Origin of the sequence: Amycolatopsis sp. NPDC059235, from assembly GCF_042754125.1 — a bacterium.
Classification (GTDB): Bacteria; Actinomycetota; Actinomycetes; order Mycobacteriales; family Pseudonocardiaceae; genus Amycolatopsis; species Amycolatopsis albidoflava.
The window spans coordinates 119,395-175,866 of sequence record NZ_JBHZAG010000008.1 but is presented as its reverse complement, the minus strand read 5'-3'; the positions used below and the strand labels follow the sequence as shown (position 1 = coordinate 175,866).

51 protein-coding genes and 1 pseudogene (2 of these 52 cut by a window edge) are annotated in these 56,472 nt (G+C 70.8%); 24 read left to right on the top strand and 28 right to left on the bottom strand.

Annotated features, from left to right (window positions below):
* The 4 genes from ACFXI3_RS08510 to ACFXI3_RS08495 form a co-directional block, all read left to right on the top strand.
* A protein-coding gene (locus tag ACFXI3_RS08510; protein WP_378398957.1) for an MFS transporter crosses the window boundary here: on the top strand, window positions 1–1,288 show its 3' portion. Its footprint begins 35 nt before the window's first position; 1,288 of the gene's 1,323 nt are visible here — the last part of the coding sequence; the start codon falls outside the window, past its left edge; it ends in the stop codon at window positions 1,286–1,288.
* Entirely contained in the window at window positions 1,285–2,445 is a 1,161-nt protein-coding gene (locus ACFXI3_RS08505; RefSeq protein ID WP_378398955.1) for a serine hydrolase domain-containing protein, read from the top strand. Before ACFXI3_RS08510 ends, ACFXI3_RS08505 begins: the two co-directional genes overlap by 4 nt.
* 42 nt (window positions 2,446–2,487) lie before the next feature.
* A complete protein-coding gene (locus ACFXI3_RS08500) occupies window positions 2,488–3,057 on the top strand; it encodes a TetR/AcrR family transcriptional regulator (RefSeq protein ID WP_378398966.1) in 570 nt (189 codons plus the stop codon).
* Window positions 3,058–3,171: 114 nt separating this feature from the next.
* The gene (locus ACFXI3_RS08495; RefSeq protein WP_378398954.1) at window positions 3,172–3,729 is read left to right on the top strand and encodes a hypothetical protein; all 558 of its coding nucleotides are present in this window, start codon (window positions 3,172–3,174) and stop codon (window positions 3,727–3,729) included.
* Here ACFXI3_RS08495 and ACFXI3_RS08490 read toward each other — a convergent pair.
* The 4 genes from ACFXI3_RS08490 to ACFXI3_RS08475 all read right to left on the bottom strand — a co-directional run bounded on the left by ACFXI3_RS08490 (window position 3,716) and on the right by ACFXI3_RS08475 (window position 11,092).
* Entirely contained in the window at window positions 3,716–3,985 is a 270-nt protein-coding gene (locus ACFXI3_RS08490) for a metal-sensitive transcriptional regulator (protein WP_344274595.1), read from the bottom strand. The genes ACFXI3_RS08495 and ACFXI3_RS08490 overlap by 14 nt on opposite strands.
* A gap of 210 nt (window positions 3,986–4,195) precedes the next feature.
* A complete protein-coding gene (locus ACFXI3_RS08485) occupies window positions 4,196–4,780 on the bottom strand; it encodes a hypothetical protein (protein ID WP_378398952.1) in 585 nt (194 codons plus the stop codon).
* Entirely contained in the window at window positions 4,777–5,175 is a 399-nt protein-coding gene (locus ACFXI3_RS08480; RefSeq protein ID WP_378398950.1) for a DUF302 domain-containing protein, read from the bottom strand. The genes ACFXI3_RS08485 and ACFXI3_RS08480 overlap by 4 nt, the downstream gene beginning before the upstream one ends.
* 136 nt (window positions 5,176–5,311) lie before the next feature.
* A complete protein-coding gene (locus ACFXI3_RS08475) occupies window positions 5,312–11,092 on the bottom strand; it encodes a WD40 repeat domain-containing protein (RefSeq protein WP_378398948.1) in 5,781 nt (1,926 codons plus the stop codon).
* Between the two features lie 270 nt (window positions 11,093–11,362).
* Between ACFXI3_RS08475 and ACFXI3_RS08470 the strand changes: the two genes are divergently transcribed.
* From ACFXI3_RS08470 to ACFXI3_RS08430, 9 genes are all read left to right on the top strand, one after another.
* Window positions 11,363–12,487 (top strand): acetate/propionate family kinase, encoded by a 1,125-nt coding sequence (locus ACFXI3_RS08470; RefSeq protein ID WP_378398946.1) that lies wholly within the window; start codon window positions 11,363–11,365, stop codon window positions 12,485–12,487.
* Entirely contained in the window at window positions 12,453–12,845 is a 393-nt protein-coding gene (locus ACFXI3_RS08465) for a hypothetical protein (RefSeq protein WP_378398944.1), read from the top strand. The genes ACFXI3_RS08470 and ACFXI3_RS08465 overlap by 35 nt, the downstream gene beginning before the upstream one ends.
* A complete protein-coding gene (locus ACFXI3_RS08460) occupies window positions 12,842–13,468 on the top strand; it encodes a hypothetical protein (RefSeq protein ID WP_378398942.1) in 627 nt (208 codons plus the stop codon). The genes ACFXI3_RS08465 and ACFXI3_RS08460 overlap by 4 nt, the downstream gene beginning before the upstream one ends.
* 236 nt (window positions 13,469–13,704) lie before the next feature.
* The gene (locus tag ACFXI3_RS08455; RefSeq protein WP_378398940.1) at window positions 13,705–14,697 is read left to right on the top strand and encodes an Acg family FMN-binding oxidoreductase; all 993 of its coding nucleotides are present in this window, start codon (window positions 13,705–13,707) and stop codon (window positions 14,695–14,697) included.
* A gap of 73 nt (window positions 14,698–14,770) precedes the next feature.
* A complete protein-coding gene (locus tag ACFXI3_RS08450; RefSeq protein WP_378398938.1) occupies window positions 14,771–15,373 on the top strand; it encodes an HPP family protein in 603 nt (200 codons plus the stop codon).
* On the top strand, window positions 15,370–16,266 hold the full coding sequence (locus ACFXI3_RS08445) for a universal stress protein (protein ID WP_378398936.1): 897 nt from the start codon (window positions 15,370–15,372) through the stop codon (window positions 16,264–16,266). The genes ACFXI3_RS08450 and ACFXI3_RS08445 overlap by 4 nt, the downstream gene beginning before the upstream one ends.
* Complete coding sequence (locus ACFXI3_RS08440; RefSeq protein WP_378398934.1) at window positions 16,263–18,617, top strand: phosphoketolase; 2,355 nt, start codon at window positions 16,263–16,265, stop codon at window positions 18,615–18,617. Before ACFXI3_RS08445 ends, ACFXI3_RS08440 begins: the two co-directional genes overlap by 4 nt.
* A gap of 162 nt (window positions 18,618–18,779) precedes the next feature.
* The gene (locus ACFXI3_RS08435) at window positions 18,780–19,766 is read left to right on the top strand and encodes an Acg family FMN-binding oxidoreductase (protein ID WP_378398932.1); all 987 of its coding nucleotides are present in this window, start codon (window positions 18,780–18,782) and stop codon (window positions 19,764–19,766) included.
* 93 nt (window positions 19,767–19,859) lie between these two features.
* Window positions 19,860–20,459: a hypothetical protein gene (locus ACFXI3_RS08430; RefSeq protein WP_378398930.1), complete on the top strand. Its 600-nt coding sequence runs from the start codon at window positions 19,860–19,862 to the stop codon at window positions 20,457–20,459.
* Between the two features lie 24 nt (window positions 20,460–20,483).
* Here ACFXI3_RS08430 and ACFXI3_RS08425 read toward each other — a convergent pair.
* Window positions 20,484–20,702, bottom strand: a pseudogene (locus ACFXI3_RS08425) (transposase); the annotation flags it as partial.
* 87 nt (window positions 20,703–20,789) lie between these two features.
* Complete coding sequence (locus ACFXI3_RS08420; protein ID WP_378398928.1) at window positions 20,790–21,512, bottom strand: CPBP family intramembrane glutamic endopeptidase; 723 nt, start codon at window positions 21,510–21,512, stop codon at window positions 20,790–20,792.
* Between the two features lie 79 nt (window positions 21,513–21,591).
* Between ACFXI3_RS08420 and ACFXI3_RS08415 the strand changes: the two genes are divergently transcribed.
* The 5 genes from ACFXI3_RS08415 (at window position 21,592) to ACFXI3_RS08395 (ending at window position 27,397) form a co-directional block, all read left to right on the top strand.
* Complete coding sequence (locus ACFXI3_RS08415) at window positions 21,592–22,572, top strand: threonine/serine dehydratase (protein ID WP_378398926.1); 981 nt, start codon at window positions 21,592–21,594, stop codon at window positions 22,570–22,572.
* 205 nt (window positions 22,573–22,777) lie between these two features.
* Window positions 22,778–23,224, top strand: a complete 447-nt coding sequence (locus tag ACFXI3_RS08410) for a CBS domain-containing protein (RefSeq protein WP_344274639.1) — start codon at window positions 22,778–22,780, stop codon at window positions 23,222–23,224.
* A 31-nt stretch (window positions 23,225–23,255) separates the two neighbouring features.
* Window positions 23,256–24,545, top strand: coding sequence for an ArsB/NhaD family transporter (locus tag ACFXI3_RS08405; RefSeq protein ID WP_378398924.1), 1,290 nt, complete (start codon window positions 23,256–23,258; stop codon window positions 24,543–24,545).
* Window positions 24,546–24,817: 272 nt separating this feature from the next.
* On the top strand, window positions 24,818–26,587 hold the full coding sequence (locus ACFXI3_RS08400) for a chloride channel protein (RefSeq protein ID WP_378398922.1): 1,770 nt from the start codon (window positions 24,818–24,820) through the stop codon (window positions 26,585–26,587).
* A 156-nt stretch (window positions 26,588–26,743) separates the two neighbouring features.
* Complete coding sequence (locus ACFXI3_RS08395) at window positions 26,744–27,397, top strand: cutinase family protein (RefSeq protein ID WP_378398920.1); 654 nt, start codon at window positions 26,744–26,746, stop codon at window positions 27,395–27,397.
* A gap of 123 nt (window positions 27,398–27,520) precedes the next feature.
* Here ACFXI3_RS08395 and ACFXI3_RS08390 read toward each other — a convergent pair whose 3' ends face one another.
* From ACFXI3_RS08390 to ACFXI3_RS08380, 3 genes are read right to left on the bottom strand one after another with little or no spacing between them, the layout of a single operon-like run.
* Window positions 27,521–29,263, bottom strand: a complete 1,743-nt coding sequence (locus ACFXI3_RS08390; RefSeq protein ID WP_378398918.1) for an FAD-dependent monooxygenase — start codon at window positions 29,261–29,263, stop codon at window positions 27,521–27,523.
* Window positions 29,264–29,321: 58 nt separating this feature from the next.
* Entirely contained in the window at window positions 29,322–30,245 is a 924-nt protein-coding gene (locus ACFXI3_RS08385; RefSeq protein WP_378398916.1) for a VOC family protein, read from the bottom strand.
* A gap of 15 nt (window positions 30,246–30,260) precedes the next feature.
* Window positions 30,261–31,112 (bottom strand): fumarylacetoacetate hydrolase family protein, encoded by an 852-nt coding sequence (locus ACFXI3_RS08380; RefSeq protein WP_378398914.1) that lies wholly within the window; start codon window positions 31,110–31,112, stop codon window positions 30,261–30,263.
* A 114-nt stretch (window positions 31,113–31,226) separates the two neighbouring features.
* Here ACFXI3_RS08380 and ACFXI3_RS08375 point away from each other — a divergent pair, with 114 nt between their 5' ends.
* Window positions 31,227–31,907 carry a GntR family transcriptional regulator gene (locus ACFXI3_RS08375; RefSeq protein ID WP_344274660.1) on the top strand — a complete coding sequence of 227 codons (681 nt, stop codon included), beginning with the start codon at window positions 31,227–31,229 and terminating at the stop codon, window positions 31,905–31,907.
* 44 nt (window positions 31,908–31,951) lie between these two features.
* On the opposite strand, the gene ACFXI3_RS08370 is transcribed toward ACFXI3_RS08375, so the two are convergent.
* Together ACFXI3_RS08370 and ACFXI3_RS08365 are read right to left on the bottom strand one after the other, a co-directional pair.
* Entirely contained in the window at window positions 31,952–32,959 is a 1,008-nt protein-coding gene (locus ACFXI3_RS08370; protein ID WP_378398911.1) for an FAD-binding oxidoreductase, read from the bottom strand.
* A gap of 1 nt (window position 32,960) precedes the next feature.
* Window positions 32,961–34,190 carry a cytochrome P450 gene (locus tag ACFXI3_RS08365; protein WP_378398909.1) on the bottom strand — a complete coding sequence of 410 codons (1,230 nt, stop codon included), beginning with the start codon at window positions 34,188–34,190 and terminating at the stop codon, window positions 32,961–32,963.
* A 136-nt stretch (window positions 34,191–34,326) separates the two neighbouring features.
* On the opposite strand from ACFXI3_RS08365, the gene ACFXI3_RS08360 reads away from it, so the two are divergent.
* Window positions 34,327–35,256, top strand: coding sequence for an AraC family transcriptional regulator (locus ACFXI3_RS08360; protein ID WP_344274668.1), 930 nt, complete (start codon window positions 34,327–34,329; stop codon window positions 35,254–35,256).
* 301 nt (window positions 35,257–35,557) lie between these two features.
* Here the strand turns inward: ACFXI3_RS08360 and ACFXI3_RS08355 are convergent, their stop codons facing one another.
* The 3 genes from ACFXI3_RS08355 to ACFXI3_RS08345 all read right to left on the bottom strand — a co-directional run bounded on the left by ACFXI3_RS08355 (window position 35,558) and on the right by ACFXI3_RS08345 (window position 37,983).
* The gene (locus ACFXI3_RS08355; protein WP_378398907.1) at window positions 35,558–35,854 is read right to left on the bottom strand and encodes a DUF1905 domain-containing protein; all 297 of its coding nucleotides are present in this window, start codon (window positions 35,852–35,854) and stop codon (window positions 35,558–35,560) included.
* A gap of 84 nt (window positions 35,855–35,938) precedes the next feature.
* On the bottom strand, window positions 35,939–37,306 hold the full coding sequence (locus tag ACFXI3_RS08350) for a sensor histidine kinase (RefSeq protein ID WP_378398905.1): 1,368 nt from the start codon (window positions 37,304–37,306) through the stop codon (window positions 35,939–35,941).
* Complete coding sequence (locus ACFXI3_RS08345; protein WP_378398903.1) at window positions 37,303–37,983, bottom strand: response regulator transcription factor; 681 nt, start codon at window positions 37,981–37,983, stop codon at window positions 37,303–37,305. Before ACFXI3_RS08345 ends, ACFXI3_RS08350 begins: the two co-directional genes overlap by 4 nt.
* Window positions 37,984–38,227: 244 nt before the next feature.
* Here ACFXI3_RS08345 and ACFXI3_RS08340 point away from each other — a divergent pair, with 244 nt between their 5' ends.
* Complete coding sequence (locus ACFXI3_RS08340; protein WP_378398901.1) at window positions 38,228–38,743, top strand: DUF4232 domain-containing protein; 516 nt, start codon at window positions 38,228–38,230, stop codon at window positions 38,741–38,743.
* A 42-nt stretch (window positions 38,744–38,785) separates the two neighbouring features.
* On the opposite strand, the gene ACFXI3_RS08335 is transcribed toward ACFXI3_RS08340, so the two are convergent.
* The 6 genes from ACFXI3_RS08335 to ACFXI3_RS08310 are packed head-to-tail and all read right to left on the bottom strand — an operon-like array spanning window position 38,786 to window position 46,095.
* A complete protein-coding gene (locus tag ACFXI3_RS08335) occupies window positions 38,786–39,469 on the bottom strand; it encodes a class II aldolase/adducin family protein (RefSeq protein ID WP_378398899.1) in 684 nt (227 codons plus the stop codon).
* Complete coding sequence (locus ACFXI3_RS08330; RefSeq protein ID WP_378398897.1) at window positions 39,466–40,227, bottom strand: SDR family NAD(P)-dependent oxidoreductase; 762 nt, start codon at window positions 40,225–40,227, stop codon at window positions 39,466–39,468. The genes ACFXI3_RS08335 and ACFXI3_RS08330 overlap by 4 nt, the downstream gene beginning before the upstream one ends.
* A complete protein-coding gene (locus tag ACFXI3_RS08325; RefSeq protein WP_378398895.1) occupies window positions 40,224–40,508 on the bottom strand; it encodes an acetone carboxylase subunit gamma in 285 nt (94 codons plus the stop codon). Before ACFXI3_RS08325 ends, ACFXI3_RS08330 begins: the two co-directional genes overlap by 4 nt.
* A complete protein-coding gene (locus ACFXI3_RS08320) occupies window positions 40,505–42,478 on the bottom strand; it encodes a hydantoinase B/oxoprolinase family protein (protein WP_378398893.1) in 1,974 nt (657 codons plus the stop codon). The genes ACFXI3_RS08325 and ACFXI3_RS08320 overlap by 4 nt, the downstream gene beginning before the upstream one ends.
* Window positions 42,478–44,589, bottom strand: coding sequence for a hydantoinase/oxoprolinase family protein (locus tag ACFXI3_RS08315; protein WP_378398891.1), 2,112 nt, complete (start codon window positions 44,587–44,589; stop codon window positions 42,478–42,480). Before ACFXI3_RS08315 ends, ACFXI3_RS08320 begins: the two co-directional genes overlap by 1 nt.
* A gap of 24 nt (window positions 44,590–44,613) precedes the next feature.
* Window positions 44,614–46,095, bottom strand: a complete 1,482-nt coding sequence (locus ACFXI3_RS08310; protein ID WP_378398890.1) for an aldehyde dehydrogenase family protein — start codon at window positions 46,093–46,095, stop codon at window positions 44,614–44,616.
* A 183-nt stretch (window positions 46,096–46,278) separates the two neighbouring features.
* On the opposite strand from ACFXI3_RS08310, the gene ACFXI3_RS08305 reads away from it, so the two are divergent.
* A complete protein-coding gene (locus tag ACFXI3_RS08305; protein ID WP_378398889.1) occupies window positions 46,279–47,070 on the top strand; it encodes an IclR family transcriptional regulator in 792 nt (263 codons plus the stop codon).
* A 138-nt stretch (window positions 47,071–47,208) separates the two neighbouring features.
* A complete protein-coding gene (locus ACFXI3_RS08300) occupies window positions 47,209–49,647 on the top strand; it encodes a tetratricopeptide repeat protein (RefSeq protein WP_378398888.1) in 2,439 nt (812 codons plus the stop codon).
* Between the two features lie 52 nt (window positions 49,648–49,699).
* Here ACFXI3_RS08300 and ACFXI3_RS08295 read toward each other — a convergent pair whose 3' ends face one another.
* From ACFXI3_RS08295 to ACFXI3_RS08280, 4 genes are read right to left on the bottom strand one after another with little or no spacing between them, the layout of a single operon-like run.
* Window positions 49,700–50,947 carry an FAD-dependent oxidoreductase gene (locus tag ACFXI3_RS08295; protein ID WP_378398886.1) on the bottom strand — a complete coding sequence of 416 codons (1,248 nt, stop codon included), beginning with the start codon at window positions 50,945–50,947 and terminating at the stop codon, window positions 49,700–49,702.
* A 9-nt stretch (window positions 50,948–50,956) separates the two neighbouring features.
* Entirely contained in the window at window positions 50,957–51,559 is a 603-nt protein-coding gene (locus ACFXI3_RS08290) for a maleylpyruvate isomerase family mycothiol-dependent enzyme (protein ID WP_378398885.1), read from the bottom strand.
* Window positions 51,559–52,389, bottom strand: a complete 831-nt coding sequence (locus ACFXI3_RS08285) for a fumarylacetoacetate hydrolase family protein (protein ID WP_378398884.1) — start codon at window positions 52,387–52,389, stop codon at window positions 51,559–51,561. The genes ACFXI3_RS08290 and ACFXI3_RS08285 overlap by 1 nt, the downstream gene beginning before the upstream one ends.
* Window positions 52,386–53,528, bottom strand: coding sequence for a cupin domain-containing protein (locus ACFXI3_RS08280; protein ID WP_378398883.1), 1,143 nt, complete (start codon window positions 53,526–53,528; stop codon window positions 52,386–52,388). Before ACFXI3_RS08280 ends, ACFXI3_RS08285 begins: the two co-directional genes overlap by 4 nt.
* A 66-nt stretch (window positions 53,529–53,594) precedes the next feature.
* Here ACFXI3_RS08280 and ACFXI3_RS08275 point away from each other — a divergent pair, with 66 nt between their 5' ends.
* A complete protein-coding gene (locus ACFXI3_RS08275; RefSeq protein ID WP_378398882.1) occupies window positions 53,595–54,353 on the top strand; it encodes an IclR family transcriptional regulator in 759 nt (252 codons plus the stop codon).
* Between the two features lie 3 nt (window positions 54,354–54,356).
* Here the strand turns inward: ACFXI3_RS08275 and ACFXI3_RS08270 are convergent, their stop codons facing one another.
* The 4 genes from ACFXI3_RS08270 to ACFXI3_RS08255 all read right to left on the bottom strand — a co-directional run.
* Complete coding sequence (locus ACFXI3_RS08270; RefSeq protein WP_378398880.1) at window positions 54,357–54,725, bottom strand: hypothetical protein; 369 nt, start codon at window positions 54,723–54,725, stop codon at window positions 54,357–54,359.
* A gap of 21 nt (window positions 54,726–54,746) precedes the next feature.
* Window positions 54,747–55,922: an AI-2E family transporter gene (locus ACFXI3_RS08265; protein ID WP_378398879.1), complete on the bottom strand. Its 1,176-nt coding sequence runs from the start codon at window positions 55,920–55,922 to the stop codon at window positions 54,747–54,749.
* Window positions 55,919–56,098 carry a hypothetical protein gene (locus ACFXI3_RS08260; RefSeq protein ID WP_378398878.1) on the bottom strand — a complete coding sequence of 60 codons (180 nt, stop codon included), beginning with the start codon at window positions 56,096–56,098 and terminating at the stop codon, window positions 55,919–55,921. The genes ACFXI3_RS08265 and ACFXI3_RS08260 overlap by 4 nt, the downstream gene beginning before the upstream one ends.
* 91 nt (window positions 56,099–56,189) lie before the next feature.
* Window positions 56,190–56,472, bottom strand: partial view of a TetR/AcrR family transcriptional regulator gene (locus ACFXI3_RS08255; protein ID WP_378398877.1) — the end only. It continues 356 nt past the right edge of the window; the window shows 283 of its 639 coding nt (coding positions 357–639); its start codon lies off the right edge, out of view; it ends in the stop codon at window positions 56,190–56,192.

Below are 56,472 nucleotides of genomic sequence, written 5' to 3'. Positions count from 1 at the left end.
GCTCACGGACGGCGTTGCCAGGAGCAGCTGGCTGCGCCGCTGGTCGGTGGTGGCGATGCTGCTGCTGTTCATGTTGATCAACTACGGCGACAAGGCCGTCCTCGGACTGGCCGCGCGCCCGATCATGCACGAGTTCGGGCTGAGCCCGTCTCAGTACGGCCTGCTGTCCAGCGCGTTCTTCTTCCTGTTCAGCGTGTGCGCGCTGGCCGTCGGCTTCGCGTCGAGCCGGATCTCGACGCGGTGGATCCTGCTCGCGCTCGCGCTGGTCTGGGCGGTGACGCAGGTGTCCGTGGTCGCCGCGAGCGGCGTCGGATTGCTCCTGATCAGCCGGATCGTGCTCGGCGCCGCCGAAGGGCCCGCGCAGCCGATGGCCTTGCACGCCGCCTACAGTTGGTTTCCCAACGCCAGGCGCAACATCCCGAGCGCGCTGATCGTCGGCGGCGGCGCGCTGGGCGGGGCGATCGCGACCCCGCTGCTCACCGTGGTGATCGTGCACTTCGGCTGGCGGGCCGCGTTCCTGGCCATGTTCCTGGTGGGCTGTGTCTGGTGCCTGCTGTGGCTGGTGATCGGCCGCGACGGCCCGGTCGACCTCGCCCCGGCCGGTGCGGCGCCGGTCCCGGCCAGCCGCGTTCCGTACCGGCGGATCCTGCTGTCGGGAACGTGGCTCGGCGGGTTCATGGGCGCGTTCGGCGCGTACTGGACGTCCACGCTGATGGTGGCCTGGCTGCCGTCCTACCTCGAAATGGCGCTCGGCTACAGCGCTGGCGAGGCCGCCGCGATCACGACGATTCCGTGGGTGGCCGGGCTGATCCTGACCTTCGCGCACGGCGCGATCACCCAGTGGCTGCTGCATCTCGGCGTGCCCAGCCGGATCGCCCGCGGCATCCTCGGCGGCTGCGTGCTGATCTTGGCGGGCTTGGCGATGGTGCTGCTGCCGACGGTCACGCAACCCGCGCTGCGGATCGTCCTGATCGCCGTGGCGTTCAGCTTCCACGGCGTCACTTTCGCCAACGGGCAGACAGTCAACAGCGAAATCAGCCCGCCCGCGCAGCGCGGGGCGGTGTTGTCGGTCAGCGTCGCGCTGGTCACCGTCGCCGGGCTGGTCGCGCCGTATCTCACCGGTCGGTTGGTCGAGGCTGCCGACGGACCGGCGGCCGGTTTCGCCACTGCCTTCGCCATTCCCGGTGTCCTGATGATCGCGGGCGGGCTGGCCGCGCTGTTCTTCGTCCGCCCGGAACGCGACGCCCGGCGCATCGCCGCACTCGCCGTAGCCAAGGAGAAACCGTGACCACTCCGTACACACTGGACAATGCTTATTGGAGCCGCGGTTACGTCGACCCGGCCTTCGTCCGCCTGGGCATGACGCGCGCCAGGGAAACCGGTCCGACCCGGCGCGTGTGGCGCGGCCCTGGACCCCGCTGGGACCTGCCCGAGGACTCCCACGACCTCGACGACCTGCTTGTCGGCGCACCGGAGGTCACCCTGGCCGAGTTCCTGGCCAGCGCGGAAACCGACGCGATCCTGGTGGCGCACCGGGGAAAGATCGTGTACGAGCGGTACTTCCACGGCATGCGGCCGCACGACGTCCACCTGTCCGCGTCGGTCGCGAAGTCGTGGACCGGGCTGCTCGCCGCGATGCTCCTGGACGAAGGCGTGCTCGATGCGGATCAGCCGCTGGCCCACTACGCACCGGAACTGGCGGGCACCGCGTTCGGCGACGCGACGATCCAGCACCTGCTGCACATGGGCACGGTGATGGACTACGGCGGACGGCCGTTCTGCAAACCCCTTGAGGCACAACGGTATTTCGCCGCCGTCGGCATCGTGCCCCGGCCCGCTGGCTACACCGGCCCGGCCAGTGTCAAAGAGCACCTCGCCACCGCGAGGGCCGTCGCACCGCCGGGAACCGAATTCCGCTACGACAACGGAAATACCGAGGCCGTCGCGGAAGCCCTTCGCTGCGTCACCGGCGTCAGCCTCGCCGATCTGTGGAGCGAACGGGTCTGGTCCCGGCTCGGCGCGGACGAGGACGGGGCTTACTGCCTGGATCCGACTGGCACGGAGATCGCCTGCGGCCGCTACAGCGCAACCCTTCGCGACCTTGCCCGGACCGGGGAGATGCTCCGTCGCGGCGGGGCGGTCGGCGGTCGGCAGATCGTGCCGGAACGCGTCGTCGCCGACCTGGCCAACGTGCCGCCGGGGCCTGCCCAGTGCGCTTTGCCGACCGGTGCCGCGCGGCCGATCGGCTACCACAATTTCTGGTGGGTCCCCGACGACGGCCACGGCACGTTCGGCGCGCGGGGCATCCACGGCCAGCGCCTGCAAGTCAGCCCGGGGCGGGACCTGGTGATCGCGCACTACGGATCGCACCTGATGTCGCCGTCGGTCCCGGTGCCGCCGCTGGAGGCGGTGTTCGCCCAGATCAGCGACCACCTGGCCGGGTAACGCGGCTCTGCTAGCGTTGCCGTTGTGGTGCAGAAGATCCAGGTGTCCGAAGCGCGGTCGAGGCTGCTCGCGACGGCCACCCGGATCTTCTACGCCGAAGGCCTCCACTCGGTCGGGATCGACCGGATCGTCGCGGAGGCCAAGGTCACCCGGGCCACGCTGTACCGGCATTTCCCGGGCAAAGAAGACCTCGTCGTCGCGTATCTCCAGGGCGTCTCCGAGATGGAGCGCGACGGAATCGGCAAAATCCTCTCCGGCAACCCGCTCGCGGCCGACGCCCTGCGCGCCATCGCCGCGTTCATCGCGGAGAGCATCCAGTCCGCGCACTTCCGCGGCTGCGCCTTCCTGAACGCGGCGGCGGAGTACCCGGACCCCGAACACCCCGTGCACCAAGCTGTCCTCGCGCACCGGGACTGGTTCCTGCGCACGATCACGGACCTCCTCGCACAGATCGGCGACACTCCGCCGGAGCCCGCGGGACGGCATTTCGTGCTGCTGCGCGACGGCGCGATGGCGTCCGGCTGCCTGACTGACGCGGCCGCGGTCGGCGAGACGTTCCTTGAGGGCGTCGACGGCATCCTGCGGTTCCGCCTCGGCTCGACGGCGAAGTAAGACTGGCGACGTAAGACTTCGGAAAGACCCTTCAGCCTTGACGCTGCCAGGGTGTCCCGACAGGCTCTCAGAGAGACAGAACGTTCGTTCTACCTGTGCCCGGGAAGGATCCCCGTGACCATCGTTGACACACCTGCCACCGCAACCGCGGCCCCGTTGCGTCGGCTGTATTTCGTCCGGTTCGCGTTCGCCGTCGTCTGGGCGGCGCTGCTGTTTCTCACCTCGAAGTCGCACGTCGGCCCGATCGGGGTCGTGCTCGTCGTCGGGTATCCGCTGTTCGACGTCGCCGCCGCGATCGTGGACGCGCGCTCGTCCCGTGCGGCCGGGCTGTACGTGAACATCGCGATCAGCCTGCTGGCCGGAATCGGCATCGCGGTCGCCAGCGCGTCCGGAGTCCCGGCGGTGCTGCGGGTTTGGGGTGCGTGGGCCGTCGCGGCCGGGTTGGTCCAGCTGATCGTGGCGGTCGGCAGGCGCGGGATGGGCGGCCAATGGCCGATGATCCTGAGCGGCGGCATCTCCGTGCTGGCCGGGGCGAACTTCATCCTAAGCGCGGGCGCGCCGAACCCGTCGCTGACAGCCGTGGCCGGATACGCGGTCCTGGGCGGGATTTTCTTCCTCGTCTCGGCGATCCGGCTCGGCCGCGGCGTGGACGCCGAGCTCAGGCGAGCGTGAGGAAGAGCTTCTCGAGCTGTTCCTCGGTCATCGCGGCCTCGTTGCCTTCTCCGTCCGTGGAGACGCATTCGCGCAGCCCGCTGGCGATGATCTTGAACCCGGCCCGGTCGAGCGCGCGGGAGACCGCGGCGAGCTGGGTGACCACGTCCTTGCAATCGCGGCCCTCGTCGATCATCGAGATGACGCCGGCGAGCTGGCCTTGCGCGCGGCGGAGCCGGTTGCGCACCTGGGTGACGGTGTCCTGGTCGCCGATCATCGGGTCCTCTTCCTGACTGGTCGGTGAAGTTCGGAGTGGTTCAGGAGCGGCGCTTGCGCCACGGCCACGAGCGCGGCGGCCGCGGTTCGGCGGGATGGCCGGGGCACCACTGCGCCGCGGGGACGGCGGCTTTGACCTGGGCGACATGCTGGCCGCATCCGGCCCAGGTGGTTTTGCCGCACGTGCGGCACGAAACGGGACGGCACATGGTCATCCTTCCGGGATCGTCGGCGCGCCGGCGCGCGGCCGGCGGAGTTCGGCGAACGCCGGGACGGCGGCGGTCGTGCGCAGGGCGTCGAGCAGGGCGCGTCCCTCGGCCGGGGTGGGCAGTTCGGTGAGCACGGGACCGAAGAAGGCCCGGCCGCCGATCTCGGTGATCGGGCTGCCGCCGGTTTCGCCGAGCGCGTCCTGGCTCGCCTGATGCGCGCTGCGCACGGCCGGGTCCGCGGCGGCGGAATTCGCTTGGTCCGCAAGGTCTTCCGGCAGTTCGGCCTCGCGCAAGGCTGTGCGAAGCAGAGCGTGGTCGACCGGCTGCCGCTGCTCGTGAATGCGACGGGCGAGCGCGAGATGGAACCGGGCGCCAGCCGCCGGGTCCTCGATCGCGGCGAGGACCCGGCCGGCGCGCAGCGAGTCCTCGATCCGCTGGCGGTGCGACTCCGGCACGGTCTGGCCTTCGTTGAGGACGGAGAGGCTCATCGGCCGCACCGAGAACTCTGTTTCCGCGTCGGCGAGCCAGCGGCAGGCGAGCCAGCCGTACGGGCAGACCGGGTCCGCGTAGAGCACCACGCCGGTCATGCCAGTTCCCGGTCGAGTGCGTCGAGCGCGGACTCAAGTCGCTCAGCGGCCTCCGCGGCGACCTCGGCGACGCCTGTCGCGACTTCGGCCATCATCGCGGGATTGATCGCCTCGACGATCGTGCCTCCGGCCTCGTTTTCGCGGACGACTACGTTGCAGGGCAACAGCAATCCGATCTCGCGGGTCGCGGTGAGCGCACGGTGGGCGAGCGGGGGATTGCACGCGCCCAGGATGGTGTAGCGCTCCATCCGCTCGTCCAGTTTTTCGCGCATGGTCGCCCGCACGTCGATCTCGGTCAGCACGCCGAAACCGGCGCCGGCGAGTGCGGTTCGCGTCTTGGCCATCACGTCGTCGAAACCCGCGCCGTCGTAGGTGCGGGACAAACTCAGCTGCACGGCTGCTCCTTCCCGTTGCGCTCGAAGATACCCCCGGGGGCATTGCACATGCCCCCGGGGGTATCTCTCCACTGCGGATCGGGGCCTGCTTGAGCAGGCTGAACGGCCTAGGCGTGCCGACGAATCTCGGCTTCGGTTACGCCGGCGCCGGGGGAAATCCCGGATGGTGTGCTTTTTCGTAGGCCTCCAGATCGGCGAGCGTGCGGCCGAGCAGGATCCGGTCGACCAGCATGCCGGCGCCCTTGGCGCCGAAGCGGATCGCGCGCAGCGGAACCGCGCCGCCGATCTGCGTCCACAGGTCGACGTCGACCTGCTTCCAGTCGGACGACGGCAAATCCGGCAGCAGCGGTGTCCCCGCGGTCAGGTACGAGGTCGGCCAGGAGTAGTTGCCCGCGGTCACGACCAGGGACGGGTTCGAGGTGCCCGGGCCGAGCCGCAGCGACATCCCTGTCGTCACGCCGGGCGTGGCGGGGTGCTGCCGCCAGTAGAACCGCAGGTAGCGGTACTCGCCGGGCCCCGGGTTCTGGCTGACAGTGAAGTCCCAGTCGCGCAGGTTGTCCCAGAACTGCCGATACCAGCCGACGGGTGCGGACTCCGCCGCGGCGGGCAGCTCCAAGCACTTCCCGCCCCCGTATCCGGCGCCGTCCCGGAGCGTGAGGCCGTTGTTGAAGGCCGCGGGCAGCGGCTGCCCGTCGAACAGGACCGCCACCGGATTCCCGAGCACGACGTCGCGGTGCGAACAGCCTGCCGTTCGCCCCTCGAAAACCAGCTCGCTCAGCCGCAGGTTGCCGCTGGGCCACACGCCGCCGGTGCTCGCGAGCCGGAACCTCGAGGCGCGGACCCGGTCGAAAGCGTGCCTGTGCACGACCGGCGGCGCGGCCGCGGGGTTCGGCCGGATGTCGGCCAGGAGCATCGGGCCGTCGCGCCACCCGCCGGAGCCGATGTCGAACCACTGCAGGAGGACGTCGCGCATCCAGCTCTCGGGGTGGTCCGGGTCTTCGACCACCGTGACGCCCGTGACCTCCAGCAGGGTGCGGTAGGTGTCGATCTCGATCACCATCCGGTCGATGGTGCGGTCCCCGATCGCGTTGAGGTCGTCGGTGCGCAGCCACGGCCGGCCGGGCGGCGCGTAACGGCCGTCGTACCAGTCGTTGCTCTGCCACAGGATCGAGTCGATCGGCGGGTGCTCCGGGTCGTGGTTCCACGGCGGTTGAACGGAACCGGTGACCGCGTGGCCGTACACGACGTGCGGCGCGAGCAAGGCCCTGGTGTCCGCGAGCAGGTTGGCCGACGGCACTTGCGGCTGGACGTCGGTGCCCCAGCCGCCGCGCCGGGCTGTCGGCGTCCGGTCGGCGCGCCGCAGCCCGGCCCGCGCGTCTTCCTCCGCCGGAGCCAGCAGCGTCCGCCACTTGGGCCGCAGCTGCGCGTCGAAGCGCACGACGGTGCCCATCCAGGTCGCGGCGAGCAGATCGCCGCCGGGCAGCCAGGCCGGGACCGGCAGCGCCCGCAGGTCGGTCTCGGCCAGCACCTCGCCCGCGGCGCTGAGCACGACCAGGCTGCCCAGTTCGCTGCCGACGGCGATCCGTTGCCCGTCCGGCGAAATCCGGGGCCGGCGCAGGAAGTCGTCGCCGGTGTAGGTCCACCGCAGAGTGCCCGCGGCGTCGTACGCGGCGAGTTGCTGCGCGCGGGCCAGCACCAGGAACGAGCCGTCGCCGGACACCGAAACCTCGTTCGCCGACGTGGGGATCGCGCTGACAATCTGGCCGTCCCGGAGCACCAGGACCCGGCCGCCTTCGCCGTTCGTCACGGCCACGACCGTGCGCCGGTCGGTGCTGACGGCGCCGCCGGTGAACGTGCCCAGCACCGGTGCCGGCACCGTCCACAAGAGACTCCCGTCCTTGGCGGCCAGTGCGGTGACGGCGTTGTCGGCCAGCGTGACGAGCGTGTCGTCGTCCACCGCGAGCAGCCGCTTCGGAGCGCGCCTGGTTCGCCACTCCACCTCGGTGACGTGCTGGCTCTGCCACCACTGCTGTGCCCACCGTTCGGAGCCGTCCGTGCGGTTCCACACGGCCAGGCCGAGATCGCCGGAGGTCGCGACCCAGGCGCCGTTCGGGGCCGCGGCGAAGTTGGCCAGCCCGGCGTCGTACTGCCACTCGGCGAACGCCCGGTCGGTCGCCTTCTTCGGCAGGCCGAACAGCGCGAACCGGCGCTGCGGGACGCCGTCGGGGCCGAGCGAGTAGAGGTGGTAGCCCTCGGCGGTGTCCAGGTCGTAGCCCATCACGTCGAATCCGCCGCTGTGCGCCGACGGCGTGAAGGCGAAAAAGTGCCCGAGTTTCCGCCGCCACGACGTCGCCCCGGTCGCCAGATCGAGGCCGTAGACGTTGTGGTCCCAGTTGAAACAGGTGAGCGCGGCGCTCGAACCGTCCGCGGCGACCGCGAGATCGCGTACGTGCGGCCCGAACAGGTCCGGCGCGGGCGGCACCGGGCTGGTGAACCCGGGCGGCGCCACGGCGTACATCCGTCCGGGGACGGTGCGCAGGTCGGCGGTGAACACGCCGTCCGCGTCGCCCACCGCCTCGCCGGTCAGCAGGTCCACGATCCGGTACCCCGGCGGAAGTTCGACGCGCAGTTTCGCCAGCAGCGGCACCCGGTGCGCGGGCACCGTGCTGACCCGCCACATCACGCTCGGCTCCCAATCGAACAGGGTGTTGTTGACCGCCCACAGGTAGCGGACATCGCCGTCGGTCCACTCGCTGAGCAGCACCTCCGGGTTGTCGCACTCGGCGACCGGGCGGACGCCGCTCAGCGCCGCGCGCACCCCTTGGGCGGCCTGCAAGTAGTAGTCGCGATGCCGCAGGTAGGTCGCTTCGGAATTGGTGACGCTGAGCCCGAGGTCGTGTCCCTGCCGGGCGATCCGGTCGAAGGCGAAGCCGAACGGGTAGGCGCTCAGCGGCGCGTCGCGCGGCGAGAGTTTCTCGATCACGGCGGGGTGGCAGGCGTCGTCGAAATACACCTGCACAGTGCTGTCGTAGAGGGCGTGCAACAGCTCGTCCTCCGGCATGACCTGCTGGCGGACCAGCAGCACCGCGTCGTACCGGCGCAGCACCTCGGCGCTGGCTTCTTCGGCGAACACGAACGACGCGGGCCGGTGCGCCATCAGACAGGCGTTGTAGGCCTCGAGCAGCGAGTCGAAATACCTGCTGCCGATGGTTCCGTGGTAGTAGCTGTAGAAGTCGGCATCGCTGGGGGTGCCGCCCGCGTCGAGGCGCAGCATCCGGGTGGACACCACGATCGCCACCCGGTTGGCGTTCCGCGCCGCGGCGGTGAGCGGCCCGAACCGGCTCAGCAGCGCGAAACCCGCGCGCAGCACGGAAACCTTGCCCGCCCCGCCCGAACGCGGATCGGCGGGATCGGGCCCGTCGCCGCCGGAACGGGGCTCTTGCGGCTCGCCCCACTTGTGCAGGTCCAGGAATCCGTCGATGCCCGCGCCGTCCGCCCCGCGCATCGCCAGTTGCAGCAGCAGCGGAAGGATCATCCCGCCGGTGCCGTCGTCGTTGGCGATCCCCTCGGGGTGTCCCCACACCGGCTTGCCCGGGCGGCGGTAGTAGTCGACCTGGAACGCCGTCGTCATCGGCGGCCCGAGTTGCTCCCACTGCAGGTGCAGCTCCACCTCGTCGACGTTCGCGAACAGCCGCGGCGGCGAGGTCTGCGGCGCGCGGGCAGGCGAGGACATGGCCGTGACGCGGGTCTTGTCGACGCCGGCCAGCGTCTGCCGGAACTGCGCGGCGAGATCCGGCTTGACCGCGAAGACGCGGTCCGACACGGTTTCCAGCACCCCGCCGCCCTGCCAGTTCCCGGTTTCCCGGATCGACTTCAGCGCCGCGGCGTAAGCGGCCGCCTCGGACGGCAGCGCCGCCTGAGCGCCCTGCTTGATCACCCACCAGTTCGCCGCCCACGTCCAGCCGCGGAACCCGCGGTAGTCCTTCAGCCAGGTCGAGAGCAGGGTGATCGCTTGGTTCGCCTCGCCCGGGTCGCGGTTGTCCCCGCTGCCGTGTTCTTTCAGCAGCGGGACCCACGCGTCCATGTTGAGCAGGATCGGCTGCTCCTCCAGCCCGTGCGCGCCATAGCCGGCGATGGCGCGGTGCCGGAAGTCCTCGAAGGTCAGCTTGTCCGCGGCGAAGGACGCCGGATCCTGAGCGGTCGACGTGCCGAAGTCCCCCCGGGCGGAGGCGGTCGGCCGGACAGTGTCCGGGGTGGGCGTGAATCCGCCCAGCCGGTCGGCGAAGCGGGTGAAGCCGATCCGGCGCATCCGCTCCACATGCGCGGCGGCGATGTCCGGGCTGTGGCCGAGATTCGGCAAGTAGGGCGCGCCGCGCACCGGATCGTAGGGAAAGCCGTCCTCGTAGTCGCCGTGCCGGATCAGCGCGTACGCGGGCCGCTGTGCCGGGCCGATCTCCAGGTACTGCGGCGCGACGGCGAACCCGGGGACGGTCGCGTCGAGGACGTAACGCCCGGGCTGCCACTGCGTGCTGTCGAAGGTGGCCTGGCCTTGGACTCCCTTGGCGGACGTGCTCATCGCCAGCGGCACGTCCTGCGCGGTCACGAGCACGCCGTCCTTGCGGACCTCCAGGCGGACGCGCGCCGGCGGGGCCGGCGCGGCGCCGGGGACGATCGTGACGCGGACCGGTTCGCCTTGGCCGTAGGAGAACCGGTTGAGCGGGGTGAGGATCGCGAGCGTGCCGGCGTTCGCCGGGCGGATCTCGACCAGCCCGTCGACCGCGTACTCGCTGTAGCGCCCAGCGACATCGGGGGAGACCCGCAGCTGGTAGTAGCCCCGCGCGTCGGCAGGCACTTGGATGCGCAATTCGCCGCCGGTGCCCGGGGTCGTGGGCAGTTCGGCGAATTCCGGCACGCCGACCGGACGCAGCCAGCACCGCAGCCGTGGCGCGGGCCGCGCGGCTCCTCCGGTGACCGCGACCGTGAGGCCGAGTTGCGCGCCCGGTTGCCACGGCCCGGTCGGGAAGGTCAGCGCCACCTTCGAAACGTCCGCGGGGATGAGCGTCGCTTCGCCGCCGCCGCGCGGGCAGGTCTCGAACAGCGTCATCGGATCGAGGCGCTTGAACAGAAAGGTGTCGTCGTTGAGTACCCGCAGCGATTCCATGCCGAATGGGCTGGCGGGCGCGGGAATCTTGGAGACGGCCCCCGTGCGCGGGCGGACGGTGATCTTCGGGGGGTTCCCGGTCTGACCGGCCGCGAAGACGAAAACGGTGCCGTCGCCGGCCATGTCGAACGCGGTGTGCCGCTCCCCGTCGGGAGTGATGGTGCGGTCCTGCCACACCGGGTTCCCGTTCAGGTCGAAGGCCGCCAGGATGCCGCCGGGCCAGGCCACGCACGCCAGGTTGGCCTTTTCGGAGATCCGCAGCGCTACGGCGTCGGCATCGTTCCTTTCGGGGTCCACCAGCGCCGGGGCGAGCCCGGGCAGCGGGATCCGCGCGATCTGTCCCCCGGCGTTGAACCGGATCAGCGCCGGTGCGTGCTGGTCGACGGTGTAGAAGTCGCCGCTGACGTTGCCGGGCTCGACGGTGCACGGGGTCCGGAGGCTCTCGCCGGCTTTGAATAGTTCGAGCCCGGCGAGGAGCGCGAAGTCCGGGTCTTGCACGTCCGCCCGCCGCAGCAGATACGACTGTGCGGTGGCGATGGTGCCCTGCGCGTTGACCGCGACGGCCGTCGTCCCCGCGCCGACCGGCCCGGAGCCGAGCAGTGTCCCGTCCTGCTTCAGCCGCAGTACGTGTCCGGTCCCGGGCATGTGCGAAGCCAGGTAGACGTGTCCGTCGAGCCCGACGGCCAGTTGCGCGTTCGGCAGGTCGAAATGCGGCGAATAGTGCGAAACAATCGTCGTTCGCGTCGTGCTGTCCACGGCGAACTCCCCCTTCGTCCCTAGGAAAAGTGTGCCAGGTCACATTCGGTCGCTCTAGGGCGAAAGGGGGGACCTTCGCGCGAAAGCCGGATCCCCGGTGCTGGGCGGGATCTTCTGCCGGATCTCGACCACCCCGGCCGGGCCGCACTGCCGCCGACCTGGGGACTAAAGACTCCGGCAGCGCGGACGTCCTCCCGCAGTGACCGCGGGTCGCTCCGGAATAGCGTCGGCCGAGGGCCGTCCGCCCGGCCGAGCGCGAGGAGAAACCCAGTGCGAATCCTGACCCTCAACCCCGGTTCGTCCAGCTTGAAAGCGGCGGTCGTGCACGACGGCGCCGCGGTCAGCTGGGCTGCTTGGCAGAGCGGGAGGTCCCGCGCGGTCGCCGACGCCGTCGAGCGCTGGCCGCGGCCGGACGCGGTGGCCGTGCGGTTCGTCCACGGCGGCGCGCGAAAAGCGCCGGCGCTGGTGACCGACCGGGTGGTCGCGAACCTCGACCGGCTCGTTCCGCTGGCTCCGATCCACCAGCCGTTCTCGCTGGAGGTCACCAAACAGGTCCGGGAACTGCTGCCCGGCGTGCCGGTGGTGGCTTGCTTCGACACCGCGTTCCACGCCGACTTGCCCGACGCCGCCGCGCACTATCCGTTGCCGCGCGAGTGGACGCAGCAGAATCGGTTGCGCCGCTACGGTTTCCACGGTCTTTCGGTGCGGTACGCGGTGCGCCGGACCGCGGAACTGCTGGAGCGGCCGGTCGACCAGCTGCGGCTGGTCTGCGCACACGTCGGTGCCGGGGTGTCGGTGACCGCCGTGCGCGGCGGGCGAAGTGTGGACACGTCGATGGGGTTCACTCCGCTCGAAGGACCCGCGATGGCGACCCGGTCCGGATCGGTCGATCCGGGTTTGCTGCTGCACGTGATGAAGACCGTGCCGATGGGACCCGACGAACTGGCCGACGCGCTGTGCCTGCGGTCCGGGCTCGCCGGGATGAGCGGGACCAGCGGCGATCTCGGCGAGGTGCGGGCGGCTGCCGCGGACGGGAACGCCGACGCCGCGCTGGCGGTCGAGGTCTACGTCCACCGGCTCCGCCGGGAAATCGGGGCGGCGGCGGTCAGTCTCGACCGGCTGGACGCGCTCGTGTTCACCGGCGGAGTCGCGGAATACCAGCCGGAAACAGTGGCCGACGTCGCCCGCGGTCTGGAGACGCTGGGAGTGCGGATCGGGACGCTCGAACAGTCCGATGTGGACCGGACGATCAGCGCGCCCGGCTCGGCCGTGCCGGTGCTGGTGGTCCGGGCAAGGGAGGACCTGGAACTCGCCTGCGGCGCGGAGGCCGTGCTCGCGGATCTGGGAAATGAGGTGCACCGTGCACGTACTGCTGACCGAAGCGAAGTTCGGTGATTGCGACGCGTTCCGCCGGCCGTTGCGGGACAACGGGTGCCGGGTCAGCCGGTGCCATTCACGGGAGGGATTCTGCCTCGCGCTCGCGCCGGGGACCTCGTGCCCGCTCGACGACCGCGCCGATCCGCCGGTGCTCGCCGTGGACGTCCGCGGCACCGGGGACGAGATTACGGCGCGCGAGTTCGGGATCGTGTGCGCGCTGCGGGCGCTCGTGCCGGTAGCGCTCGTCCCGCCGGAACCGGGGCTGCCGGTGACCGTGCCCGCCGGGCTGGCGGACCGGGTCACGGTCACCGACGCCGAGAGCCTGCTGGCGACCTGCCAGGCGGCGTCCTCGAGGATGGGCGGAGCGCCCCGATGACCGACGTCGCCTTCTCCTGGGACCGTTCCGCACGGGCGGTTTTGGCGGACGCGCTGGCGAGGCTGGACGTCCGCCGGTTCGTCGTCGAAACGCGGCCCGGCGAACTGGCGATCGCGCGCGTCGGCCGCCTCCGGCACGACCCCGGCGGACGGCACGTGCTCACCGGATGCGGCACCGCGCTGTCGACCGCCTGGATTGTGCTGCGAGGACTGGGAATCCGCCCGGTGCTGTCGTTCCCGCACGATCCCGGCCGCCCGGACGTGCTCGCGGCGGTGACCCCGGGCGCGGACGACCCGGCGACCACGAACGACTGGGACCGGTACCTCGCGCTGCGCGCGGTCGCCGGACCGCCTCGGGGACGGGCGGTGCCGGTCGCGGATCCGGTCGTGCTCGCCGAGCTGGCGGCGGAGAACCCGTGGCCGCGCACTCAGGCCGCCCGGAATCCGGGCGGCCGTGGCCTCTCGGTGGTCGCGGACGGCGCGGGCTGCGTGGACCGTGTTCTGGTTGGCGCGGCTGTGCATTCCGTGCGGGTCGCGGCAGCGGTTCGCGGGCTGACGACTGAGGTGCGGCCCGGCGGGCAGGGGAGCGTGCCGCAAGCGGTGGTGCTGGTGTTCGAGGGCTGATGGGCACGCGTTGCCGGCTGCTGGCGGGAAACGGGTTTCGGCTGCCGAGGCCAGGTCGGCAATTCTCTTCCGGCAGCCGGTTCCGGGAGATCGCGGCCGCGGCGAGTCCACTTCGGATTTCCCGGGCCGCCGGATCCGGTGACGTTGGTCCCCGCGCCCGGTGGCTTGCGGCCGGAGCGCGACGGGGGCCGTCCGGGGTTGGCTGGTTCCGGTACGACACGACAGGAGTGAGCGCCATGGAGAAGACCGCCACCGCGCCACGCTGCCGCTCCGGCGAGTGGACGCTCGCCGAGGCGGAGGTGCTGGGCCGGTCAGTCCTGCGGGCTCCGTCGGCGCGCGACCCTCAGCCGTGGCGAGTCGAGCTGACCGACGGCGCGGTGCTGCTGTGCGAACGCGTCGACGTGGCGCTGCCGCAGCACGATCCCCATCGGCGCGACCTGGCGATGTCCTGCGGGACCGCGTTGGCGAATCTCGAACTGGCGGTCCGCGTGCTCGGCAGACGCGCCGAGGTGACCGTATTGCCGGATCCGGCGCACCCGGAGGTCGTCGCGCGGGTCGAGGCGGCGGAGCCGCTGCCGCCGACGGACCAGGAGCTGCAACGCTACGGCGCGATCATGGTGCGGCGAAGCCATCGCGGGGCGTTCACCGGACTTCCGGTCACCTCGCAGCAGACCGCGCGGGTTGTCGCGGCCGCCGTGACGACCGGGGTGGAGCCGGTGCGGCTGGAGGGAATGGAGCGGCTGGCGAAGTTCTTCGAGCACGCCGCGCGGGCGCTCCAGGACGACGAGGCTTACCAGGGCGAACTGGCGCTCTGGACGATCCGGGACGAGGCCCCGTACCGCCACGGCGCGGGACTGCGATCCTCCGCCGAGCTGCCGTGGGCCGGGCTCGTGCGGCGGGCGACGGTTCTGCCGGACCTGCTCGTGCTGCGGGAACGGCTCGAGGCGGAAACGGTGCTGCTGTTCACGACCGCCTGCGACGCGCGGATCGACCACATCCACGCCGGTTACGCGTTGGAGCGCTGCTGGCTCGAAGGGGTCACCCTCGGTCTCGCCGGCGCGGTGCTGACCCAGCCGTTGCGGGTGCCCGAGGTGCGTTCGGCGCTGTGCGAGGACTACCGGCTCGCCGGATTTCCGCAAGCGCTGCTGCGGCTCGGGCGTTCGACCCGGGTCGCGCCGTCAAGCCTGCGTCGCGGCGTCGCCGAGGGGCTCGGCGCGAAGTGGCGATGAGAACGCGACCGATCGCCAGCGCGCGGTTTCGTGTCGCCGGAAGTCTTTGGCGCACAAGGAAAGGACGGACCCGATGCGCGCACGTGATCTGATGTCCGCACCGGTGCGGACGGTTCATCCTGAGACCTCCGCCAAGGAAGCGGCGGAGATCCTGTCCGAGAACGGCTTCACCGCGCTTCCGGTGGTGGACGACGACCGGCTGGTCGGCATCGTCACCGAAGCCGACCTGATCCGGGGCCGGATCCCGGCGGACGCGCGGTCGCAGTGCCGGGAACGGCCGGGCGTCGCCGCCCCGACGGTGGGCGCGGTGATGACGTCTCCGGCCACCGCGATGTCGTCCGGCACCGACGTCGCCGACCTCTGCCAGGCGCTGGCGGACTCGCGGATCCGGGCGATGCCGATCGTCGACGGCAGCCGCGTGATCGGCATCGTGACGCGCGGCGACGTCGTGCGGGTGCTCGCCAGGGAGGACAGCGCGATCGCCGCCGACGTCCGCCACCGGCTGGAGATTTACGGCGGCACCGGCCGCTGGAAGGTCGAGGTGCGCGACGGGCTCGCGCGGATCGTCGACCGCTTCGACGACGAAACCGATCGCCACGTCGCGACGCTGCTGGCACTGGCGGTGCCCGGCGTGGCCGGAGCGGACGTCGTGTCCGCGGAGGAGGCAGGGCGATGACTGACTGGACCCGCACGGTGCTCGTCGGGGTCGACGGGTCGGAAGGGGCCGCCGACGCGGTCCGCTGGGCCGCGCGGCTCGCCTCGGGCCGCGACCTCGACCTGGAGCTGGTGCATTGCCTCCAGTTGGCCGGGCTGCTCCGCGGCGGGGAGCTTGCCCGGAGCGCCGAGCTTTTCGAGGGCATCCGGCGGGACGGCGAGCGCATCGCGGCCGAGGCGCGTGAGCTCGCGTTTTCGGTGGACGCCTCCCTGGACGTGTGCAGCGAGGCGGTGACCGATTCGGCGCCGGCCCTGCTGATCGCGCGTTCTTACGCGGCCCGGATGGTCGTGCTCGGCCGCACCGGGATCGGCGGGTTCGCCGGCATGCTGGTGGGCGCCACGACCGCGGCGGTCGTGGGCCACGCCGGGTGCCCGGTGGCGGTGGTCCGCGGGAGGCACGGCGACGGACTGGTTCCCCAGGACGGCCCCGTGGTGGTCGGCGTCGACGGCAGTGCGAGCAGCGACGCGGTGATCGAGGCGGCGTTCGAGGAGGCCAGTTTCCGGCAGGCGCCGCTGCTCGCGGTGCACGCCTGGATCGACGTGGTCTACGACTCGGCCGAGAGCTCGGCGCGGCTGATGCCGCAGTGGGAAAGCCTGCAGCCCGCCGAAGAACGGCTCCTGGCGCAGCGGCTCGCGGGCTGGCAGGAGAAGTACCCGGACGTCGAGGTGCGGCGGAAGCTGGTCCGCGACCGGCCGCGGCACGTGCTGCTCGACGAGTCCAGCCGGGCGCAATTGCTGGTCGTCGGCAGCCGCGGGCGCGGCGGGTTCGCCGGGATGCTGATGGGTTCGACCAGCCAGGCGATGGTCCACCACGCCTCGTGCCCGGTGCTCGTGGTGCGGGAGTCGAGGCGGTGACCGCGACCGAGGCTCCGGTCACGACGCTCACCGACGAGGAACTCGCGCAGGTCGACGCCCAGTGGCGGGCCGCGAACTACCTCGCCGCGGGCCAGATCTACCTGATGGGCAACCCGCTGCTGCGCGAACCGCTGACCGCCGGGCAGGTGAAACCCCGGCTGCTCGGGCACTGGGGCACCTCGCCCGGGCTGAACTTCGGCTACGCGCATCTGAACCGCGCGATCCTGGCGCACGACCTCGACGCGATGTTCGTGACCGGGCCGGGGCACGGCGGCCCCGCGCTGCTGGCGAGCACCTGGCTGGAGGGCAGCTATTCCGAGGCGTGGCCGGAGGTTTCGCGCGACGACGAGGGGATGGACCGGCTGTTCCGGCAGTTCTCGTTCCCCGGCGGGGTGCCGAGCCACGTGTCCCCGCACGTGCCCGGGTCGATCCACGAGGGCGGCGAACTGGGCTACTCGCTCGCGCACGCGTTCGGCGCCGCGTTCGACAACCCGGGCCTGCTCGTCGCGTGCGTCGTCGGCGACGGCGAGGCGGAGACCGGTCCGCTGGCCGCGAGCTGGCAGGCGAGCCGGTTCCTGGACCCGCGCCGAGACGGGGCGGTGCTGCCGATCCTGCACCTGAACGGCTACAAGATCGCGAATCCGACGGTGCTGTCCCGGATCCCGCCGTCCGAATTGGACTCGCTGCTGCGCGGCGCGGGCTGGGCGCCGGTGTTCGTGGAGGGCGACGAGCCCGCGGTGCTGCACCAGGAGATGGCCGCGGCGCTGGACGCGGCAGTCGCCGACTTGGCGTCGCTCCGTGCGGGAGGCCCGTGGCCGATGATCGTGCTCCGGACGCCCAAAGGCTGGACCGGACCGGCCACAGTGGACGGTCAGCAGGTCGAGGGAACCTGGCGGGCGCACCAGGTTCCGCTGCCCCGGGTGCGCGAGGACCCGGCTCACCTGCGGCAGCTGGAAGACTGGCTGCGGTCCTACCGGCCGGAGGAGCTGTTCGACTCCGCGGGCCGCCCGACGGAGCCGGTCACCGCCCTGATCCCGCGCGGTTCGCGAAGAATGGGCGCGAACCCGCACGCGAACGGCGGCGTGCTGCTGCGTCCGCTCTCGCTGCCGCCGGTCGCCGAGCACGCAGTGCACGTCTCAGCGGCGGGGGAGAGCGCTTCGGAACCGACCCGGGCGTTAGGCCGCTATCTCCGGGAAGTGTTCCGCCGCAACACCGAACGCGCGAACTTCCGGCTGTTCGGGCCGGACGAAACCGCGTCGAACCGGCTCGACGCCGTGTACGACGCGACCGCGAAAACCTGGCAGCTGCCGATCGGCCCGCCGGACGACCGCCTCGCGCCGGACGGCCGCGTCATGGAGGTGCTTTCGGAACACCTGTGCCAGGGCTGGCTCGAGGGCTATCTGCTGAGCGGCAGGCACGGGCTGTTCTCCTGCTACGAGGCGTTCGCGCACATCGTGGATTCGATGGCGAACCAGCACATCAAGTGGCTGCGCGTGCACCGCGAAATCCCGTGGCGGCGGCCGGTGGCGTCGCTGAACTACCTGCTGACCTCGCACGTCTGGCGGCAGGACCACAACGGTTTTTCCCACCAGGATCCGGGTTTCGTGGACCACGTGGCGAACAAGGCCCCCGAGGTCGTGCGAGTGTACTTCCCGCCGGACACCAACACGCTGCTGGAAGTGGCCGCGCACTGCCTGCGCAGCCGGGACCTGGTCAACGTGGTCGTCGCGGGCAAGAACGAGACGCCGGACTGGCTCGACGCGGAGGAAGCCGCCCTGCACTGCGCGCGGGGCCTGGGCATCTGGGAATGGGCCGGCACGCACGCGGACCGCGAGCCGGACGTCGTGCTCGCGTGCGCGGGCGACGCGCCGACCCTGGAAATCCTTGCCGCGGCGGCGATCCTGCGCGAGGAAATGCCCGAACTGGCGGTCCGCGTGGTGAACGTGGTGGACCTGATGCGGCTGCAGCCGGAGGCGGAGCATCCGCACGGACTGAGCGACTGGGAGTTCGACGCGCTGTTCACCGCGGACCGTCCGGTGATCTTCGCCTATCACGGGTACCCGTGGCTGATCCACCGGCTGGCCTACCGCCGGACGAACCACGCCGGGCTGCATGTCCGCGGCTACACCGAACACGGCACCACGACCACGCCGTTCGACATGCTGGTGCGGAATCGGATGGACCGGTTCCAGCTGGTGATCGACGTGCTGGACCGGGTGCCGGGGCTGCTCGCCGCGACCGGCCCGCTGCGGCAGCGGATGACCCGCGCGCAAGACCGGCACCGGCGCTGGATCACCGAGCACGGCGAGGATCTGCCCGAGGTGCGGGAGTGGCGGTGGTGGGGCCGGTAGCCGCCGTTTCCGCGGCCGCACGGCCTCGGTCCGGCGGATCCGGTCCCGGACCGCCGGGTTCCCGAGGGCCGTTGGTCCCTCGAATTCGGGACAGGTTCCGCTACTTCACGAGCCCTCGGGGAGAGACGCTCGGTTCAGTGCCCCCTCACCCGGAGACTTCCCATGAACGTTTTCCTGCCGCTCGTCGTCGACCAAGCGCTCGCGGCCGCCGTGCGCGCTCCGTCCCCGCACAACACCCAGCCGTGGCGGTTCGTCGTCGACGGCCCCCGGATCGAGGTGTGGCTGGACCGGGACCGCGTCCTGCCGGTCGCCGACCCGGCCGCGCGCGAGGCACGGCTGTCCTGCGGCGCGGCGGTGGGCAATCTGGTGCTCGCCTTGCGGGTCAACGGCGTGCGCAGCCGCGTGCGGATCGTCCCGGACGCGGCGGACCGCGATCTGCTGGCGGTGGTTTCGATCGAGGGGAACACTCGTCCGTCCACTGTGGACCGACGGCTCGCCGAGGCGGTCTACCGGCGGCACACGAACCGGCGGCCCATGTCCGATCGTCCGGTGCCGAACTCCGCGCGGGCGATCCTGCGTTCGGCCGCGCTGGGAGAGGGCGGACAGCTGGAATTCCTGGACGGTTCGGGCCGCTACGCCGAGGTGTCCGCGCTCGTCCGCCGAGCGGAAACCGAACAGGCCACGGACGCGGACTTCCAGGCGGAGACCGCGAAGTGGACCGGTCGCGCGGCGGATAGCCCGGACGGCGTGCCGACCGCCGCGTTCGGGCCTCCCGCCGACGTTCCCGGGGTGGTGTCGCTCCGCGCGTCGCACGAGAACCGGTCGATCCCGCCGCGGCCGTTCGAGCAGGATCCGGTGCTGGCCGCGGTGCTGACCCGGGACCAGGGCGCGGCGGCGGACGTTCGCGGCGGGATGATCATGGAACGCGTCCTGTTGGCCGCGACAGCCGAGGGGCTGGCGACTTCGTTCCTGTCGCAGCCGTTCGAGGCGCGGTCGACGCGGGCGCGGCTCCTGGCGTCCTTCCGCGATTTGGGGCACGTGCACACGCTGTTGCGCATCGGGTACGGGCTGCCGACGCGGATGACCGCGCGGCGTCCGGCCGCCGAAGTGACGACGGTGCGCAGTTCGCCGGAAGTCCCCGCGTTGTGAGGAGTCCAGCGCGCGGAGCAGGGCCGAATTCCTCTTTGGACGGCGCGCTCGCGGGGCGATCCTGGTGGAGGGGCCGCACGGAAGGCACGAGAGATGGAAGCGTCGGCTGACCGCTTCAGGCGGTGGTGGCACCTGCTCGTTCCAGGCCCCGGTTCGGTGGCGCGGGCGTCGGATCGGTTCGAAGCCGGTCTGCTCGCCGCGGCGGTGCTCGTCGGGCTCGCCGCGATCCCGTTCGCGGCGGCCGCGGGTTCGGAGCTTTACGGGACGCAGGCACCGGTCGCGGCCCGTCAGACGGCGCAGCGAAGCCCGGTCACCGCGGTGCTGCTGGCCGACGGTCCGGCCACCACGGTGAGCGGACGCAGCGGGGTCTTCGCCGACTCGGCGCCGACCGCGGCGTCCTGGCCGGCGCCGGACGGATCGCACCGGGTCGGCGAGGTGGCGGCCGACGAGGGTGCGCGACGCGGCGACCCGGTCTCGATCTGGGTGGACCGGACCGGAAACCCGGTCGCGCCGCCGTTGACCGCGTCCGCCGTGCTGGTCGACGCGGTGTGCGCGGCACTGGGGCTGTGGGTGTCGGTGTGCTTGCTGCTGGCTTTGGTGTGCGCGGTAACGGTGTTCGCGCTGAACCGGCACCGGCTGGCCGAATGGCAGCGCGAATGGGATGCGGAGCAGGAGAAGCACACCCATCCCTGAGAGGATGTTGCTGAATCTGGCTGGTCAGTCGTCGGTGTCTTCTGCAAGGCGGCGGGCGGCTTCGGTTTCGATGGGGCCGCGGGGTTCGATGTGTTCGTCGGCGAGGCGGGCTGCCATGAGCCGGATCATCGCGAACTGGATCCTCGCCTCCGCGTGGGCGGTTTTGCGTTCGTTGTCGCGGGTCAAGCGTCTGCACCTCGTCAGCCAGCCGAAAGTTCGTTCCACCACCCACCGGCGGGGCAGCTCGGCAGCAACGGCTCGACCACCGCTCACTACCACCGACACACCGAACCGAACACCAGGTTTCACCACACCCTCTGGGCGTCCGGTTCAGCGACCGACAGCCCAGGCCAGCACCAACCCGACCGAGTTCGTGGCGACGTGCACGAGCGCCGGAGCGAGCAGGCCGCGCCCGAGGTAGCGCCACCAGCAGAGGAATACGCCCACTGCCGCCGCGGCGACCATCGCCAGCAGCGACACGACCGCGAGCGGCAGGCTGCCGACGGCCTGGCGCACCGCCTCGTTTTGCGTGAGGGCGAGCGACGGCAGCAAATGCCACAGCCCGAACAGCGCGGACGCGCCGAGCACCGGCCGCCAGCGCCAGCGTTCGCCTCCGCCGAGCAAAGCCGGGAGCACGCCGCGGAAGGCGACCTCCTCGACCAGGACGGTGCCGAACGGGATCCGTACCAGTGCCAGCCAGAGGAGCTGGCCGAATCCGTGCGAGCCGACCCGGCCGTCGTGGAACAACACGCGCAGCGGCGGGATCGCCGCGGCGAGACCGAAACCGAGCGCCACGACAGCGAACCCGCCCAGCCCGAACCGCAGAGCTCGCCGCGCGTGCCGGCGGCTGAGCCCGATCTCCGTCCATCCGACGCCAGTGCCGCGCGCGAGAAGCAGGAGCACGGCCGCGGTGACCGCGCCGCAGACCGGGTAGGCCCAGCCGGGCAGCACGCGATTGGCCAACACGTTCGCGGTCGCGAGGATCAGCACGGCGAGCGCCACCGCTATGGCGGTGCCTTGCGGCTGTTTCGGGGCAATGGCGGGGAAGGACATCGTGATTCAGTCTGCCTCGACACGGCGGCAACGGCTCGACCGCGTCCGTCGCCACGTTCCGGCGGCTACGCTGCGCCTCGTGCAGGAGACGCGTCTCGACCTCGCTCGGATCCGGGCGGCTCGCCGGATGATCGCCCCGGTTTTCCTCGACACTCCGCTGTATCGCTGCGAGGCGCTGGAACCCGGCCTCGGCTGCGCGGTGAGCATCAAACTCGAAACGGCGAACCCAGTCCGCAGCTTCAAGGCGCGCGGCACCGAGGTGATCGCCAGTTCGCTCGCCGACGCCCGCTCGCCGGCCGTCGTGTGCGCCAGCGCGGGCAACCTCGGCCAAGCTCTCGCCTGGTCCGGTCGCGGCCGGGGGATCGACGTCACCGTCGTCGCCTCTCGCTTCGCGCCCGCGGTCAAGCTCGATCGCATCCGCGCGCTGGAGGCCAGGTTAGAGCTGGTGGACGGCGACATCGAGGAGGCTCGCGAGCGAGCTGTCGCGATCGCGCGGCACGACGGCATCCGGCTGGTCGAGGACAGCCTGGACCTCGAGACCTGCGAGGGCGCGGGGACGATCGGCCTGGAACTGGTGGCGACGGAGCCCGCATTCGACGCCGTCCTGATCGCGCTGGGCGGAGGTGCGATGGCCACCGGGATCGGTCAGGTGCTCAAGGCTTGTGCGCCCGGGGTCGAGGTGATCTGCGTCCAGCCGCTGGGCGCGCCGGCGATGACTCGCTCCTGGCGCGAACGGCGCGTCGTCACGACCGACTCGACCGACACCATCGCCGACGGCGTCGCCGGACGCCGACCCATCCCGGCAGTCCTGGACGACCTGCTCGTGGTCGCGGACGACGCCGTGCTGGTCCAGGAGGCGTCGATCATCGCCGGGATGCGGCTGCTTCTCGACCGCGCTGGCCTGGTCGTCGAGCCGTCCGCCGCGCTCGGCATCGCGGCGATTCTCGAAGATCGCGAGCGCTTCGCCGGACGGCACGTGGCCACCGTCGTCTGCGGCAGCAACGTCGATCCGGCCGCCTATCAGCGTTGGGTCGGTGCGGCTCCCCAGCAGCGGCCCTGACGACCGCCCGGTTTGCCCCGGGCCGATCTTTGCGGCATCTTTACGCCTGGTGTGCCGGGAAGTCTGGTCGGCCTGCCCGTGCCCAGCCGGGCGGCGGGCGGTCCGGTCGACCCGAGGAGTCCGATGGCACTGGTGCCGGTGTTAGGCGTGAGGAAAGAATTGGTGCGTTCCGGCGGAGCCGCCCGGCCCGCCGTAGCCTGGGGGCATGCGCGCGGCGGAGCTGGCCGAGGAGTTCCCGGTCGTGGACCTCGATTCGGACGCGCTGGCGGCCGCGCGCCTGCTGGCCGAGCACCGGTTGCCCGGGCTGGTGGTGACGGAAGCGTCCGGATGCCCGCATTCGGTGCTGCCCGCCTCCGACGTCGTGCAGTTCCTGGTTCCGCCGTACGTGCGCGACGATCCGTCGCTGGCCGGGGTGCTCAGCGAGTCGATGGCGGACCGCGTCGCGGACAAACTCGCCGGGCGGACGGTGCGCGAGCTGCTGCCCGCCGAACCGCGCGAGCTGCCGAGGGTGGACGCCGACGACACGCTCGTGGAGGTCGCCGCGACGATGGCCCGGCTGCGGTGCCCGCTCGTGGCGGTCATGCGGGACCGGACGTTGCTCGGCGTGGTGTCCGCGTCGCGGCTGCTGGAGCACGCGCTGACGCCTCGCTGATCCAGGCCGCGCCGATCCGGGCGGTCCGCCGGTGAGCACGGTGATCGCGGTCGTCGTGTTCGTGGTGGCCTACGTTTTCATCGCGACCGAGAAGATCCCGAAGATGACCGCCGCGCTGGCCGGGGCGGGAGTGGTGCTCGCGACCGGGGTGAGCGGATCGGCCGACGCGTTCTTCTCCGAGGACACCGGCGTCGACTGGAACGTGCTGTTCCTGCTGCTCGGCATGATGATCATCGTCGGGATCCTGCGCCGGACCGGGGTGTTCGAGTTCGTCGCGATCTGGGCGGCTAAACGCGCCAAGGGGTCGCCGCTGCGGATCATGCTGCTGCTGGTGCTGATCACCGCGGTCGCCTCGGCGTTCCTGGACAACGTGACCACGGTGCTGCTGATCGCCCCGGTGACGCTGCTGGTGTGCGACCGGCTCGACATCAGCCCGGTCCCGTTCCTGATCGCCGAGGTCCTCGCCTCCAACATCGGCGGCACCGCGACCCTGATCGGCGACCCGCCGAACATCATCATCGGCAGCCGCGCGGGCTTGGCGTTCAACGACTTCCTGCTCAACCTGACGCCGATCGTCGCGATCGAACTCGTCGTGCTGGGGCTGGTGCTGCCGTGGCTGTTCCGCGGTTCGTTCACCGTCGACCCGCGCCGGGTCGACGACATCATGGCGCTCAACGAACGCGAAGCGATCCGGCAGCCCAAGCTGCTGGTGAAGTCCGGCGCCGTGCTGCTGCTGGTGTTCGCCGGATTCGTGCTGCATTCGGTGGTGCACCTGGACCCGTCGGTGGTCGCGCTGCTCGGCGCGGGCCTGCTCGTGCTGCTCTCGGGCACGCCGCCGAAGCAGTACCTGGACGGCGTCGAATGGGAAACCCTGCTGTTTTTCGCCGGGCTGTTCATCATGATCGGAGCGCTGGTCAAAACCGGCGTGATCGACTGGCTCGCGAAACTCGCCGCAGGCGCCACCGGCGGGAACGCGCTGCTGGCGGTCTTCCTGATCCTCGGGGTGTCCGCGCTGCTGTCCGGCGTGATCGACAACATCCCGTACGTGGCAACGATGAGCCCGCTCGTGCTCGCGCTCACCCACGACATCCCGGACCCCGCGCACTCCGAAGCGCTGTGGTGGTCACTGGCGCTCGGCGCCGACTTCGGCGGCAACATGACGGCGGTCGGGGCGAGCGCGAACGTGGTGGTGCTGGGTCTCGCCGCGCGGGCGGGCTCGCCGATCTCGTTCTGGGAATTCACCAAAAAGGGCGCGGTCGTCACGCTGATCACGGTGCTCGTCGCCGCGCCGTACCTGTGGCTGCGCTACTTCGTCTTCTGATCCGCTGTCCGGACGGCCGGGGAAGTACGTGAGGGGAACCCTAGGGGAATCTGAGTACGTGAGGGTTCCCCTCACGTACGTTCGCCTTGCCTGTCAGCGGGGGCGATGCAGCTCAGGTTCCCGGCATCGGGATTCAGCGGCCCTCGCGGACTTCTGCGGGAACGGAGCCGCACGCCACTGTTGAAAAACCGGCACCGGGACATCCTTGCCGCCCAGTCAGGTGTGAGCGATCCCGCAACCATGTCCGTGCACAATTGTTGCATACTGCATCAATGTCGTCGGGTGAGAGTGCGGGGAAACGCGGGCTGGTCGTGCCGGTGCGCCGGCCGGTGGGCCGGTGGGTGCGGGAGAGCCGGACCGGGCTGGTCGGGCTGGCGGTGCTGATCGGCGCGGGCGCGGGGCTGGGCGCGGTGGTGTTCCGCTGGCTGATCACGGCGTTCACGCACGTGTTCTCCGGGCACGCGGACTATTCGGACGCCGGGCGGGCGGCGCATTCGTGGTTCCCGGCGCTCGGGCCGTGGTTCCTGCTGCTCGCTCCGGCGCTGGCGGGCCTGATTTACGGGCCGCTCGTGCACCGGTTCGCCCCGGAGGCGCGCGGGCACGGGGTGCCGGAGGTGATGTACGCCGTCGCCGAGCGGGGCGGGCGGATTCCGGTGCAGGTGAGCGTGGTGAAGGCGCTGGCGTCGGCGTTGACGATCGGGTCCGGCGGTTCGGTAGGCCGGGAGGGGCCGATCGTGCAGATCGGCTCCGCTTTGGGGTCGGCGCTGGGCCGGGCGGCGCGGCTGCCGGAATCGCGGCTGCGGGTGCTGGTGGCGTGCGGCGCGGCGGGCGGGATCGCGGCGACGTTCAACGCGCCGCTGGCCGGTCCGTTCTTCGCGATGGAACTGATCCTGCGGGATTTCGCCGCGGAATCGTTCGGGGCGGTGGTGCTCGCGAGCGTGACGGCGAGCGTCGTCGGACGCGCGGTGCTGGGGAACGCGCCATTCCTGGACCTGCCGCCGTTCACGCTGCGGAACCCGGTGGAGTACCTGCTGTTCGTGGCGCTGGGCCTGGTCGTCGGCGCGTGCGGGGTGCTGTTCACCCGGGTGCTGTACTGGATCGAGGACCTGTGCGACCGCCTGTGGCGCGGTCCGGAATGGCTGCGCCCGGCCGTCGGCGGGGTCTTCCTCGGCGGATTGCTGCTCGCGCTGCCGCAGATGTACGGGGTGGGTTATCCCGTGCTGCAGAACGCGGTCGAAGGCAAGTACGTCTTCGGGTTCCTGCTGGTGCTCATGGCCGGGAAGATCGTCGCGACCAGCCTGACGATCGGCATCGGCGGGTCCGGCGGGGTGTTCGCGCCGTCGCTGTTCATCGGCGCGATGGCCGGGACCGCGTTCGGGATCGCGGTGCACGCGTGGTTTCCGTCGGTGACGGCGTCGCCGGGCGTGTACGGGCTGATCGGGATGGGCGCGGCGTTCGCGGGTTCGGCGCGGGCCCCGATCACGGCGGTGATCGTGCTGTTCGAGCTGACCGGGCAGTACACGGTGATCCTGCCGATGCTGACCGCCATCGTGATCGCGACCGCCGTGAGCCGCGCCTTGAGCCGGGACACGATCTACACGCTGAAGCTTCGCCGCCGCGGCATCGATCTGGACAACCACCCCTCCGCGCGGCGATTGGCGGGCACGAAGGTCTCCGCGGTCACCGAACCGCTGCCGGAGCCGCTGCGCGAGGACCTGCCGCTGGAACTGGCCGCGCACGCACTCGCGCTGTCCGGGCACGGAATCCTGCCGGTGATCGACGAGGACGGCCGATACCAGGGCTGCGTCACCGCCCGGGCGGTCGCCGAGGCGGTGGCCGAAGACCACGTCGGCCAGGTCGGAGACCTCGCCGAGCTGCCGCCGCTGGTGACCGGCGACTCCACGCTCGCCGATGCGCTCGACGCGTTGGGCCAGGCGCCGGGAACCGGTCTTCCGGTGCTGACCGGGACCGACGAGCTGACCGGGTGGGTCACCCATCAGTCGGTGCTGAGCGCGCTGGAGCCTGCCGCGGCCGGCCGGTGAGCGTGCCCGCGCGGAAAGCCTTGGTCCCGCGCTGAGCGAGCCGGACCGGTCGCCGATGACCGGTTCTCGACCTGGCCTTTCCCCCTTTCCCGCCGTCATCCTCGGACCGCTTGGACCCGCGGCGAATTCGGCCGCACACCGAACGGAGAGGGTGGAATGAGGAAGAAAAACATCGCGGCTCTGCTGACAGGTCTGCTCGCGATAACCGGTCTGTCGGTCTGGACCGGACCGGCCGCGCAGGCCGCCACGGCGCCGTGCGACGGGACGTACTCGATCGCGGTCGGCGGGTGGCGGAGCCATTGGTGGGACGACCGCTTCTTCAACGTCACGCAGCACGTCGGGTATCCGACGGACATCCCCAACGGCGCCAGCACCCAAGCCGGCGTCAACGAGTTGAACCGATTGGTCCGCGAACAGCGCGCGGCGTGCCCGGGGCAGCACGTCAAGATGATGGGCTACTCCATGGGCGCCGCGGTGGTGCACGTCTGGGTCACCACGAACTGGATGTCGTTCGACAACGTCAACGCCATCCTCGTCGCCGATCCCAAGCGGCAAGGACCTCCGGGAGCCGACGGCGGAACCGGCGTGTTCGGCCCCGCGGTCGGAGCGCCGCTCGCGGGGGTCGACCGGTTCTTCGGCAACGTGCCGGTCAAATCGATCTGCACCGCGGACTACGTCTGCGACACCTCCGCCAACCCGCTGGGGTACCCGGCCGATCACATCAACCACTACGACGTCGATTTCGACGGCAACCACCACAACGACAGCGCCAATGAGCAGTGGTACAACGGCGTCTGGATGCCCTGGTAAGCAGGACGGTTCCCCCGGCGGTGCGTCGGGGGAACCGCTGCGGGGATTCTTCCGGACCGCGCGATTTCCTCGCGTCAGGCCGAGCGCCAGCGTTCGCCGACGGCTTGCTTGCGCGCTTTCGGCTCAGCGAGCCAGCACCTGGCGGAGGACCTCGCGCAGCACTCCGGCGGGATCGTCGGCGAGGCCCGCGCTGCGCCAGGCGACGTGCTGGTCCGGACGGACGAGCAGGCAGCCGCGTTCGCTGATCTCGCGGACGCGTTCCCAATCGCCGAGCGGGTCGGTGTAGTCGCAGCCGAGGCCGATCTGCCGGGCGGCGAGGTCAAGCCCGAATTCGGTGGCCAGCTTGCCCGCCGCGTCCAGCCAGTCCTGGCCGCCGATGCCGGTGAGCACGGTGAACCGGCCGTGGCCGGTGATGTCCACAGTGGACACCGGGGTTCCGGCGTGTTCGAGCCACGCGTGCGGCAGCCGGGCTCCGGGATGGGTCGTGGCCTGGTAGTACAGCTCCGCGTCGCGGGCGGGGATCGGCCAGGGCGCGCCGTCGGACGCCACCGCGGCCGAGGCGTAGCGCTGGCCGAGTTCGACGCCGTGCGCGTTGAACTGGTAGTTCTGCAGTTCGACGGCCGCGCGCAGTTCGGCGCGGCGGGCCTGGCCTTCCGGGGTGTCCGCGGCGAGGCCGGCCAGACTGCGCCAGCCCTCTTCGGTGCTTTGGCCGGGCCGGAAGCCGAACGCCTGCGAAATCGGCCGCATGTCCTCGACGCTGCGCATCGCACGGTCGACCACCTGCTTGCCGACCGGCTGCCGTTCCGCGTCGTAGGTGTCCAGCAACGCTTCCCCGGCCTCGCCGCGCACCACGGACGCGAGCTTCCACGCCAGGTTGAACGCGTCCTGCACCGAGGTGTTGGTGCCGAGCCCGTTCGCGGGCGGATGCCGGTGCGCGGCGTCCCCGGCCAGGAACACCCGGCCGCGCCGGTATGAGCGGGCGACCAGATGGTTGATCTGCCATTCGCTGACGGCTTTGATCCGGACCTCGACGTCCGGGTCGCCGATGATGGTCGACGCGCGCTCGCGAACGGCGCCGGGGGACAGGTCGGGCGCGCCTTCGGCTGGGTCGTACATGAAGAGCATGACCCATTCGGTCCACGGCTTGACACAGATGAACGTGCCCGAGCCGACCCAATAGTCGTTGCCCGGCTGGCACATCCAGTAGAGCGTCCCGGGCCGGTGCGCGGTGTAGCGGGCGAGATCGGCCTCCAGCCACACATTCGCGGCGCGGCCGAGGCCGGACTCGCCGTCGAACTCGAAGCCGAGCTGGTCGGCCACGGTGCTGCGGCCGCCGTCCGCGCCGATCACATATCGCGCGACGATTTCCTGCTCAGCACCGGTTTCCCGGTCGAGCACCACCGCGTGGACGGCGTCCGGCGTCTGCGAGATGCGCACCAGTTCGGTCGAGAACCGGAGGTCGGCGCCGTGCCGCTCGGCTCCGGCGCGCAGCACTGGCTCAAGGATGTGCTGCGGGATATTGCACATCGCGCTGGGGCTGGCGGCGGCGTAATCGGCGTGCCGTGCGGTGCCGCTGCCCCAGGTTTTGAGCCGGGCCAGTTCCTGTCCGGCGAAGCTGGTGGCCCAGACGTTGTCGCCCATCAGTTCGTTGGGCACCGCGACGTCCCGCACCGCGTCCTCGATGCCGAGGTCGCGGAAGACTTCCATGGTGCGCTGATTGGTGATGTGGGCCCGCGGAGAGTGCGCGGTGCCCGGGTATTTGGTGATCGTGACGGCACGCACGCCCTGCGCGGCGAGCAGCGCGGACGCGGTCAGGCCGGCGGGACCGGCTCCGACTACCAGTACATCGGTTTCGCAAGCGGGCATGACGGATCAACCTCCTGGGCCGCGCCCAGTCAGCGGGAATGAGGGGGAGTGGGCCGGGTCAGCCGGCCTGGTGCGCGCCGGTCATCAGCGCGGCGAGATCGTCGGGGTGCAGGAACGACGGCGGGGGAGGCGGGCCCCAGTTGAACAACCCCTTGGCGCCTTCCAGTGTCTCCGGCGTCCAGAGCTGGTCGTCGAGGATGCTGTCCATGTCGGAGTAGTACTCGGAGAAGTTGCCCGCGGGATCCTTGAGGTACCAGAAGAAATTGGACCCGGCGTGGTGGCGCCCGAGGCCCCACACGTGCCGTTCGGGGTGGTCCTCGAGCATCGCGGTCGCGCCGCGGCCGACCTCGTCGACGTCCTCGACCTGCCACGACGTGTGGTGCAGGAACGCGACCGGCGCGGCGAGCGCGAGCACGTTGTGGTGGTCGGTCGAGCAGCGCATGAACGCGCCGTGCCCCTTGATCGCGTCGCTGGTCTTGAATCCCAGCCCGGCGGTGAAGAACTGGATGGTGCGCTCGTGGTCGGGAGACCCGACGACGACGTGGCCGAGCTTGCGCGGCCGCACCGGGCCGGAGCGCAGCACACCAGGTGCCCGGGTGTTCGCGCGCTCCAGCCGTCCCGGCCCGTTGTACGGCGTGGGCGGCTCGGGATCCTGGCGCAGCCGTTCGGCGATCCGGACGACCACCTGGAACCCGGTGACCGGTTCGCGGGTGAACAGCGTGTCGCCGGCGATCTCCGCTGGAATGTCCAAAGAGGACAGCTGGCGGCGGATGCGGGCGAGGTCGTCCGGGTGGTCGGCGCCGATGCTCAGTTCCATCAGCTGGCGTCGCGGGGAGTGGACGATCTTCAGCTGACGGCCGCCGTCGCGGGTGCTGAACCAGCCGTCGGCGTCCTCGGAGAGCCCGAAGTCCCGGTAGTAGCGGGCGGTCGCGGCGACGTCGGGCACGCCGACGACGAGCGAGTTCAACCGGTGCAATCCCATTGTCCAGCCCTTTCGCTAAGCGGCGACCATCCGCTGCCGCAGTTCGCCGATGCCGTGCACGTAGCTGACGAGCTGGTCGCCCGCCTTGAGGTAGCGCTGCGGCGTGCGGCCCATGCCGACGCCGGACGGGGTGCCGGTGAAGATGACGTCGCCGGGCAGCAGCGGCGTCACCGCGGACAGCCGGGCGATCAGCGCCGGCACCGAGAACACCATCTGCGAGGTGCGGCCCTTCTGCACCTGCTCGCCGTTGACGAGCGCGCCGAGTTCGAGGTCGTCGCGATCCGGCAGCTCGTCCGGCGTCACGACCACCGGGCCGAGCGGGCCGAAACCGGGGTAGGACTTGGCGAGGCTGAACTGCGGGGCGGGACCGGCCAGCTGCAGCAGCCGTTCGGAGATGTCCTGTCCGACGGTCAGCCCGGCGACGTAGTCCCAAGCCTGTTCCTCGGCGACCCGTTCGGCGCGCTTGCCGACAATCGCGACGAGTTCGACCTCCCAGTCGACGTTCCCGCCGTCCGGGATCACGACGTCGCCGTACGGGCCGGCGAGGCAGGTCGGGAATTTGGTGAACACCGGCGGCGTCTCGGGCACGGCGAAGGACGATTCGGCCGCGTGGTCGGCGTAGTTCAGGCCGATCGCGAACACCTGGCGCGGCGCCGGGACCGGATTGCCCAGCTGGTCGTCGCGCACCGGCCGTTCGAGCGCGTGTCCCGCGCCGATCGTCGCGGCGAACTCGGACAGCTCCGCCCAGCGCTCGTAGGCGCCCTGGACGTCCGGGCCGAATCGCCCGCCGCTGGCCTCGGCCGCGTCCACCGCCTTTCCCGGTGCGGTGACCAGGGCCAGTCGTCCGTCCACAGTGGCGACTTTCATGCGGGGCTCCTTCGCGTCCGGCTTCGGTGCCCTCCAGTTGTACTCGCCGAGATTCGAGGAGGCAATGAACTTTCGAAAGTTGCTCTCAGATTCGTATCCGCTACAGTGGACGGCATGGCAGGGGAAACGACGCGTGCCGAGGGCGTCTACCAGCAGCTTCGGGCGGACATCCTGGGCGGCCGGATGATTCCCGGGCAGCGACTCAAGTTCCCCGAACTGTGCGAGCGGTACTCGACCAGCGTCGGCGCGGCCCGCGAGGCGCTCACCCGGCTCACCGCCGAGGGGCTGGTGAAGACCAGGCCGCACCTCGGCTACACGGTCACGCCGCTGTCGCACGAGGATCTCGCGGACCTGACCAAGGCGCGGCTGGAGATCGAATCGCTGGTGCTGCGGCTGTCGATCCTCGAAGGCGACGTCCAGTGGGAGGCCCGCGCGGTGGCCGCGCACCACCTCCTCGAACGGACCCCGTTCACCGACCCCGCCGACCCGGACCGCCCGGCCGACGCCTGGGTGGCCGCGCACGCCGACTTCCACCTGGCCCTGTTCGACGGCTGCCGCAACCGCCGGCTCGTCGCGACGGCACGCGGCCTGCGCGAGGAAGCCGAGCTGTACCGGCAGTGGTCAGTCTCCTTCGGGCAGGAAACCGACCGGGATCTCCCGGCCGAGCACAAGGCGATCCTCGAAGCGGCACTGGCTCGCGACGGGGACCTGGCGGCCGAGCGGCTTCGGGACCACATCGCGCACACGGCGCAGCTGCTGATCAGCTGCGCCGAGGACGAGCCGAACCGGCCGTAGCGGCGAAATTCGTTGCCTGTGCGGGAATTCCGGCCGCCGGTGCGTCAGGACGCGGCCGGGGTGAAGTTCTCCCGGTGGATCATCCGAGGTGCCATCCGGCGGCGTTTGAACGCTTTCACCCCGGCGTCGACCATCGGCGGCGGCCCGCAGAGCCAGCCCGACCAGCCGCGTGCGCTGGGGACGTCTTCGAGGAAGCAGTCGGTCGGGAAACCGGTGCGGTACTTGCTGCTCTCGGGTTCGTGCGAGAGCACTGGCAGGAACGCGAAGCCCGGGTAGCTGTCGGCGAGTTCGGCCATCAGGTCGAGGTCGTAGAGGTCGGCCGCGCCCCGAACTCCGTGGTACAGCAACACTTTCCGAGTCGGGTCCCGGTGGAGTGCGGTGCGGGCGAGGCCGATCAGCGGTGCGAGACCAGTGCCGCCGCCGATGAGCACCATCGGGCCGCCGTCGTCCTCCTCGGCCGGAGGCAGGAAGAAATCGCCGAGCGGACCGGTGACTTGGACCTGTTCCCCGACGGAGAGGTCCGCGAAGATCCACTGCTCGGTCGCCGCGCCGCCGGGCACCAGCCGGACGTGCAGTTCCAGGACTTTGTCCTCGTCTGCGGTGTTGACCAGCGAGTACTGGCGGCGCACGCCGGTGCCGGGCACGGTGAGCTCGACGTACTGGCCCGCGTGGAAAGCCAGCGGTTCGGGCAGGCCGAGCCGCAGCCGCCGGGTGTCGCGGGCGATGTCCTGGATTTCGCGGACGGTCGCGGTGAGGTCGCGCAGCGGGTGCGTGGCCCGGCCGCCGCCCGCGGTTTCGATGACGACGTTCGAGCGGAGCCGGGCCTGACACGCCAGTGCCAGGCCCGCTGCCCGCTCGTCGTCGGTCAGGGTGTCGGCGGGGGAGTCGCAGTGGTCGACGGCGCCCTCGACCACCCGCAGCTTGCAGGTGCCGCAGGTGCCCTGGTTGCAGGAGTTCGGCATCCAGACGCCGGCGCGCAGGAACGCGTCGAGCATCGGCTGGTCTTGCCCGCACGGCACTTCCCGGCCGCCGACGGTCGCGGTGAAGGACATGTCAGGCCTCCCAGGCGACGTGCAGCGACGTCGGCCCGCGGAAGCCCCAGCCCCAGAACTCCACGTCCGAGGAGGTGTCGCGTTCGAGGTTCGGGATCGACTCGAACAGCTCCTCCAGGGCGATGCGCATGACGTGGTTGGCGAAGTAGATTCCGGCGCAGGCGTGGTTTCCGGCGCCGAACGCCAGGTGCGGCAGCGGAGGCCGGTGCAGGTCGTAGCGGGTCGGGGCCTCGTAGACGCCGGTGTCGTGGTTGGCCGAACCGTAGGACAGGATCACCGGCGTGCCCGCGGGCAGGTCGACTCCGGCGACGGTGACTGGTTTGGTCGAGATCCTCGCGGTGGCCGACCAGATCGGTGAGGTCCAGCGCATTCCCTCGGAGATCGCGCGGGGGATCAGCGCCGGGTCGTCCACCACCTGCTCAAGCTGATCGGGTTCGCTGAACAGCCCGGTCAGGGTCGAGGCCATGCCGTGGCCCGGTTCCTGCATCGCGCCGAGCAGGTACACGTAGATCGTCGGGTAGATGTATTCGCGGTCGCGGGTTTTGCCGGGCGGCATCCCGTCGTGCAGCCAGTGCGAGATCGCGGTGTCGGCGGGTTCGGCGATCCACCGGTCGATCAGCGGGTCGACGGTCGCCTGGATCTCGGCCTTCGCCTCGTCGCCCTGGACGAATCCCTCCGGGTTGGCGAATTCGCCGTCCTCGGTCATCGCCGCGTTGGTGAAGGACCGGCTCAGTTTCGCGAACCACTCGCGGAGCTTGTCCGAGCTGACGTCGTGCAGCCCGAGCAGATCCCCGAGGGAGCGGACGCTGACCGGTTCGCAGTACTGCGAGACGAGTTCCGCGCGGCCGTCGTTCTCGAACTTCTCGAGGTAGCCCCGCGCGATGGGCCGGACGAGCTCGTCGATCCACCGGTCGACCTCGACGGGCTGGAGGGCGGGTTCGACCATCGAGCGCAGGTCGGTGTGGATGTCGCCGTTGACCCCGATGATCGCCGGATGGCCGAAGGTCCGGCCGCCCGCCGGGGTGATGACGGCTTCGAAGTCCGGGCTGGTCGCGATCTCGCGGCAGATCTCCGCCGTGGTCGCGACGTATGACCCGAGCACCGGCACGTACGCCAGCGGGGCTTCGCGGCGCAGCCGTTCGTAGGGCTCGTACGGGTTTCGCTCCAGTTGGGCCATGGTGATGTCGCCGATCCAGGAAAGATCGTGGACAGCAGTGGTGTTCGTCGTCATTGACGCGGCCTCCTTCGTGCGGGTTGGACGAGAAGGTAGGTCCGCGCGGCCCGGGCCCACGACACGCGAAGCGCGGATCCGGTACGGATCGCGCGACGAATCCGGCGCGTCGCCGCTGATCAGCTAGCATGCGTCCATGTCCGCACGCCGTGGTGCGGCGCCGCGGGATTGGGAGCGAGTCTCGAAGTCGGTGGCCGACGCCTACTTTCCGCACCAGCTGACGCCGCTGGGCGCCGGCCGCGAACCGCGGCTGACCCTGCGGACGCTGGACCTCGGCCCGGTGCTGATCGGGTACGTCGGATGGGGAGCTGACGTCGAGATCGCCTGCGACTACCCGGCCGCCTACGAGGTCAACCTGCCGTTGACCGGCCACCTCGCCAGCCGCGGCAAGCACGGCCCGGTGACGTCGGTGCCGGGCCAGGCGACGGTCTTCCGGGCCGACACCCCGTCGCTGATCACCCACTGGGACGCGACGTGCACCGTGCTGGGCGTCAAATTCGACCGGGACTGGCTGGACCGCGAGGCCGAGCGGGTGCTCGGCGCCGGGACCGTCCGGGTCGCGCTCCCGGACCAGCTCCGCCTCGAACACGGCCCGGCGCGCGACTGGCGGCACCTCGTCGCGGGCCTGTCGTCCCAGATGCGCGACGGCGCGTTGTTCAGCGACCAGCCGATCGTCCGGGAACAGCTGGCCGGAGCGGTCGCGGCCGGATTCCTTCTCGCCGGCTGCCCGGATTCCGGCCGCGTCCCGGCGCCGCGCCCTCGGGCGATTACCCGCGTGGTCGACGCCGTCCGCGCCGACCCGGCCCGGGCGTGGACGGCTGCGGAGATGGCTGCTGTCGCCGGGACCACGGTGCGGAGGTTGCAGGAGAGCTTCCGGGAATGGGTCGGCTGCACGCCTACGGAACACCTCGTCGGGGTCCGTTTACAGCACGCTCGCGCGGATCTGGAAGCGCATCCGGAGTCGTCGGTGAGCGAGATCGCGGCTCGGTGGGGTTTTTCGAGCGCGAGCCGGTTCGCCGCGGCTTTTCGGCGGCGGTATGGGCGGCCGCCGTCGGAAGCTCGCTGAACCCCGAGGAGTCCTTTGTGGACGACGATGCCCGCGCGCCGGCCGAAGACGACACCGGCTGCCAGGCCTGAGCCGCCGGGGTAGTTGCCCGAGAAGAGCCCGCCGAGCATCTCGCCGCATGCGTAGAGGCCGGGGTAGTTGCCGGAGCGCCCGCCCAGCATCTCGACATGCGTAGAGGCCAGGGGAGCGGCCGCGGTTGTCGAGGACCCTGCCGTGCGGGTCGCATTTCAGGCCGCCGAAGGTGAAAGTGATGGCGCAGGGAACTTCCCCGCCGGACCGGGCCGGACCGGCTTCGGTGACGTCAGAGGTCGAGGACCGTCACGGTCACCTGCGCGATGTCGCCGGGATCGAGCTTTTCGGCTTTGCGTACCGCGCGTTTGACCGGAAGCACGTAACCGCGCTCGCTGTCCGGGAAGATCGACGTTCGCCAGGTGGTCGCGCCGACCCGGACCAGTACTCGCATCGATCCGAACCCTCGGCGCGGCCCGCCCAGGTCGCGGATTTCGTCCGAGATGTCGCCGGGCAGGCTGACGAAGGTCCAGGTGTCGGTCCGCCGGGCGTCCCAGATCCACAGTTCGGCGTCGAAGTGCACTTCCACTCCGTCAGCTTCGCACGCGACACCGACAGTTTCCGGGGCGAGCCGCGTGACCAGGCAGTCGTGAAAAGGCCCGACAGGACCGCGTCAGCCGCGCGCTTCGGGGAGTTCCACGACGAACCGCGCCCCGCCGCCGGGTCTGGCTTCCGCCCATACCCGGCCGTCGTGGCGGTATACGTGGTCCGCGACGATCGCCAATCCCAGACCGGTTCCCGAGTCGGGATCGCGGCGTCCGGCGTGCAATCCCCGGGAGAATCGCTCGAAAATCCGCTCCCGGAGTTCGGCGGGAACTCCCTCGCCCGCGTCGTCCACTTCCAGCCGGACGACGCCGTTGCGTGCGTGTGCGGCCACTCGGACCGCGCCACCGCCATAGCGGGCCGCGTTGTCGAGGAGGTTTGCCAGGACTCGGTCGAGGCGGCGGCGGTCGGCGGCTACCAGCAAGGGCTCCGGGGAGAGGTCCAGCGCCGGGTGCGGGGCGGGGCTGCTCGCGACTCCGCTGCGGACAAGCGGGCCGAGGTCGACCAGTTCGCGTTCTTCGCCGTTGTCGGCCTGGTCGACGGCTGCGATCTCCAGCAGATCCAGCACCATGCCGCGGAACCGGTGGAGTTCGGCCAGCAGGAGTTGCAACGCCTTCTGCGCGGGCGCGGGCATGGCGTCGCGGCGGCGTTCGAGCACTTCCGCGACGGTGGTCATCGTGGTGAGCGGCGAGCGTAGTTCGTGGCTGACGTCGGCGGCGAACCGGGCGTCGCGGCGGACTCGCTGCTCCAGGGCGTCGGCGGTCGAGTTGAAGGTCTCGGCGAGCGGCGCGAGGTCCGGCCCGGCCTGTTCGGGCAGCCGGGCGCGCATGTCGCCGCGCGCGATGCGGGCGGCGGTTTCGGTGAACGCGGCGAGCGGGCGCAGTGCGCGCCGGGCCGCCCAGGCACCAAGGGCGACGCCGAACAGCCCGCACGCCAGGGTGCCCGCGACAAGGATCAGGCGCAGGTTGCGGAAGGTCCGTTCGAGCCCGAGCAGCGGATGAAGCTCGACGTAGAAGCCGGTCGCGGTGGCGAGTGGTTGCGCGACGGCGAGGACCGGGACCCCGTCGGCGGTGAAGCGATCGTGCGCGGGCGCGCCGGGGCGGGCCCTCGACAGCAGGCCGGACGGGAGGGCCTCGGGCCGGACCGGGCGTCCGGCGGTGTGCCAGCCGCCGGGCAGGGACACGAGGATCGTCGAATTCGGTCCGGAGGTGAGGCCGGACAGCAGTTCGCCGAGACCGTCGGTCTGGGTGCGGACCTCGTTGTCGACCAGCCGCGCGTTGATCCGCGAATGCCGGTCGGCGCTCTGCTGGCGCTGGTTGAGCAAATACCCGGTGGCGAGGTGCCACGTCGCCGCCGACAGCACGCTGACCACCACCAGCAGGCCGAGGCCGAACGCCGCGGAAACCCGGAAGCGCAAGGAAAGCCGGGCCCGGTTCACTGCTGGGGCTTGGCGCGGTAGCCGATGCCCCGGACGGTCAGCACAAGGTGCGGACAGTCCGGATCCGGCTCGACCTTGCGCCGCAACCGCCTGATGTGCACGTCGAGCAGCCGGGTGCCGCCGAAGTAGTCGCGGCCCCAGATCCGGTGCAGCAACTGCTCCCGCGTGACGACCTCGCCTTCGGCGGCGGCCAGTTCGGCCAGCAGCCGGAATTCGGTGCGGGTAAGGCGAATCGGGGAACCGTTGCGCGAAACGGTCTCGTCGTGCGTGCTCAACAGCAGATCGCCGACCTGGAGGCAGCACCGCCGAACCGGCGCGGCTCGCCTGAGCAACGCGCGAATACGGGCCGCCAGCTCACCGGCGACAAGCGGCTTGGTCACGTAGTCGTCCGCACCTGCCTCCAAGCCCGCGATGACGTCCTGGCTGTCGGCGCGCGCGGTGATGACGATGACCGGCAGGTCGCCGCGCACCCGCAGCTCCTGACAGACGGCGAGCCCGTCCATGCCGGGCAGCATCAGGTCGAGCAGGACCACGTCCACGCTCACCGAGTCCAGCATCGACAACGCGTCCTCGCCGCACGCGGCCTGCGTCACCATGCAGCCCTGGTCCGCGAGAGCGAGCGAAAGCGCTTCGCTGATCAGGGCGTCGTCCTCGACCAGCAAGACTCGCACCGTCATCGGGTCGCCCCTCCGCCGCAGAACATGCCCTAGAAATTGTTCCCTATCGCGGCAAGACCGGAGCCGATGCGGATTCCTCCGTGCCCAGCGGCAGACGCCGGGTTTTCAGCGGAGCGAGCCCTTGCTGGCTGATTGCCGGGCCGGGAGGCGGTGACTCAAAGAGGGTCCTTGGCCTCTCGGGCGGCCGGGCGGTGCCTTGCCACGATGGAGCAGCAGCGGAATCTCGGACGACGGGAGAACGACAGTGATCTCGGCCCGGTACCTCGTAATCGGCGGCGTCGTGGCCGCACTCGCCGGCACGGTCATCGCGAACCAGTCAGCTTCGGCTCGGACGGCATCCTGCCGGACCAGCGGATTGCACCTCGCGCTCGGCCGGGGAGAGGGGGCCGCCGGGCACTACTACGTGCCGATCGTCTTCACCAACTCCGGCCGCGGCGCCTGCGCGTTGGGCGGTCATCCCGGGGTTTCCTATGTCGCGGGCCCGGATCGGCACCAGGTGGGCGATGCGGCGGCACGGGAACCCGGGGTGGCGCCGAGGCTGACGTTGGCGCCCGGCCAATCCGCCACGGCGTGGGTCGATCAGGTCGACGTCGACGTTTACGACCCGGCGAGCTGCGCCCCGCGATCGGTCTACGGATTGCGGGTTTATCCGCCGGGCAACACGGAGTCGGCGATCGTGGCGGAGCCCGGCGCGCGGGCGTGCGCGAAGCACATGCCGGGCCAGCGTCCGCTCGCTGTCCGGGCGGTTCAAGAACGCTGACGGCCGAGGGTGCGCTGCCCGGCTGGACAACGCACCTTCAGCTCACGGCAACTGCCGCACCAAGTAGTCCCAGACCGCTTGCACCGCCCGCGGGTGGTAGATGTGCTCCCGCTTGGCGTGCGATTCCGCCGGTGGCGACCAGCTAGGCCACCCGCCGAAGGACTGTGTCAGCAGCTGCTGCTCACACGCCCGCTCCAGCACCACCGCGGCTACCGTCGCGCTCTCGACCGAATCGCCGACCGCCACGATCCCGTGGTTCACCAGGAAAACCGCCCGGGCATTGCCCAATTCCGCGGCCAGCGACTTGCCCAATTCCGGCGTCAGGATCAGATCAGCGGTTTCCGTGTACCGCGGCACCTCGGGCGGCACGAACAGGTTCGCGGCATGGCTCACCGGCCGCAGCTGCTGTCCCGTCGCGGCCAGGGCGACGGCGTGCGGCGCATGGGTGTGCACGACCGCGTTCACGTCCGGCCGCGCGGCGATGACCTCGGTGTGGATCGGGTATTCGCTGTGTCGCGGGCCGCCGCCGGAGACGACCTCGCCGTCGGCGTTGACCAGGTGCACCCGCTCCGGCGTGACCTCCTCCATGCCCCATTCCGCGGACTTGATCCAGACGCCCCGGCCGTCGGCGTCGCGGCAGGAGACGTGGCCCCAGATGAGGTCGCCTTGTCCGGCGGCAGCCAGGATCCGGGACGACAGCGCGACGAGTTCCTGGTGCGTGCTCATCGGTGCACCAGCCCGCCGTTGACGCTGAGGGTCTGGCCGGTCAGATAGCCCGCGTCGTCGCTGAGCAGGAACGCTGCCAGGCCGGTCATGTCGTCAGCCCCGGCGGGGCGGTGCAGCGATTGGGCGCGCAGCATGGCCTCGCGTTGTTCCGGCGTCACGGTTTCCCGCGCGACTTCGGTGTACACCGGCCCCGGAGACAAAGTATTGACCCGGATGCCGAATTCGCCGAGTTCGCGCGCCATCGAGAAAGTCATGCCGTGCACGCCGCCCTTGCTGGCCACGTAGTGCAGGTAGCCGGGGCGACCGAGCTGCACCGCGTCGGAGCCGATGTTCACGACACTGGCCGACGGCGACGCCTGCAGCAGCGGAAGCAGCGTCGACACGAGTAGCCACGGGCCGCGGAGGTTGACCGCCATCAGGCGATCCCATTCCTCGTCGGTGATTTCCCAGAACGGTTTCATCTTGATGGTGGAGAAGATCGCGGCGTTGTTGATCAGGCCGTCGACCCGGCCGTGTGCCTCGGCCAATACCGCGGCGAACTCCGCACAGCTGCTACGGCTGGAGACATCGAGCGCGTACGCGCTGGCCTTGCCGGGACCGTCAAAAGAAGCGGCGGTGGCTTGGACACCCTCGAGGTTGAGGTCCGCGAGCACGACGGTCGCGCCTTCGGAAACCAGACGCCGGGCGTAGGCGGCCCCGATGCCTTGGGCCGCGCCGGTCACGACGACGACCTTTCCGGCGAGTCCGTTGAGGGTCATGTCAGGCTCCAGCTTCGGTAGGAGGGTTCGCCGTCCGGGACGATCTCGGTGGACAGCAGCGTCAGGCAGCCGGGGCAGAAGGCTTGTCGCAGCACGACTTCCCGGTCGACGAACGCGGCGGGATCGGCGTGGACGCCGGGTCCGGCTTCGGTCGAGGGGCGTGCGTGGCGCAGCGCGTGCGCCATCGGTTCGGCGGTGGTGTCGCCGATCCGCGTCGCGCAGTGCCGGCAGACGACGGCGCCGGTCGCGTCGTCCACGCGGAGGTTGAGGTCGAGGTTCACTGGTGCGCTCCTTCCGGCGGCGTGAGGCCGGCGCGTGCGTACCGCAGCCGGTCGCGTTGTGCCGCAGTGGCCGCGAGGTCGGGTTCGCCGTCAGCCAGCACGACGCCGTACACATCCGCTGCCGCGACAGCGGACACCTTGCCGTTGCGGACATCCGCGGCCACGCGTTCGGGTTCGCGGTGCAGCGGGTCGCCGATTCCGCCGCCGCCTTGCCAATGGGTGAAGTAGACGTCCGCTTCGGCGAGATCGGTTTCCAGGTGCGGCGGAAGGGTGTCCGCCTGGCCGCTCAGGTCGTCGATCGTCTGCGGGATCCGGCCGTTGGCGAGCTGGTCGCGCACGGTGGTGTCGCGGACGAGGACGTCCCATTGCGTGGCGGCGGGATAGCCGCCGGAGATGCCGGGGGCCTGCGGCACCGCCTTGCCGTTGGCGGAGACGACGAGGTGCACGCTGCGGGTGGGGGAGTCGTAGGGGATGAAGCAGCTCGACGCCCCGACGCCGCCGCGCCACCGGCCCGGTCCGCCGGAATCGACCTCCTCGCGCCGCCACAGGTAGAGCATCGGGAAGCTGAACTCGTTGATCTCGATGTCGGCGATCCGGCCCATCGGGATGCAGTTCTCGCCGCCGGTGTCGACGCCGTCCCCGTCGACCTTCGCGCCGAGGCCGCCGGACATCGCGTCGCACAGCATCGTGGCGAAGCCGCCGCCGCGCTGGTCGACTCCGGCGAGCAGCGTCAGATCCCAGGTGCCGCAGCACACGCTCATCGCCGACCGGCTCAGTTCGGCGTGCGTGCTGAGCATCTGCGCGACGGTTTCGGAGACCGCGTTCTGCGTGGACCAGGCCGAGTTGACCGACGCTTTCCCGATGCCCGCCGGGAAGGTGCAGTTGTTGATCGTCCCGGGTTCGCTGACGATCTCGACGCACCGGTAGATCCCGCCGGGCGACCACGAGATGTCCGGGCACAGCATGGTCAGCAGGATCGGCAGGATCCCGCCGCGCAAACCGGCGAGGGTGCAGTTGATGATCCCGTCGACCTGCGGGTCGGTGCCGGTGAAATCGAACGTCAGGGTGTCGTCCTGTTTGGACATCGCGACGACGATCTTGTGGATGTCCCGGTCGCCCGCCCGCGCGCCGTCCTGGTGCGCCACCGCGGACCAGGTTCCGTCCGGCAGCGCACGCAGTTTCGTGCGCAGCTGGGATTCCGCGTCGCCCATCATCTTCTTCATCACGGCCTTGACGGTGTCCGGACCGTACTTGTCGATGAGCGCGGTCAGGCGATCCTGCGCGACGTTGTTCGCGCCGATCTTGGCGCGCAGGTCCAGCCCGACCAGCCGCGGCACGCGGGACCGCCGCAGGTACATGTCCTCCATGTCCGAACGCAGCCGGCCGCCTTCGACGATCTTGACCGGCGGTATCGGCAGTGCTTCCCAGAACACGTCGTGGCCTTCGACGGACCAGCTGCCCGGCGATACACCGCCGAGGTCGACCTGGTGCGCGACCGCGCCGGTCCAGCAGAAGAGCTGGCCGTCGTAGAACAGCGGCGCGAGGACGGTGACGTCGTTCTGGTGCAGACCGCCGCCGATCCACGGGTCGTTCAAGAGGAATTGGTCGCCCGGCGCGATTCCCGGGTTCTCGGCGCGATGCTCCAGCGTCCAGCGCACCGCCATGTCCAAAGCGGACCCGAGCTGCATGTTGTACAGCCCGACCTGGACGGTTTCGCCGGTCTCGTCCATGATGCCCGCGCCGAAGTCGTTGCAGTCGGTCACGACGACCGAGCCGGACATCCGCTTGATCGCGTCGCCCATGTCGTCGGTGATCGCGACCAAACGGTGCCGGACTACCTCGTAGGTGAGCGCGTCGAGGTTCTCGGAGCTGACCCGGTGCAGGTTCAGGTCGCCGAAACGGGCTTCGGGGTCGAGGGGAGCGCCGGACTGGACGAATCGCTCGGATCCGGCGACGGGGATGACGGCCATCAGGAGTGTTCCTTCCGTTCGGGGAAACGGATCACGAGGTTGCCCAGCCGGTCCACGGTGGCCTGGGTGCCCGGCGGCAGGGCGACGGTGGTGGTGGGCGCTTCGACGACTGCCGGGCCGTGAATCTCGTGGCCGGCGCCGAGTGCGCGGTAGTCGTAAATCGCGGCGGGCTGCCGTCCGGTGCGGACGTCGAGCAGGACGTCTCGCTCGCCGCTTGTGGCGGGCTCGCCGGACAACGTGCCGTGCTGGGGCAGCTCCGGCTGGATCTGCAGGATCCCGGTCGCGCGGACGCGGTAGGTGATCAGCTGCAGTCCGGCGTCGGGGAAGCCGGATCCCCTGCCGTACAACGCTTCGTAGCTCGCCTCGAAATCGTGGCCGAGCTGGTCCACCGACTGCTCGGTCAGCTCGCCGCCCGGCACTGGAGTCGCGACTTCGGCGAGTTGCATGGTGTAGCGGATGTCGGCTTCGCGTTCGTAGCTGATCGCGGAGAAGGTCAGGCCCTGTTCGGCCAGCCGGCGTTCGAGTTCGCGTTCCAGGCCGGTGAAAACCTCGTTCGCGGTGTCTGCCGCGACTGGCATCGCAACCGGCTGCGACTGTTCGGCTGTCAGCACGATGTCCGAGGCGGCGAGGCCATAAGCGGAGAACACCGCGGCGGTGGAACCCAACGGGACCACGACTTCCTTCACACCGAGGTCGGCCGAGTAGCTCGCGCAGTGCATCGGACCCGCGCCGCCGAAGGCGTAGAGGGTGAAGTCGCGCGGGTCTTGGCCGGAGTTGACCACGACCTTGCGGACGAGGTCGGCGGTCTGGGCGTTCTGGATCGCGTAGATCGCCGCCGCCGCGTCCTCGACGGACATGCCGAGCGGCGTCGCCACCACCTTGTCGATGGCGTCGCGGGACAGCTGGACGTCGAGTTTCTTGCGCCCGCCCAGGAAATTGTCCGGGTTGATGATGCCGAGGACGAGGTCGGCGTCGGTGACCGTCGGCTCCCAGCCGCCCTCGCCGTAACAGGCGGGGCCGGGACGGGCGCCCGCGCTGCGCGGCCCGACGCGGAGGTTGCCGCCCGGGTCTACCCAAGCGATCGCGCCGCCGCCCGCGCCGATGGTGTGCACGTCGACCATCGGTGTGCTGATCGTGTACTGGTTGAGGATCGTGCTCGTGGTGGTCACTGGTTTGCCGTCGACCACCAGCCCGACCAGGAATGTCGTACCGCCCATGTCGGTGGAGATCACCTTGTCGTGCCCCAGCGACGCGGCCATCCGCGTGCAGCCGACAACGCCGCCGGTGAGCACCGAACCGATAGTGGTGATCGCGTGCGCCGGAGCGTCCGCGGCGGTGACGCACCCGCCGGATCCCTGCATCACCAGCAGCGCGCCGGTGAGCCCGCGCGCCCGCAGTTCGGCTTCGAGCGGGCGCAGGTAGCTCCCGAGTCGAGGACCGACCTGGGTGTTCATGATCGTCGTGACATTGCGCGGGTACTCCCGGATGCGCGGGCTGACCTCGCTGGACAGCGCCACGTACACCTCCGGTGCTTCCTCCCGCACGATCTCGCGCACCCGCTGCTCGGGCGCGGGATTGCGGAACGACCACAGGAACGACACCGCGATCGCCTCCGCGCCGTCGGCGAGCAGGTCCCGGACCGCGGTCCGGACACCGTCTTCGTCAAGCGGGACGACGACGCGGCCCTGGTAGTCCACGCGCTCGTCGATCTCGCGGATCCGGTGCCGGGGCACCAAAGACGCGGGCTTCGCGGTGCGGGCCATGTGCTGGATGTCGTCGCTGCCGAGACCGGCGTAGCGGCCTTCGAGGTTCATGATGCTGATCGAGTCCGCGTGCCCGCGGGTGGTGAGGAAGCCGACCTGCGCGACGTCCCCGGTCACCAGCGCGTTGAGCGTCGAGGTGGTGCCGTGCACGAGATAGTCGGTGCCGGCGAGCAGTTCGCGGACCGGGATGCCGAGTTCCGCGGCGAGCTCGTCGATCGCGGTGAGGAAGCCGGTCGCGAAATCCGGGGGAGTGGACGGGGTTTTGGCCGCGGCGAGCCGGTTGTGCTGGTCGGCGACGAACGCGTCGGTGAACGTTCCGCCGGTGTCGATGCCGATGACGTACGCCATGAGGGCCCCTTTGCCTTCGGATCGTCAGAACATGACGTTGATGGATTTGGTTTCGGTGTAGCTGAGAAGTTCTTCGAGGCTTTCCTCGCGGCCGACGCCGGATCCCTTGACGCCGCCGAAGGGCACGTTGGGGAAGTGTCGGGACGAGCCGTTGATCCAGACGAACCCGGCCTCGAACGCGCGGGCGACGCGGTGCGCTCGGGTGACGTCGGCGGTCCAGACGCTCGCGGTGAGGCCGTAGTCGACGCTGTTGGCGATGCGGACTGCTTCCTCCTCGTCGGCGAACGGGATGACCGACAGCAGCGGCCCGAACACCTCCTCGCGGGCGATCCGCATGTCCGGGCGCACGCCGGTGAACACCGTCGGGGCCACGAAAAGCCCCTCGTCCACGCCTGCCGGACGACCGCCGCCGGTGGCGACCCGCGCGCCTTCGGAGACCGCGATGTCGATGTAGGACAACGACTTCTCGTACTGCGCCCGGTTGATCATCGTGCCCTGCTCGGTGCGCTCGTCGAACGGATCGCCGATCCGGCGCGCCTCGATCAGCTCGACCACGCGGGCGACGAGCGCGTCGTGGACGTCCTGGTGCACAAGGAGCCGCGAGTTCGACCCGCAGGACTGGCCGGACCAGGTGAAGTTCATGCCGAACACCGCGCCGGCGGCCGCGGCTTCGAGATCCGCGTCCGGGAACACCACCATCGCGTTCTTGCCGCCGAGTTCGAGGCTGACGTCCTTGACGCCGCTCTCGGCCGCCGCGCGCTGGATGGCGCGCCCAGTGGGTTCGGAGCCGATGAACCCGATCCGCCGCACGTGGCGGTGCCGCACCAGCGCGTCCGGCACCGCCGGTCCGTCGCCGACGACCACCGAGAGCACACCGGGCGGGAAGATGTCCTTCGCCAGTTCGGCCAGCCGCAGCGCGGACAGCGGCGCGGCCTCCGGCGGCTTCAGGATCGTCGGATTGCCCGCGACCAGCGGCGCGGCGATCTTGCCCGCGAACATCAGCGGATGGTTGTAAGGCACGATCCTCGCGACCACGCCGACCGGCTCACGCGTGGTCACGTGCAGCGCGGTGCTGGCGGGGATCGTCGTGCCTTTGAGTTCGAGTGCCTGGCCGGCGAACATGCGCAGCTGCGCCACCGTCACCCCGACGTCGACGCGCGAGTTCGAGATCGGCGAACCGGCGTCCACCGTGTCGAGCAGAGCCAGTTCTTCGCCGTGGCGTTCGATCGCGTCGGCCAATTCGGCCACCAGCTTCGCCCGCTCGACGGGCAGGGTGTCCCGCCAGACCGCCCGGGCGTCGGCCGCCGCGCGTACTGCCTCGTCGACGTCGTCGGGTCCCGCGTCGGGAACCTCGGCGATCACGGTGCCGGTGTAAGGGGACACCCGGGAGAACGTGGCGCCGGACCGCGCCGGGACGAGCTTGCCGTCGATGAGCAGGCGCCACTCGCGGTCGAGAAGTTCGGCGGCCCGGGTCGGGATTCCCGGGCCGGAATGTGCTTCGAGCATCGTCGCTCCTGCGCTTCCTGAGTCCCGCGGGGACCTGGAGCCCCGCGTGCCGTCGGCTCATGCTAACCCCGCGACCCGGCGCGAAGTCTAGCCTGCGGACTTCAATTCTGTTCTCAAGAAACTATGCGAACTCTTGTCCCTGAAAGTCACCGTAAACGCCCTGGTCCAGATACGATGTCTGCTATGCAGACATCCGCTGCCGAGGCCGGTCCCGCGCGGCCCGCTCCCCAGTACCCGATCGAATCCGTGGACCGCGCGCTGCGGCTGCTCCGGATGTTCAGCGCTGCCAGGGAACTCCGGCTGTCCGACGCGAGGGACGCGCTGGGCGTGGGCCAGTCGACCGCGCACCGGCTGATGGCGATGCTGGTCCACCACGGGTTCGTCGACCAGGATCCGGCCAGCCGCGTCTACCGCGCCGGGCCCGCGCTGGTCGAGATCGGGCTGTCGGTGGTGAACCAGATGGACCTGCGCGCGGTCGCGCGGCCGGTGCTGCAGTGGCTGTCCGAGACCACCGGCGAGACCGTGCATCTCGGTTCCCTGGAAGGGAATCAGGTGCGCTTTCTCGACGTGATCGAGAGCGACCGGGCGCTGCGGGTGTCCGGCCGGGTCGGGCGCACCTTGCCCGCGCACGCGACGAGCCTGGGCAAGGCGATGCTGGCGCATCTGCCGGACGACCAGATCGCGCAGCGCTACCCGGACGACGTGCTCGGCCAGGTCACCACGAAGACCATGACGAGCCGCAGCGCGCTGCTGGCCGAGATCGAACGGATCCGGCGGCGCGGTTACGCCCTCAACGCGGGCGAAAGCGAGGACGGCGTCAGCTCGATCGGCTGCGCGGTCGCCCGCCCGGACGGTCCGCTGCTGGGCGGGCTGAGCGTCGCGGCCCCGACCGCGCGGATGACGAAAGCCCAGCGGGACGAACACGCGGTCGCGCTGGTGGAGGGGTGCCGGCGGCTGGCGGAGAAGCTGGTCTGACCGGGCATATCCGCGCGGCGGACCAGGTGCTGCTCGACGCTAATGACCACGCGCGTCGCCGCGGCAGCAACGCCGGGCGGCTGCTCCGATCGGGTCGCTGTCGCCGGATGGCCGACGCGCCGCCGAGATAATCGGCGGGTGAGCCAGGGGCCTGAGCGTCATGCGGGGAGCGCGCGCAATGTCGTGCGGGGTGCGGTGTCCGGGGGCGTGGTGCAGGCAGGCACGGTCGAGGGCGGGGTGCACCTGCACGGGCCGGCGAGGCAAGCGGTCGCGTTGCCGTATCGGGCCGGGATCGCTCCGCCGCGCGCAGTGGCGTTTCAGCATCGGGTGTATTCGCCGCTGTTGGCGGAGACGCTGGATCGCGGCGGCGCGGCTGTGCCGGGCGCGGACGGGCCGGTGCGGGCGTGTGTGGTGTCCGGGTTGGGCGGGGTGGGCAAGACCCAGCTCGTGCTGGACTACGCCGAGCGGTTGTGGGCGGCGGGCGAGGTGGACGTATGGGTGTGGGGAGCGGGGTCGCGGGAGGCGATCGTGTCCGGCTACGCCCGCCTGGCCGCCGATTTGACCGGCATCGAGGACCACGACCCCGAACACGGTGCGCGGCGGCTGCTGGAATGGCTGGCCACGACGACGGCGCGATGGCTGGTGGTCATCGACGACGTGCAATCTCCCGGAGATCTGCGGGGATTGTGGCCGCCGGCCACCGCAAGCGGCCGGGTGGTGGTGACCACCCGGCGCCATGACGCCGCACTGCGCGGCCCGGCACGTCGAGTGATCGAGGTCGGCGTGTTCACCCCGGAGGAAGCCGACGGCTACCTGCGGGGTGCGCTGGCCGGGCAGCCGCAGTTGCTCGACGGCACCGGCGACAGCGACGGGGTCGCGGGATTGGCGCGGGAGCTGGGGCATTTGCCGCTGGCGTTGGCCCAGGCCGCCGCGTACATGCTGGACCGGAACCTGACGTGCGCGGCGTATCGAGGGCGGCTGGCTGATCGCCGGCGCCGGTTGGCGACGCTGGTGCCCGAGGGCGAGGGCCTGCCGGACGAACATCGGGCGACAGTGGCGGTGACGTGGTCGCTGTCGGTCGAGCGGGCCGACCGGCTGGCCCCGGCCGGGCTGGCGGGTCCGTTGCTGGCCTTGGCGAGTGTGCTGGACGCCAACGGCATCCCGTCCGGAGTGTTTACCGCACCCGAGGTGCTCGCGTTGCTCGCCGCGGCCGCCGGACGGGAGGTGTCCGGGGAGGACGCGGTGGACGGGTTGGGATGTCTGCAGCGGCTGAGCCTGATCACGCTGGATCCCGATTCGCGGAGCCGGAGGGTGCGGGTGCATGCCCTGGTGCAGCGCGCCACCCGCGACAGCCTGCCGCCTGATCGGCTCGCGGTGACGGTGCGGGTGGCCGCGGACGCCGTGTCGCGGGTGTGGCCGGACATCGACGGCAAAACCGCCGTGGGGCAGGTGTTGCGGGGCAACCTCGACGCCTTGGCCGAAGTCGGGGGCCAGCATTTGTGGGAGCCCGACGCCCACCCGGTGCTGTTTCGCGCCGGGCGCAGCCTGCGGGAAAGCGGCGCGCTCGCCCAAACCCGCGACTACTTGCACCGACTGCACGCCACGGCGACCGAACGCCTGGGTCGCGACCACCCCGACACCTTGCTCGCTCGCACGAACGTGGCCCTGTGGCGCGGATACGCCGGGGACCCCACGGGAGCGGTCACCGCGTTCGAGGGGCTGCTCGCCGACTACCTGCGCGTGCTGGGCCGCGACCACCCCGACACCCTGATCATCCGCGACTACCTCGCCTACTGGCGGGGACACTTCGGCGACCTCCCCGGCGGGGCGGCCGCGTACGAGGAACTGCTCGCCGACGAGCTGCGGGCGCTGGGTCCCGACCACCCGGACACCCTGACCGCCCGCAACAACCTCGCCACCATCCGCGGGAAGGCCGGGGACGCCGCCGGCGCGACCGCCGCCTACGAGGAACTGCTCCCGGATTTGGTGCGGGTGCTGGGTCCTGACCACCCCAACACTCTGAACACGCGCGCCAACCTCGCCCGGTGGCGTGGACACGCCGGCGACCCCGTCGGCGCGACGGCGGCGATGGAAGAGGTGCTCGCCGACTACCTGCGGGTGATGGGCGCCGACCACCCCAACACCCTGACCACCCGCCACTACCTCGCCTACTGGCACGGGCATGCCGGCGACCCCGCCGGTGCGGCGGCCGCGTACGAGGAGCTGCTCGCCGACGAGTTGCGGGTGCTGGGGCCCGACCATCCCGACACGTTGACCATCCGCCACTACCTCGCGTACTGGCGTGGACACGCCGGCGACGCCGCGGGTGCCGCTGCCGCCTTCGAGGTGTTGCTTGCTGACGAGTTGCGGGTGCTGGGGCCCGACCATCCGGACGCCCTGACCGCCCGCTGCTGCCTCGCCTACTGGCAGGAACGCGCCCGGGATCGCGCTGGCGCGGCGGCCGTATACGAGGAGGCGCTCGCCGAGCGGCTGCGGGTGTTCGGGCCCGACCACCCCGACCCGCTGCGCATTCGCGCCTATCGACGCGAACGGTCGACGGGAGACGCGCCCGCTTGACAGGCCGGAGGTGGTTGCCCCGCCCCGGTTTCTGCTTTGCCGCCGCGCTACGTCAGCCAGTCGCGCTTGTTGCTCGGCGCAGGTTTCCCGCGCGCCCGGAGAGCGGCACCGGCTCGAACATCTCCGGTTCGTCCTCCGGGAACAGCGCGGTCGGGCCGTACAACCAGTCCGTGAACGCGTAGTCGTCGATCGCGCGGTCACGCAGCAGGACGTTGCGTTGTTCCCGCTCGACGCCGTCAAGGTGCCACAGGTTTCCCCAGGCACGGGCGGTGAGCACGACTCGGCGGCAGTGTTCCGTCCGGACCGCCTCGTATGCGGCCAGCGCACCGTCCCAATTCCCGGTGCCCAACCGCTTCGCGTGTTCGGCCAGGACCCAGCCGTCTTCGATGGCCATGATCGCGCCCTGGGCGAGGTATTGCAGGGGCGGGTGCGCGGCGTCGCCGAGCAGGGCCAGCCTGCCGTCGACCCAAGTGGAGATCGGGTTGCGGTCGAACATGCGCCACCATTTGTCCCGCCACATCCGGGGGATTCCGGCTTGCACCTCGTCGCAGGTGGCGGCGAAGGCGGTGTCCAGCTCGTCCGGCGTGCCCCAGTCCTCCAGCCCGGCCACGGCCTTCGGGGATTCGAAAACGGCTACCTGATTGAGCAAATCGCCGCCGCGGAGTCCATAGTGGACAAAGTGGCAGCGCGGGCCGACATACACGACGACCTCGGACAGATCGACCGGACGGCCGACCTCGGCGATCGGCACGGTGCCGCGGTAAGCGACGTACGCCGACGAAACCGGCTGGTCGTCCGCGAAATGCTTCCGCGCCGCGGAGTGCAGGCCGTCGGCGGCGATCACGACTGGTGCGGTGTGGACGGTGCCGTCGTCGGTCACGGCGGTCGCGGGGTCGTGGGTGTAGGACACGATCCGTTGCTCGGTAAGGAGTTCGACGCCGGCGTCGCGGCAGGCGTCGAGGAACAGCCGGTGCAGGTCGCTGCGGTGGATGACCAGGTACGGGAAGCCGTAGCGGCGTTCGAGGTCGCGCAGGTCGAGCGCGGTCAGGTCGCGGCCGTCGACGGCGTCGCGCATCACCATCCGGTCCGGGACGACGCCGCGCGCCTTCGCGGTGTCCAGCAGGCCGTAGGCGTCGAGGATCCGGGTGCAGTTGGGGGCGAGCTGGATGCCGGCGCCGACCTCGCCGAATTCCTTCGCCTGCTCCAGGACCCGGACCCGCAGGCCGAGCCGGGACAGCGCGAACGCGGTGCTCAGCCCGCCGATCCCGCCGCCGACGACGAGCACGTCAGGGGTGTCCATGGGCTCTCCTCACAACCAGGGGCCGAGGTCGGGGACCCCGGTGAGCGAATGCGGACGTCCGGCGAGGTACGCCGCGACGTCGGGCAGCGGCCCGTCCGGCACCGCGTCGAGACCGCGCTTGGCCTGGATTTCGGCGACCAGCGCGGACAGGAACGCCTCCGGCAGGTCGGCGAAGGTCAATCCGGTGCCGAGATCGACCGCATGCACGCAGACCTCGCGCGCCCGCAGCCACGTGATCTCGGTGGCGGGAACCGTCCGTCCCTGTGCGGTGACCACTTCGGCTTGCCACTGCGACGGGGTCAGCGACGCCATCCCGGACGCCAAGGAGCGAGCCGAGCCTTGAAGCCAAGACGTGAGCCGGGCTTCGGACAGCTGGGAGCCTGTCTCGATATCGGCGTTGCGCTGGTCCATCGAGGCGTACATCGGGGTGCGTTCGCCGGTCCGGGCCCAGTGCACGAGGTTGCCGAGGGCGTCGGCGTTGGCCGCGACATGGGCGGCGAGGTGCTTGCGGGTCCAGCCGGGCAGCGCGCTCGGCTCGGACAGTTCTGTCGCGTGCGTCAGGAAAAGCTCGGTCCCGAACGCGACCCAGCCGCGCGAATCCTGGGGCGCCATCAGGATTCCTTCACGATCTGGTTCACGCACGCGCCGATCCCGGCGACCTCGGTGACGACGGTTTCGCCGCCGGTGAGATAGACCTTCGGGTCGCGCGCGTGGCCGACGCCCGCCGGAGTCCCGGTCGCGATCAGGTCGCCCGGGTTGAGCTGGACGATCGTGGAGATGTACCGCACCAGGTGCACCGGGTCGAACAGCAGCGTGCCGGTGTCGTCCTGCTGCATGACGCGACCGTTCACAGTGGTCTTCACCTCGAGCGCGGGACGGACGCCGCCGACCTCGTCCGGCGTGACGACGTACGGACCGACCGGCGTCGAGGACTGCCAGATTTTTCCCTGCGTCCACTCGATGGTGCGGAATTGCCAGTCTCGGACCGAGACGTCGTTCATGACAGTGAACCCCGCGATCGCCGCCGCGGCCTCGTCCTCGCCGGCCCGCCGGACGGTCTTGCCGACCACCACGACGAGTTCGACCTCCCAGTCGAGCGCGTCGGTCTCGGCCGGTTTGCCGATCGGGTCGGCCGGTCCGGTCAGGGTGTCGGCGAATTTCGGGAACAGCGTCGGGTACGCGGGCAGTTCGCGGCCCATTTCCTTGATGTGATTGGTGTAGTTGTGCCCGACGCAGACCACTTTGGACGGATTCGGCACGACCGGAGCGAGGTCCGCGCCCTCGGCGGGCCAGGTCTCGCCGGTCGCCTGGGCGGCGTGCGCTTCCCAGCCGTCTTGGGCGAACAGTGCGCCGAGGTCAGGGGAGCCGAGGTCGACGAGCACGTCGCCGTCGAGGCGGACGGCGCGCGTGCCGCCGTCGACGCGGAGGGTGGCGAGCTTCATCGGAGAGTCTCCTGACGGTTGAGGTGGAGCGCTTCGAAGACAGGCGCGTCCGAGAAACGGAACAGGTCGAGGGCTCCGGAGTCGGAATCCGTAGCACCGGCCTCCGACTTCACCGAGAACGGCTGCCACGACGGGACGACGAACAGATCGCCGCGCGCGACCGCCCACGAGGTGTCGCCGACGGTCACCGTGCCGGAGCCGTCGAAGACCTGGCAGACCGACGAGCCGGTCTCGCGCACGGGCGCGGTCTCGGCGCCCCGGGCCACGCGGTGGAACTCGGCGCGGATGGTCGGGAGGACGTCGGAACCGTTGTGGGGATTGGAAAACCGAACCGCCGCGTGACCCGGTTCGACCGTTCCGCCGTAGCCTTCCTTCTCCAGTTGCAGCTGATCGCGCAACGCGGCGTCGGTGTGCTCCCACTTGTAAGCGAGCAACGGCGAACCAGGCGCGACAGTGCCGACCGACAGCGGTCGCAGGCCGGGATGCGCCCACAGCCGTTCCGCGCGGGACCGCTCCGGCGTCGTCCGCTCAGCGTCGCTGATCGTCTCGCGGCCGAACTCGAAGAACTGGGCGTCGATGCCGTACTGGAACGGGATGTCGAGACCGTCGATCCAGGCCATCGGCTCGCGGGTGGCGTTGTGGTGCGCGTGCCAGTTCCAGCCCGCCTGCGGCAGGAAGTCGCCGCGGCGCATCGGGACCGCGTCGCCGCCGACGACCGTCCACACCCCCGAACCCTCGACGACGAACCGGAACGCGTTCTGCGTGTGCCGGTGCTCCGGCGCGTCCTCGCCCGGCATCAGGTACTGGATCGCGGCCCACAGCGTCGGGGTCGCGAACGGACGGCCGCCGAGCCCCGGGTTGGCGAGCGCGATCGCCCGCCGTTCCCCGCCGCGCCCGACCGGCACGATCTCGCCGGCTTGCTCGGCGAGCCGGAGCAGGTTCTCCCACTGCCATCGGTGCGGCACCGCCCGCGAGCGTGGGCGGGCGGGCATCAGGTCGCCGATCTCCGTCCACAACGGAACGAGCAGCTCCCGCTCGAAGCCGCGGTAAAGGTTCCGCAGGGCGGGCGTGACCGCGGGCTGGTCCGGTGCGTCGACCGCGGCGAGCTGAACGGGAGTTCGCGCTGGAGTGCTGGTCATGGGGTTATGGTGGGCGCGTCCCGGTCTGCGGAAAACGGGATTCTGGTGTGCGGAAAGGCGGCCCGGATGGACAAACGGTTCAAGGCACCGCCGCCGTATGCGGTGGCGAGCGTCGACAACGCCCTGCGGATCGCGGCGATGCTGCAGCTCGAAGGCCCGCTGACGGTCTCCGAGGTGGCCGAGCGGATCGGCGTCGCGGCCTCCACCGCGCACCGGCTGCTCGCCATGCTCGTGTACCGCGATTTCGCTGTCCAAGACGCGAACCGTGCCTATCGCGTAGGCCCGGTGCTGGAGCTGGCCGCGCACTCACAGTCGGCGGCGTCGAAGCTGCGCGCCGCGGCGCTTCCGCATCTGCGGCGGCTGGTGGATCTGCTTGACGAGTCGGTGAATCTGACCGTCCGGACGGGGGACACGGCTCGGTTCATCGCGAGCGTGGAGTGCTCGCAGGCGTTGCGCGTCGGTTCACGCGAAGGGATGGTCTTTCCGGTCCATCAGACGACCGCGGGCCTGCTGCTGCTCGCCGAACTGCCGCCGGAACAGGTCGAGGAGCTGTACGCGGTGGACAAGCCCGGCGAGCGGCCGGACCCGGCAGAGCTGCGGGCGGACCTGGCGCGCGTGCGGCGCAGCGGTTTCGCGCTCAACCAGGGGCGTTCGGAACGAGGGGTGGCCGCGGTCGGAGTCCCGGTGCACGGCGCGGACGGGACGGTGGTCGCCGGGTTGTCGGTGTCGATGCCGAGCATGCGCTACCAGAAGGATCGGCTGCCGACACTGGTGGCGGCACTGCGTGCGACGGCGGCCGCGTTGGAAGCGGATCTGCGCGGCTGAACCCTAATCGAGCGCAGCCGCGAAAGCCGCGTGCACGTTGAGAAATTGCTGCACCGGCAGTTCTGCCGCGATCCCGGGACATTGCGGGGCCAGTCTCTTGGCCGCCCAAGCACTCCAACGCACGTGCGCCTCGGCGACGCTCAGGTGGGCCGCTTCGGCGGCATGGCGCGCGTTCACGCCGTCCAGAATCGCCTGGTGCATCAACGCGGGCGTCGAACGTTGCTCCCACGCACGCAAGGACGCCATCGAAGAAAGCCGGTGCAGCGTCGAGGACACCGTCGGCGGTGCTGAGCGGGGCAGCGGGAACCCGCGTTTGAGCGGTCCCCTCCGCGGTGTCGCGCCATCGGCGTTGTCAGTGATCAAGCTCGTCATCAGAGTCCCTCCGACGTGCGGTTACCCGCGTCTGGGCGGGCGAAACCTTGATCGTCCGGCGGTGCGGGCGTTGCCGGGCAGCAGCGGGTCGACGTCGCCCGGATCCAGGTGCGGGTCGCGCAGCAGGGAACCGACCGCGGCTTTCGCGACGGCCAGGATCGGCACCGCGAGCAGCGCCCCGGCGATCCCGGCGACCTCCAGCCCGAGCGCGATGCCCAGCACCACGGCCAGCGGGTGCAGCCGGACCGCGCGCCCGAGCAGCAACGGCTGCAGCACGTGGCTTTCCAGCTGCATCACCGCGACGACGATCGCGAGCACGATGCCCGCCGCGACGAATCCGTCGGCGACCAGGGCGATCAGCACCGCGACCGCGCCGGTCACCACCGCGCCGAGGATCGGCACGAACGCGCCGATGAAGATCAGCGCCGCCAGCGGCACCGCGAGCGGGACCCCGACCAGCCAGACGCCGACCCCGATGCAGACCGCGTCCACGCAGGCCACCGCCACGGTCGCGCGCACGTAGCTGACCAGCGAGGCGAACCCGCGGCGGCCGGCGACGTCGATCTCGTCCCGGGTGGCGGCGGGCACGATCCGCAGGAGGAAGTGCCAGATCTGATTGCCGCTGTAGAGAAAGAAAACGAGCACGAACAGCGTCAGCAGCATCTCGGTCAGCACGCCGCCGACGGTCGCCGCGGTGGAGAGCACGCGCGCGGAGAGCTCGGCGGTGTTGCCCTGGATCGCGTTGACCGCCTTGTCGAGGAGCTGCTGCAGCTGAGGCAGGTGCAGCGGGCCGTGCTGCAGCCAGTTGTTGATGCGCCCGAGACTGGCCCCGACCTGGCTGCCCAGCTGCGGCAGGCTCGCGGTGACCGTGGTGATGACCAGCGTAAGCACCCCGCCGAGCACGGCGAGCCCGACGACGATCGCGACGAGCGTGGCCAGCGCGCGAGGCACGTGCCAGCGCACGAGCCGCTCAACCAGCGGCGCGAACAACGCCGATAGCAGAAGCGCGATTCCGATCGGGACGGTGACGCTCGCGAGGTAGCCGAGCGTCCACGCGAGGACCCCGAGCATGGTCAGCACGACGAGGAACCGCCAGCTGGCCGCCGCCGCGACCCGCAACGACCACGGCACCGCGTCGGCGGCTTCGCGACGTCGATGGCGGTTCGCGCCCGCGATCCGGCGGGTCGGGACGGTCATCTCGCCACTGCCTCTGCCTTGGCCGGCAGCGGGTCGGCGATCATGATGCCCGCGCCCGGGTGGTGGCCGGAGGCGATGGCGCCGACGAGCATCAGCCCACGCCGGCCCATCCGCGCCGGTAAATCGGCTCGCACCACATCGATCACCTCGCGCCGCGAATTCCCGGCGGAGATCACTCGCAAACGGCACGGCCGTAACCAGTCGACGGCGCGCGGCACGAACGGAGCAGCCCGGTACGGTCCATTGTGGATCTTTCGAGCCGTGCGGTTACCCCTCGGCGAGGACCCGTTCCGCGATCGCGACCATCGCCTCGGTCAGCAGCGCCATCTGGTCGCGCATGGACCGTTCCGGTTCCGCCTGCCACGCGACGAAAGCCCCGTCGAAGCCGGCGATGCCGAAGTAGTCCAGCGCCTCGCCCACCTTGTCCGCCGCTTCGGCGCCGGCGCCGGCCCACGACTGGGAGATCATCCGGCGCATGTGCCGCCGCCCGTCGGCGCGGACGCGTTCGATGATCTCCTTCACCTCGACGTCCGCGACCGCCTCGGTGCTC

Excerpts from the sequence above, each read along its gene's own strand:
- ACFXI3_RS08430 (WP_378398930.1), top strand. The coding sequence starts at position 19,860 with ATGGAAGCGTCGGCTGACCGCTTCAGGCGGTGGTGGCACCTGCTCGTT.
- ACFXI3_RS08320 (WP_378398893.1), bottom strand. The coding sequence starts at position 42,478 with ATGGCCGTCATCCCCGTCGCCGGATCCGAGCGATTCGTCCAGTCCGGC.
- ACFXI3_RS08450 (WP_378398938.1), top strand. The coding sequence starts at position 14,771 with ATGCGCGCACGTGATCTGATGTCCGCACCGGTGCGGACGGTTCATCCT.
- ACFXI3_RS08395 (WP_378398920.1), top strand. The coding sequence starts at position 26,744 with ATGAGGAAGAAAAACATCGCGGCTCTGCTGACAGGTCTGCTCGCGATA.
- ACFXI3_RS08380 (WP_378398914.1), bottom strand. The coding sequence starts at position 31,112 with ATGAAAGTCGCCACTGTGGACGGACGACTGGCCCTGGTCACCGCACCG.
- ACFXI3_RS08390 (WP_378398918.1), bottom strand. The coding sequence starts at position 29,263 with ATGCCCGCTTGCGAAACCGATGTACTGGTAGTCGGAGCCGGTCCCGCC.
- ACFXI3_RS08315 (WP_378398891.1), bottom strand. The coding sequence starts at position 44,589 with ATGGCGTACGTCATCGGCATCGACACCGGCGGAACGTTCACCGACGCG.
- ACFXI3_RS08270 (WP_378398880.1), bottom strand. The coding sequence starts at position 54,725 with ATGACGAGCTTGATCACTGACAACGCCGATGGCGCGACACCGCGGAGG.
- ACFXI3_RS08285 (WP_378398884.1), bottom strand. The coding sequence starts at position 52,389 with ATGAAGCTCGCCACCCTCCGCGTCGACGGCGGCACGCGCGCCGTCCGC.
- ACFXI3_RS08330 (WP_378398897.1), bottom strand. The coding sequence starts at position 40,227 with ATGACCCTCAACGGACTCGCCGGAAAGGTCGTCGTCGTGACCGGCGCG.
- ACFXI3_RS08490 (WP_344274595.1), bottom strand. The coding sequence starts at position 3,985 with ATGATCGGCGACCAGGACACCGTCACCCAGGTGCGCAACCGGCTCCGC.
- ACFXI3_RS08335 (WP_378398899.1), bottom strand. The coding sequence starts at position 39,469 with ATGAGCACGCACCAGGAACTCGTCGCGCTGTCGTCCCGGATCCTGGCT.
- ACFXI3_RS08295 (WP_378398886.1), bottom strand. The coding sequence starts at position 50,947 with ATGGACACCCCTGACGTGCTCGTCGTCGGCGGCGGGATCGGCGGGCTG.
- ACFXI3_RS08360 (WP_344274668.1), top strand. The coding sequence starts at position 34,327 with ATGTCCGCACGCCGTGGTGCGGCGCCGCGGGATTGGGAGCGAGTCTCG.
- ACFXI3_RS08375 (WP_344274660.1), top strand. The coding sequence starts at position 31,227 with ATGGCAGGGGAAACGACGCGTGCCGAGGGCGTCTACCAGCAGCTTCGG.
- ACFXI3_RS08275 (WP_378398882.1), top strand. The coding sequence starts at position 53,595 with ATGGACAAACGGTTCAAGGCACCGCCGCCGTATGCGGTGGCGAGCGTC.
- ACFXI3_RS08310 (WP_378398890.1), bottom strand. The coding sequence starts at position 46,095 with ATGCTCGAAGCACATTCCGGCCCGGGAATCCCGACCCGGGCCGCCGAA.
- ACFXI3_RS08345 (WP_378398903.1), bottom strand. The coding sequence starts at position 37,983 with ATGACGGTGCGAGTCTTGCTGGTCGAGGACGACGCCCTGATCAGCGAA.
- ACFXI3_RS08370 (WP_378398911.1), bottom strand. The coding sequence starts at position 32,959 with ATGTCCTTCACCGCGACCGTCGGCGGCCGGGAAGTGCCGTGCGGGCAA.
- ACFXI3_RS08305 (WP_378398889.1), top strand. The coding sequence starts at position 46,279 with ATGCAGACATCCGCTGCCGAGGCCGGTCCCGCGCGGCCCGCTCCCCAG.
- ACFXI3_RS08410 (WP_344274639.1), top strand. The coding sequence starts at position 22,778 with ATGCGCGCGGCGGAGCTGGCCGAGGAGTTCCCGGTCGTGGACCTCGAT.
- ACFXI3_RS08265 (WP_378398879.1), bottom strand. The coding sequence starts at position 55,922 with ATGACCGTCCCGACCCGCCGGATCGCGGGCGCGAACCGCCATCGACGT.
- ACFXI3_RS08420 (WP_378398928.1), bottom strand. The coding sequence starts at position 21,512 with ATGTCCTTCCCCGCCATTGCCCCGAAACAGCCGCAAGGCACCGCCATA.
- ACFXI3_RS08400 (WP_378398922.1), top strand. The coding sequence starts at position 24,818 with ATGTCGTCGGGTGAGAGTGCGGGGAAACGCGGGCTGGTCGTGCCGGTG.
- ACFXI3_RS08385 (WP_378398916.1), bottom strand. The coding sequence starts at position 30,245 with ATGGGATTGCACCGGTTGAACTCGCTCGTCGTCGGCGTGCCCGACGTC.
- ACFXI3_RS08455 (WP_378398940.1), top strand. The coding sequence starts at position 13,705 with ATGGAGAAGACCGCCACCGCGCCACGCTGCCGCTCCGGCGAGTGGACG.
- ACFXI3_RS08485 (WP_378398952.1), bottom strand. The coding sequence starts at position 4,780 with ATGACCGGCGTGGTGCTCTACGCGGACCCGGTCTGCCCGTACGGCTGG.
- ACFXI3_RS08445 (WP_378398936.1), top strand. The coding sequence starts at position 15,370 with ATGACTGACTGGACCCGCACGGTGCTCGTCGGGGTCGACGGGTCGGAA.
- ACFXI3_RS08290 (WP_378398885.1), bottom strand. The coding sequence starts at position 51,559 with ATGGCGCCCCAGGATTCGCGCGGCTGGGTCGCGTTCGGGACCGAGCTT.
- ACFXI3_RS08460 (WP_378398942.1), top strand. The coding sequence starts at position 12,842 with ATGACCGACGTCGCCTTCTCCTGGGACCGTTCCGCACGGGCGGTTTTG.
- ACFXI3_RS08280 (WP_378398883.1), bottom strand. The coding sequence starts at position 53,528 with ATGACCAGCACTCCAGCGCGAACTCCCGTTCAGCTCGCCGCGGTCGAC.
- ACFXI3_RS08365 (WP_378398909.1), bottom strand. The coding sequence starts at position 34,190 with ATGACGACGAACACCACTGCTGTCCACGATCTTTCCTGGATCGGCGAC.
- ACFXI3_RS08435 (WP_378398932.1), top strand. The coding sequence starts at position 18,780 with ATGAACGTTTTCCTGCCGCTCGTCGTCGACCAAGCGCTCGCGGCCGCC.